This window comes from Fischerella thermalis PCC 7521, from assembly GCF_000317225.1.
Classification (GTDB): domain Bacteria; phylum Cyanobacteriota; class Cyanobacteriia; order Cyanobacteriales; family Nostocaceae; genus Fischerella; species Fischerella thermalis.
The window spans coordinates 57,672-115,342 of record NZ_AJLL01000077.1 but is presented as its reverse complement, the minus strand read 5'-3'; the positions used below and the strand labels follow the sequence as shown (position 1 = coordinate 115,342).

Below are 57,671 nucleotides of genomic sequence, written 5' to 3'. Positions count from 1 at the left end.
CCGGTACGTGTCAGGGTGTGCCAATGTCCGTAAAGTCTACCAGTGGTAAGCACAAAAGGATAATCAGGATCTGGTGGTTCTGCTAGTCCCCGCGAGTGATATGCCCCAAACCTGGCGCGTCCGTCGGGGGTGTGAAAGCGGAGGTTGGTGTATAGCCTTTTGGATGACGGAGTGCTGGGACTTTTGTGATGGGGTGGTGGGGTGAAATTTATCTCCCCATCTCCAGTTCTCCCCATCTCCTCAGCAGGATGGGGCCATTGAGTCGGGCCTTGGGATCGCAATTGCTCATGACTTAAGCCTGTCATATCGCAGGGGCGATCGCGAGTTAATTTGACAAACTCTGCATAAACTTCGGCAGAGTTAGCAAAGGCGAATTCTCCGACAAAACCCAATCTCCGCCCAACTTCAGCAAAGATTTCCCAATCTGCTTTCGCTTCCCCTGGTGGACGGCGAAATGCTCGACACAGGGTAACTGTACGTTCAGAATTGGTCATGACGCCAGTTTTCTCACTCCATTGGGCAGCGGGTAGGAGGACATGAGCGTAAGTAGCAGTTTCTGTGGGGTAATAGGCGTCTTGGTAAATAGTAAAAGGCGATCGCATCAACGCTGCTTTGGTTCGTTCCAAATCTGGCATACTCACAGCCGGATTGGTAGCAGCGATCCACAGTAAACCCACAGTCCCATCTTCCAAGCCAGTAATCATATCCCAAGCCGTCAAACCGGGATTGGGTGAAATTTGCCCCCGCTTCAGTCCCCAAAATTCTTCTACTTCCGCGCGGTGCTGGGGATTTTTCACCAAGCGATAACCAGGTAACAAATGGGCTAATCCTCCCGCTTCTCTACCTCCCATGGCGTTGGGTTGACCTGTGAGGGAAAATGGCCCCGCCCCTGGCTTGCCAATCTGTCCGGTCATCAAGTGCAGATTAATAATTGTTCTAACCTTGGCTGTACCTTCGGAAGATTGATTCACACCCATTGACCACAAGGACAGGACACGTTGTGATTCTCCCCAGTACCTAGCTGCTGTTTCCAAATCTTTGATATCGATCCCGCAGCGGTCAGCTACTATTTCTGGAGAATAATGACAGATGACCTCAGCATAGGCCGGAAAGTTGCTGGTACAGTCATCAATAAACCCGACATCAATGTAGTTCCAACGCATCAACAAATGAGCAATGCCATTTAACAAATCGATATCTGTACCAGGACGAATCGCTAAATGTAAATCAGCAGCTTCTGCGGTGGGTGTACGACGAGGATCAACCACAATCATTTTTACCTTACGGTTTCTTTTGTGGTATTTCTCCAGTCGGTTGAAAACAATGGGGTGACATTCAGCAGTGTTAGTACCAATTAAGAATGCACAGTCAGTTAACTCCAAGTCTTCGTAGCAGCAGGGAGGACCATCTGCACCAAAGCTTTGGATGTAACCAGCTACAGCACTAGACATGCACAAGCGGGAGTTAGCATCAAAATTATTGCTACCCAAGCATCCTTTCAGTAGTTTCTGGGCTATGTAGTAGTCCTCAGTTTGAAACTGACCAGAACCATACATGCATATTGCTTCTGGCCCCTGAGTGAAACGCACAGCTTGAATGCGTTTGGTGATCAAATCAAAAGCTTCATCCCAACTCACGCGTCGAAACTTCTGGTCTAGGGAGTCACGCACCATTGGATAATGCAGTCTGTTTTTATCTAGAGACTCAGCGATCGTTGCACCTTTAACGCAAACCATGCCTTGACTAGATGGATGGGCTTTGTCACCCCGCACCCGCCAAATTGGATTCCCTTGACTATCTCGATGAGTTGCTTTGCCAGGTTGTGCTGGAGGTGAAACTTCTAGACCACAGCCAACACCACAGTAAGGACAGAGTGTTTTAGTAACTTCAGTCATATATAATTACACCGTTTTCACTGATTTTTTAAATATTGAAATTCCAGGTTAATAGAATAGGAACTCAGCTAAATTTGGTGTTTTTAAACCATAGAAAGTATCAACTAAATGCCCGTCAAAAAATATTTGAATTTAGCATGGATAAAAATTGCTAATTTGAGTTATGACAAACCCATACTTCAGCTTATATATATTTTGATAAACTACTAAAATAAGTCTTTATAACTATTAGATATCAATTCAAACAAACAAAATGTTTATCCTGATACACTTTTAAAATTTGTCTGAATATTTTTCTATTTACTAGATAATTTTTATTTTATAAATATGACCGACGCACACTCTATAAATTCTTGGCGTTCTTGGTCTCTTGGCGGTTAAAAAAGTTAATTAATTTAATTATACTTGGTCATTCTATTTAAATTATGAAAATTGAGAGCCACAGATACCCTACTTCTTAGAGAAGTCGGGAATCTGATTTCGCGGAGTGAAAAATAATGCTATTCTTCTGTGAAGATTGTAGACCTTTTAGTTGGTGTTTCTGCTAACTCACCTTCATAGGCACCAGCAAAAGAATCTTTGGGTTCTTTGAGGAAAAAGCCACACATAAAAGCACAAATCATTGCGGCTATACCCATTGTAGAAAACAGTGTTGAGGCGTCGGTTAAGCTAAAAATCGTCAGATAAACAACCCCACCAAAATTACCGTAAGCGCCTACATTACCTGCGATTTGTCCTGTGGCCTCTTTTTTAATTAGAGGTGCGATACTATAGGTTGCGCCACAGCCAGCTTGAGCAAAATAAGCAGCAAACATTGTCACAGCGATCGCTAAAGGAATCGGCCAGCTACTGTTAATAAAATGTGCCATCAAATAACCGACAGCAATTCCGCCGCTAATGATTGTCATCGTCCATTTCCGAGAGCCAAACTTATCAGAAATTAAGCCACCACTGGGACGAGAAATTAAATTCAAAAATGGGTAGGCAGCGGCAATCATCCCAGCGACTACATGCTCCAAACCAAAGGTTTTTTCAAAGAAGGCAGGTAGCATGGAAACTACAGCAAGTTCAGAGCCAAAATTGGTAACGTAAGTGAACTCTAGTAATGCTACTTGTCTAAACTGATAACGTTCTGAAGGAGGATAAGTTTTCTTGCCAATTAAAAGTTCTTTATTGACTTGATAAGCTTTATAAGTTTGGTAAGCAAACAATCCTGCTAACAGCAACCAAACCAAATACATTTGGCTTTGGGTTAAAAAGTGAATATTTTTTTGTGCCAAGCGCCAAGCTAATAAACCGAGAGCAAAAATTAAACCAAAATTGGAGATAATCAGCGCCCAAAAGCTTTTCACACTGGTTACTTCCAAAGCACCATTTTTCTTGGGACGCTTGTAGACTTTACCAACAGGCGTATCTTGAACACTGTTGTAATAAATTAGACCGTAAATTGCAGCAATGATACCTGTAAGAGCGATCGCAAATCGCCAATTAGAAGCACCACCATTCATAAAACTGGCAGCAACTGCAATTGTTGGTAAAGTAAACTCTGCTCCAAAAGCGCCAAAATTACCCCAACCACCGTAAATGCCTTGGGCAATACCAATTTCTTTGGGGGGGAACCATTCCGACACCATGCGGATACCCACCACAAATCCAGCGCCAACAATACCCATCAACAAGCGACTAATGACTAAATGCTCAAAATTCTGTGATAGTGCCGTCGCTAAGCAAGGAACAGAGGCAAAGATGAGTAGTAAAGAATAGGTAATTCTCGGACCAAAACGATCCAGCAGCATACCAATGATAATGCGTGCTGGAATAGTTAAAGCGAGGTTACAGATACCCAAAGTTTTGATTTGCTCTGGTGTCAGGTTTAGCTGTTTGCCAATGGTTGTTGCAAAGGGAGCAAAGTTAAACCAGCATACAAAAGTGAGAAAGAAAGCAAACCAAGTCAAATGTAAGATGCGGTAGCGACCGTTGAATGAAAATAATCCTTTTAGCATAAGGTGTTAGTGGTTGGTGGTTGTACCAGACGTGCCATGGTAACACTTGGAAGATGGGGTCTACGGCTGAATAGAGTAATTTATTAGCACCAATTAAAATTCCTAAGAAAATTCCCACAATTGCTGCTAGAGAAAAGCCCAAACCAACTCTTCCCAAACTATTTAGTATTTGCCAGCCTAAGCCTTTATCGCTTTCACCATTATCAAAAAATGGATGAATGATAAAAGGATCCCAAGTTTCCGAGAAGGTTTCTATTGGTCCGGGTAATTTAAAATTAGGATTTAAACAAAGTATTTGCCAAATGACTAGAAAGATAATTAGTGCTACCGCTGGTGGTACAACTTTTTTCAAAATTATTTTAGAAATCTGCTTGCGGGGATTTTTTCTAATCGTGCGGCTTCCAAGGGTAGCTGTCATTTTCTAATTTCTCCGATTGCGCTCCAAGTTGACTTGATATAAGTTTTTGCAGTTATGAAAAAGGGACTAGTTTTCTAGCTAGACTCTTATGGGTAATTGCCTACAACCAGGAAATAAATTGAACGAACACCGATGAACACAGATGAACACAGATGAACATAGATGGATTGTGGGTTGGGTGTTAAGTTTATCTCTAATCCCTGATTCCCGATCCCCAATCCCCGATTTTCTAGCCTGAAACTAAATCACTACACCTTCTTGATTTTTAAACTGCTCAAGTATGCTTCTGGTTTATCTGGATCGAATTTGACGCCATCAAAGAATGTCTCAACTCCACGAGAAACGCTGGTAGGAATTTCAGAATCATCTACGCCAATTGCTTTGGCAGCTTTTTTCCACAGATCTTCTCTGTTAACTTGGTCTACGATTTCTTTAACTTTGGTATCTTTTGGCAAATAGCCCCAGCGAATTTCTTCTGTTAAAAACCAAAGATCATGGCTCTTGTAAGGATAGGAAGCATTATCTGCCCAGAATTTCATCCGGTGTGGGAAGTTTTGTTGGGTGCGTCCATCACCGTAATCAATGTTGCCTTTAGACCGTTCGAGAATATCTGTAACAGCAACGTTAAAATATTTGCGGTCGGAACAGATTTTGCACATTTCTTCTTTATTTTCTGCTTGATCGCACCACTGCTGGGCTTCCATAATTGCCATTAGTAATGCTTCTGTGGCATTGGGATTTTTATCAACCCAATCTTTGCGCATTGCAAAGGCTTTTTCTGGATGATCTTTCCACAATTCGCCTGTAACTAAGGCTGTGTAACCCAATTTTTGGCTTACTAATTGAGCATTCCAAGGTTCTCCCACGCAGAAAGCATCGACAGTACCAACTTTCATATTTGCCACCATTTGTGGTGGTGGTACGGGTTCTAAAACTACATCTTGATCAGGATTGATTCCGCCTGCTGCTAGCCAGTAGCGCATCCACAAATCATGGGTACCGCCAGGAAAGGTCATAGCAACCTTCATCACTTGTTTGTTGGCTTTGGCTTGATCAGCAGCTTGTTTCAGCGCTTTGCTTTGTAAGCCGACTTTCAAATCTTTCAATTTGTTGGCAGCAGAGATACCCTGACCATTAGTGTTTAGTCGTGCCAAGATATACATTGGCACTTTATCGTTGATGGTCATCAGGTAAGGCATGGGACTGAGGATGTGCGCGCCATCAATACCATCGCCAGCTGAACCGATTTTCAAGTTGTCACGGGTGACAGGCCAAGATTTTTGCTTCACCACCTCCACATCTGTCATTCCGTATTTGGCAAAGAAACCTTTTTCCTTGGCAATGATTAGGGGTGCAGCATCAGTTAGTGGTATGAAGCCTAATTTGGCTTTTGTTGTTTCGACTTTGGGAGCGTTAGCTACTGTAGAGACATTAGCTGCTGTGGTTGCACTTGGTTTGTCGCCACCTGTTGTTGCTGACTGAGAACCACCGGAGGAGCAACCGTGAGCCAGGATAGAAGCAGCAGCCGCGGTACTTGCAGTGAGAATAAATTTTCTTCTGGAAAGATTGCTCATTTGTTTTGTTGTTAGGTGTTTGTTGTTTGTTGTTTGTTGTTAGTGGTTAGTTAATTGGTAATCGGTATTTTTTCCATTACCAATTACCAGTTACCCACTATTAATGAGTGACTAAGGCTTCTTGCCTGGGTTTGGCTCCGAAATGCTGAATCAATAAGTCTCGCAATACTGGTTGCAAGTCTTCACAGGGAATCCCTTTTTGGACGCAGGTTCCCAGATGTGCTTCTTTGCCGACTTTCCCGCCCATGTAGATGTCAACGCCTTCTACAGCTTTGCCGTTTTTCCGGGCTTTGGTTCCCATCAAGCCGATGTCTGCTACTTGGGGTTGTCCGCAGGAGTTGGGGCAACCAGTCCAATGAATTCGCACCGGACGAGTTAGTTCTAAATCCTCTTCTAAGGCTTTGATGATGTTCAAGGCGCGGTTTTTGGTTTCAATGAGGGCAAAGTTGCAAAATTGAGCGCCTGTACAGGAAACGAGCGATCGCCTTAGTGGTTGGGGATCAATACTGAATTTCTCTAGTAATGGTTCTGCTAAAAATAACACTAAGCGGGAATCAGGAATATTGGGGATAATAACGTTCTGCTCTACGGTCAACCTGATTTCACTGTTACCGTACACATCCGCTAAACGTGCAATTTCAAACATGTCTTCGGCTGTCAACCGACCAACGGGAATGTGTAATCCTACGTAGTTTAATTCTGGTTGTTTTTGTTTGTATACGCCGATATGGTCACGTTTTTCCCAATCAATTTCGTCTTTGGGTGCTGCTGGTAATAACGGTTTACCCAAACGCTGTTCGACTTCTGAGCGAAATTTCTCTAAACCCCATTCGTCGATTAACCACATCAGCCGCGATTTTTGACGGTTGGCACGTAAGCCGTGATCGCGAAAAACCTCTAAGACGGCTCTACATACGGCAACTACATCTGCTGGTGAAACCCAAGCATCCAGGGGAATGGCAGCTTCACAGCGTTTAGCAGAAAAGAATCCACCCACTAAGATATTAAATCCAAAGACTTTGCTGCTGGAGTTATAGGGAGTTGGGGTGAAATCTTTTTCCCCATCTCCCAATCTCCCCACCTCCCCATATTCATGAAATGCTGGTACAAAAGCTAAATCGTTAATCTCTGCGTGAACGGAATTATCCCGTCCTCCGGTGATGGCAATATTAAACTTCCGTGGTAGATTAGTAAACTCTGGGTTACCTTGGCCTTTGTTGGTAAGCATGTCTTGAATCTGTTGCACCAACTCGCGCGTGTCGAACAACTCATCAGCATCTAATCCTGCCACGGGATCGCCAGTAATGTTGCGGACGTTGTCCATTCCTGACTGCACACTGGTTAAGCCCACTGTATGAAATTTATGAAAAATTTCTGGTAAATCCTCAATCCGAATGCCTCGTAATTGAATATTCTGCCTAGTAGTAATGTCAGCACTGCCGTCATCACCATAACGCTGCACTACTTCAGCTAGTACTCGCATTTGAGCAGCTGTGACAATACCATTTGGCATCCGCATCCGCATCATGAATTTGCCGGGAGTGACTGGGCGAAAAAATACCCCTACCCACTTCAAACGGTGATCGCGATCGGTTTCGTCCATTGCCTCCCACCCAATAGAGGCAAATTTCTCTATCTCTGCCTTGACGGCGAGTCCATCTTTTTCTGCCTTAAATTTCTCGAATTTATTGAGGCTGGCCGTGACGGTAGTTACTGCTTCTGTCATGATTAGTTATTAATCATCAGTCATTTAGATATTGGCCATTAGTCGTCGGTCATTAGCCTGACACTAATGACAAAGAACAAATGACAAAGGACTTAGATATTTGATCAGTTGGTCAATTCTTCCGGGATACTGAATCTTAATATTGATTCACATGCATTCAGGTTAAAGTTGTAAACACATAAAAATCGTATAATTTGTTACGAAATATCTGCAAAAATGCACATTATGTATCAAAAATATGCATTTAGTGCATTAAATATCAGCGATAAATCGCCGGAAAACCCTTAAATGATTGTGATCGCAAGTATTTTGTTGTCTGTTGATTGTTGTTTGTTGATTGTTGTACGCTGCGAGAAAGAGAAAGCAACAATTGCCAAGGATTAGAATCCTTGATTCATAGCCAAAGTCGTCTGAAGACGACTGAATCAAGTACCACCAACTACTGCAATCAGTTATCAGATAATTCCCAAGGTGTCACTTGGTACTGTCCACTATTAACTAAATTTCCAACCAGTAACCACTAATTACCAACAGTGAATAATATCAACCAGCTTTTATTGCGAGCACAAGCAGCACAAGGTACTGCTGACTGGCAGTTGTTAATTCAATACCTGCATGAGTTAGTTCTAGAAAAGAAACCAAAAAACCCAGAAATACAAGAAAACCAAGCAGAACTGTTAAAGCTAGCACTTTCAGTTCTGGTAGTGGGGGATTTTCAGCAACGCTGGGAAATAGTCAAGGTGATTCAACATCTGGGAGCGATCGCTATTCCCCCATTGATAGAGATACTGACAGATGAAGAGGCGGAAGAAGAACTACGCTGGTATGCAGCACGCCTTTTGGGAGAATTTCAGCACCCTGATGCTATTTCTGCCCTAGTAGAATTACTGAAAACAGAAGATGACGAAGACCTCAGAGCAATGGCAGTATCCGCACTAGGACAAATGGGTACACTTGCGATTGCTGCTTTGACAGAACTTTTGAGAGATAACGCCACACGTTTGTTGGCAGTGCGAGCGCTATCCCTGATCCGTCATCAAGAAGTGATTACACCTTTATTGAGTGTAGTAGAAGATACCTCAGTAGCCGTCCGCGCTACTGCAATTGAAGCTCTTGGTAGCTTTCATGATCAACGTGTACCACCAGTACTGATACGGGCTTTGGATGATATTGCTGCACCGGTGCGGCGAGAAGCTGTACAGGGTTTGAGCTTCCGCCCAGAATTACGCGACACATTAGATTTAGTTACCAAAGTGCAACCCAAACTCTACGACTTTAATCTGGAGGTTTGTTGTACTGCCGCAGTTGCTTTATCGCGTATAGGTGGTGACGACGCTGCTAAGTATTTATTTCAGGTACTAATGTCACCCCATACACCAGGAAAATTACAAATGGAATGTATCCGCGCTTTAAGCTGGATGGAAACGCCTTCTAGTTTGGAACATCTCTGCACAGCGCTTAACCAACTAGAATCAGTAGCCTTATGTCAGGAGATTGTAACTGTTCTGGGACGAATCAAACAACCACAGTTAACGCCAATTGCAACGGAGATATTATTAGCAATACTGCAAAAACAGCACCCAGCACTCGAAAATGCCGCTTTCAAAGGAGTCCTCGCTTTATCATTAGGGCTATTAGCTAGAATCGAAGCTAAAGAAGCTTTAATTGCCCTGACGAAAGATGCTGATGAACTAGTGAGACTACATGCGATCGCAGCCCTGAGAAATCTTGAGGTGAGAAGAGAGTAAGGAGTGTGGGGAGACAAGGGGGACAAGGAAGAAATTACCTATTTCCTGTTAAGAGTTCCTTCTTAACCAATGACCAATGATAAATGACCACCAACCACCAACAAACAACTATTCACGTAAATAAGTAAACACAAAAATTGTTGTTTTGATTGCTAAAAGTCATTAGATGTAACAAACTCTACTAAAATGTTGCTACAAATACGTTAAGTTAGTTAAGGCCATAAATGTAATGCAGGCTACACCAACATGCGACTAGAGCAGTTGCAAGCCTTCCTAGCGATCGCGGACACCGGTAGCTTTCAAGGGGCAGCAAAAAAATGTAGTGTTACCCAATCGACTATCAGTCGCCAAATCCAGGCGCTGGAAGCAGATTTGGGGTTGGAGTTATTTCACAGAACTGGTCAAGCAAAGCTAACACTAGCTGGTGAACGCCTGTTACCCCGCGCCCGCAAAATTTGTCAAGAGTGGCAAACGGCGACCCAAGAGATAACGGATTTAGTAGCAGGAAAGCAACCTGAATTGTGTGTAGCTGTGATTCACTCACTGTGTGCTTACTACTTGCCACCAGTATTGCAACAATTTTGTCACGATTATCCTGAGGTGCAACTGCGGGTAACATCCTTGGGTAGCGATCGGGCTTTAAAAGTCCTGAAAGATGGGCTAGTAGATATGGCAATTGTCATGAATAATCGCTTTTTAACTGCCGGGAAAGAAATGGTGGTAGAAGTTTTATATGATGAACCGATAGAAGTTCTTGTCGGGGCCAATCACCCTTTAGCCCAGTATGAACGCATTCCTTGGTCAGAGTTAGTTCGTTATCCGCAAGTTGTATTCAAAGATGGTTATGGAATGCAACGTCTAGTCCAAGATCGGTTTGAACGCCTGCAAGCTACACTCCAGGCAGTTTTAGAAGTCAACACTTTGGATGCTTTCCGGGGAGTAGTGCGTCAGGGAGAATTAGTAGCTTTACTACCCAATTCAGCATTGGTAGAAGCACGTAAAGACGCAACCCTTGCGGTTCGTCCCCTAGCTAATAATAGTTCTGCTGACAACTCTAATTTGACTCGCCGAGTTGTGATGGTGACAACTCAAGACCGTTTGCAAATTCCTCCTATTAAGCATTTTTGGCAGTTAGTGAGGGAAAATGTACCACCACAAGTTATTTTAGAGCGATCGGCTTGTTAATTGATAGTAGTTAGTTGTTAGTAGTTAGTTGTTGACTTTATAACCACTAACCACTACCCACTATCCACTAACCACTAACTTTTGACCTATGAAAAATACATTTCGGGACTTACTGAAAAAGGTAGGCAGTGGTAATCATACGGGAGAAAACTTGACTCGTGAGGAAGCTGCTACAGCAACTAGGATGATGCTGCTGGGTGAAGCGACACCAGCCCAAATCGGGGCTTTTTTAATTGCCCACCGCATTAAACGTCCTACGGGAGAAGAACTAGCAGGGATGCTAGATGCTTATGATCAACTAGGGCCAAAACTAGCATCTATATCTTCTGTGCGACCAGTGATGGTTTTGGGTATACCCTATGATGGCAGAACACGCACAGCACCAATTAGCCCAATCACAGCTTTATTGTTAGCTGCTGCTGGACAACCAGTGGTGATGCATGGGGGCGATCGCTTACCAACCAAATATGGTTTACCTTTGGTAGAAATTTGGCAGGGTTTGGGGGTAGATTGGACTGGGTTAACGTTGGAAAAAACTCAGCAGGTGCTTGAGCAAACGGGAATTGGCTTTGTCTACGCTCCTCAGCATTTTCCTTTAACCCAAAGTATTTGGGAGTACCGTGACCAGTTAGGTAAGCGCCCACCTTTTGCCACAATGGAATTAATTTGGTGCCCTTATGCTGGCAATGCTCATATTGTGGCGGGGTTTGTCCATCCTCCCACAGAAGCTATGTTTCAAGACGCTTTAGCCAGGCGGGGAGTAACTAATTTTACAACTGTAAAAGGATTAGAAGGTAGTTGTGATTTACCACGCGATCGCACTGCTATTATTGGCTTGCTAACACCTGCAACTAGCAATGAAATAGCAAGATTACATTTGGTTCCCCGTGACTACGGCTTTACTAGCAAAAATGTACCCCTGGGTACTACGGTCGAACTAGTATTAGATATGCAAGCCGTACTCAAAGGTATACCTTCTGAACTGATGGAAACAGCTTTATGGAACGGTGGGTTTTACTTGTGGCGTTCTGGTATTTGTTCAGATATGCTAGCAGGTATCGCAAAAGCCAAAGAATTACTGAGAACTGGTGCAGTAGCAGCCAAACTTCAAGAAGTTACTCAAAGCATTTATAACTTGAACCCCACAGTCTATAATTCAAGGCTACTAACCATTGACTCTTGAGTGTTAAGTGATAATTCCGAGCAGGGTAAAACCTTCAAGATTTATCTGTAGAACCAATCCAAAGTCCAAAATCTAAAATCCTATTAACGGATGACTATTGACCAACAACTAAAATTAACCCTTCACGGGCAATTATGGCTTCTGGAAAAGCAGATGCAATTTCTATTTGCACCTGATCAAGCCAATCGTCGCTATGGTCTGGGTGGTGGTGAGAAAACACTATTTGCTTGATGTTAGATGTAAGAGCCAAATTTACAGCAGTTTGCCAGTGTGAATTATCAGATTCAGTTTTGTGGAATGTCAAAGAAGTGCTGATATTAGTAATCAGCAAATCAACATCTTTTACTAAATGTGTGATGCTTTCTTGCTCGGCTGCATCAATTTCCTTTTGTAAATCAGTGACATAGGCAACGATATAATTCTGCCAACTGATTTTATAGCCAATAGACTTTTGGGTTTTATTAATTAGTGCTGTTGTAATCGTGACATCATCTAGCTTTACTACCTGACCTGGGTTTAAGTTGTGAAACTGCAATTCCGATTGCATCACCTGTAAAGGATAAGGAAAGTGGGGTAACAGCATCTGATCACATAGACATTGCTTTATCGAAGCTCCATTTGAGGCTGCTGTTCCATAGATATGAAAACTATTTTCCGGAATAAATGCTGGGGCAAAGAATGGGAATCCTTGGATACGATTTGATTGGGAGTTAGTAAAAAATAAATGAGCTTCTATTGGTTGCTGTTGTTTTAGCCAACTTTTACCTAGTACACGTAAACCAGTACCTCCATCAAAAATGAGGCGTTTGTTAGCTAATTGCATCTCTACACAGGCGGTATTACCACCATAATGGCAGGTATTGCTCCCAGGGGTGGGAATTAAGCCCCGTACACCCCAAAATTGCACTACGAATTTTTGCTCATGGTTAGGGACTTGAGTAGCTTGCTCTTGGTTTACGTAGCTCTGGGGGGACGACAGCTCAAAATTTGACATCTTTTTTGCGATTAGGTCTTACTGAGCAGGTCATCATAGTAGCGAATTTCCAAAATACGATTTTTTTCGTCCACAATGACAACAGTCGGAGAGTAAGTTTTTAACTCTTCTGTAGTAAACTGCCCGTAAGACATTATAATCAAGCGATCGCCTGTAATGCCTAGACGTGCTGCTGCACCATTGAGTTCAATCGCTCCAGAATTTGCCGGAGCTGGGATCGCATAAGTAGTAAAGCGCTCGCCATTAGTAATGTTCACTACTTGTACCTGCTCATAAGGTAAGATACCAGCTTTTTCCATCAAGATGCGATCAATACTGATACTACCTATATAGTTGAGATTCGCTGCTGTCAGAGTACAGTTGTGAATTTTTGCGAGAAGAAGGGTGCGATGCATTACCTGTGGGGATTGGAGGAAGTAGGACAAGGGAAGGGAAGGAAGAGGGGGGAGACCAGGGAGAGGGGAAGACAAGGGAGAAATATTGCTTCCTTGTCCTCCTTCCCCCTTCCCCAATCACCTTTACTTTTTACCAGCTTGAATGCATTTTTCAACTAGGGGCATAACTTGATCAACATCATGCCAACCAAGAATTTCTGTCACTTTTTTTTCAAGATTTTTATAAGTACGGAAAAACTCTGCTATTTCTTCTAACCGATGTGGGGCTATGTCTTTAATCGATTTGACGTTGGCATAGCGAGGATCTTTGTCAGGCACACAAAGGATTTTTTCATCGCGATCGCCTCCGTCGATCATTTCTAACATACCAATGGGTCGTGCAGCAATTATACACCCTGGGAAGGTAGGTTCGTCCATAATCACCATACCATCAAGTGGGTCTCCATCATCAGCTAAAGTGTTGGGAACAAAGCCATAATCATATGGATACTGCACTGATGAGTAAAGCACTCTATCTAAAGCAAAAGCTTGTAGCTCTTTATCGTACTCGTATTTATTTTTACTTCCACCCGTAATTTCAATCAGAACGTTAATTAGACCTGGCTTAGGCTGGGGGGGAATAAGGGATAAGTCCACAACAAAACTCCTGAGTTAATAGTCAAACATGGGCGGAGCCTTGGTTGGCTCCCCGTGTAGAATTTTAGGGCCAAGAGGGACATATCCCAATAGGGAAAAAGGATCAAACTTTCAAAGACCAGGGAGAACTCTGAAGAAAATGTGTTTATTGCAAATCAAAACAAATTCTTGATTAAGTAAATTGGTGTGAATAAATACGACTTGGCGATTTGACTGGTAGTAGTGAAATTTTGTGCCGAAATTAAATTCGGCAAAAGTTGGGGAATAATCCTAAAGATCCCTTGTGGACAAATTGCTCTCCTGTTAGTTTTAGTTTATTTGTCGGTTATTCAACAAAGTAATTATTCACATTTGTTCACGAACAGTAACTTTTTTCCACCAATTTGACTTAGTTGATTTCCAAACAGAAAATTGTTTATCTATTTCTAATCATCACCTAATGTTTTTTAAAATATTTCTAACTTATGTAATTTTTCTCAAGTTTACAGCAAGTGTTTATTTTTTGAATATAAACATAAATAAATTTTTTGTATTCCACTATCTAATCGCAACCTCAATTTACATCATTCTTCATAAAAACGTCACATTCATTTTCTATAATTAGAACTATGAGAATAAAAATTGCATATTTTATCTCAATAAGTGTAAATAAAGTTTAAGTACTTAGACACAATTAATTACACAGATTATTTCTAAGAGTACCTATTGCCTGTATCCACGAATGAACTTAATTTTGTCCAACTACTTATATAACGTGGAATTAAGTTTTAAATGATATTTAGCACCAGTCGTAATCAGCCGTGAAATAAATTTGCGGCTTAGAGCTAAAATCTCTTAGGAACGGGTTCAAATTTATAGCTCAGGTTTATACGTGCCTTTTGACTAAGGAATAATTAGTATGTTTTATAAAATTTTGGTTGGCATAGATAATTCTGAAATTGGACAATGCGTTTTTGATGAAGCTCTTGCTTTAGCACAAAAACTAAACGCTAGTCTGATGTTACTTCATGTTCTTGATCCTTTTGATGAGCGTTACCCAAGTTCCATAGCTTTACACACAGACAGTCTCTATCCCAGTTTTCGTCCGGAAGCTGTAAATTACTACATGAGCCGCTGGGAAACACTCAAACAAGAAGGTATAGAATTTTTAAAGATTTTTTATGATCAAGCGATCGCCAAAGGTGTAACAACTGAATATACCCAAAATTTTGGTGAACCAGGTAGAGTGATTTGTGAAGTAGCTCAAAATTGGAAAGCTGACTTAATTATGATTGGTCGGCGAGGTCGTCGGGGTATCAGTGAGTTTTTCCTTGGTAGTGTAAGCAATTATGTTCTGCATCACGCTCCCTGCTCTGTTTTGACCGTACAAGGATTAATTCATGCAATTGAACCAAATAAGCTAACTACAAAACTTAAGTAGATTGGTAATTGGTAATGGGTAATGGGTAGTTGTTATTTTGCCTCATAATCCATTACCTCTGTGCCATTGCTCTTGATAGATATTTATAACATTTCAAGATATTTAGCATTAGAATAATTTATTTTTACTTTTATAACAATGTTGATTAAATTACAGCATAGCAGTAATAAATAGAGTATTGTATAAGTTTCAAAAATAATCGTTTTGATATTGAAAATTCAGCTATTTTGTGAGCCATAACTTACTAAGCTGCTGTAATAATTTGGTTGATAGTAAGCTTCTTACTGCTTATTTTTAGCATTTAGGTGCTAAAGACCAATTCAAAAACTGATGTATTTTTTTAATAAGGAGATAAAGAAATTCAATAGACTGCTTAAAGGAACTAGTCAACATCAGGTAGAAATTCTTGTTGCAATTGAAACTTGTAACAGGTCTCTACTGAAATGGAAACAACAGGTACGAGATTTCATATTGGTAGGCGGAATTTATTCACAGCTATTCGGAGAAGTTATTGGGACTGGTGCAAGATGAGAAGTTAAAACAGGAATTTTTGTAAATACATATCCTATTTTCAATAAATTTCAGATAACTTTGATTTATCAGTAGCTTTTTAAATTGATATTGTCCAGACAATGTGCGGATATAACAATATATTAGTATTCATTTGTTGCATACTTAACTAAAACGATTGACATTAATTTCTTTTAATGTCAGCCATTTATTTTGATAAGCCAGATGATGCCATGAAGCGAAGAGTAATAGCCTAGTTAAAATAGGATTATGTGCTGATGACTCACTTAATTCTCTCCCAAAGAGTATGCTGCCTGTAAGGAGTCCACATATGAATAGATATGCTTTGCTGTCACAGTCACAAATCAGTAAAGTGTTTGTGTTGACAAATTTTAGGAAAAACTTTCCAGATTTAAAATCAAGAGGTATCAATGAATTTTACTACTTTTAGCAAACAGACAAACTCATATAAATTACTTAAACAAAGACCGCAATGGCAGGGAGAGAATGTAATGGACACCAGTATTGAAACTGAAGATCTAATTATGCCAGATTCTTCAGCAGATACAGTCATTTCCAGTCACTCAAATCGCGGTCGTGTGGCTATTTTTATTGATGGTTCAAGTCTATTTTATACAGCTTTACAACTTGGAATTGAGATAGACTATGCCAAACTACTTTGTTGCTTAACCGAGAATGCAAAGCTATTGCGTGCATTCTTCTACACCGGTGTGGATCGCAATAATGACAAACAGCAGGGTTTTCTGTTGTGGATGCGTCGTAATGGTTATCGGGTAGTTACCAAAGAATTAGTCCAGTTTCCCGATGGTTCTAAAAAAGCCAATCTAGATGTAGAAATGGCTGTAGATATGATCAATTTAGTTCCCTACTACGATACTGCGGTTTTAGTGAGTGGGGATGGAGATTTAGCCTATGCTGTGAACGCGATCGCTTACAAAGGAGTACGAGTAGAAATTGTGAGCGTCCGATCAATGACCAGTGATAGTCTAATCGATGTTGCTGACAGCTTTATCGACTTAGATATAATCAAACAACACATTCAAAAAGACTCTAACTCTGGTTACAACTACCGTCCTCTATCAAACACCAGCCTACAATAAAAATTTCCTGATCAATTCATCCTCATCTATGCTGGTATATTGCCAGAGCAGTAGATATTTTCTAGAGTAAACTGCTCTTAATTTACTCTGTGCATTTTACTCGCCTCTTACTCAAATGGATATTTTAATCGTTGAGGATGAACCGGAAATTGCTCAGTTGATCCAACATTCTCTAGAAAAAGAAGGATTTGTTTGTCGCATCTGTCGTGATGGGAACACCGCTTTGCGGATGTTTCAAGAGCAACCACCAGACTTAATTATTCTGGATTTAATGATTCCTGGCTTAGATGGGCTGGAAGTTTGTGCCAGAATTCGGCAAAAACCAGGGGTAAAAGACCCTTATATCTTGATGCTCACAGCCAAAGGCGAGGAAATAGACCGCGTGATTGGCCTATCTACTGGTGCTGATGATTATATGGTTAAACCCTTTAGCCCCAGAGAGCTAGTTGCCAGAGTGCGCGCTCTTTTGCGGCGTAGTCTGCGGGGTGGGGGTCAACATCAAATTTATCGTACGCAACATTTTACAGTAGATGTAGAACAGCGTACTATCAGTCGTCAGATAGATTCTCAGCCACCAGAAATTCTAGAGTTAACAGCTCTAGAATTTAATTTGTTGAGTACTTTTATCAGCAGTCCTGGTCGAGTTTGGAACCGCAGCCAGCTAATTGACAAGCTTTGGGGTGATAACTTTTATGGTGATGAACGGGTGGTAGATACTCACATAGCGCGGTTGCGGAAAAAAATAGAGCCAGATCCTGCTAATCCCACTTTTGTTAAAACTGTTGTAGGCATAGGCTACAAATTTGAAGACTCTCATGTAGTGTGAAGTTTAAATGATTAACAAGGGTCGGCGATCAACAAAGTCCTTACCTTTGGCAACTCGCTTATTTTTCTCCCACTTGGTAGTGATGATTGTGGGGGTATTTACCCTTGTAATCATCAGCAAACTTTCTTCTCCACGTTTTTTTGTCCTGCACTTACAGCAATTAGAAAAACGAGGTTACAGATTATTTAATGTCCGTACAGAATTAGTTGACGGATTTGAAGGTGCGTGGAGACGCAGTACTATCTGGTCAGTTATAGTTGGCGGTACAGCAGCAGGAGGATTAAGCTTCTGGGTTTCTAGGCGGATTATGCAAGGTTTGACCGAGATGGAAAAAGTTACCCAGGAGTTTGCCACAGGTAGACTAAATGCTCGCCTACCGATGTCCGACATTCCAGAACTTAACAGACTGGGGACAAGTTTTAATCGTATGGCAGCCAGCTTAGAAGGGGTAGAAACGCGGCGGCGGGAATTAATAGGAGATATGACTCATGAATTGCGGACACCCCTGACAGTGGTACGCGGTTATTTGGAGGAACTAGCTGATGGGAGTATAGAACCTTCCCCAGAAATTTATCTACGGTTAGTTAGAGAAACTAAGCGCTTAGAACGTTTAGTCAATGATTTGCAGGAACTTTCCAAGGCAGAAGCTGGTTATTTGCCAATTAATATCCAGCCTGTAAATATACGTCCTTTATTAGAGTCATTAGTAACTAAGTTTGCCGATCAATTGCTTGAAGATGGCCCGGTTCTGCAACTAGAATCTCCACCCCAGCTACCTTTCGTCTTAGCAGATATTGATCGGACAGAACAGGTGTTGGTAAATTTAATTGGCAATGCAGTACGCTACACAAATCAAGGCAAAATTACTATCAGGGCTTGGGTTGATGGCTCAAAACTCTGGATAGCAGTCATTGATACAGGTATGGGAATAGCCCCAGGAGATTTACCCCATATATTTGAACGCTTCTGGCGAGCTGACAAATCTCGCGATCGCCATTCCGGTGGTACTGGTATTGGTTTAACCATCTCCCGCCGCTTGGTAGAGCTACAAGGCGGCTATATGGAAGTAGAAAGTGAACTAGGACAAGGTAGCACTTTTCGTTTTTGTCTGCCTTTATCTTCAAATTCAGCCCAGAGTTGAGAGGAGTGGGGTGATGGGGTGATGAAGAAAGCGAGTGAATAGCACAATGACTAATAGTTAAGATGCCTTCTTCAGTGTTTAGTTGCGTGCTGCATTATCAGAAATTCAATACAAGAAATTGACATAGCACAGTCATAGCTAGTTCATATCAGACTGATAGTTATAAATTATTATGTCTATGATTTTTATGGCTGCATTTTTAGTGAGTTTACTAACTTTATCTGGTTGGGTTGCGATCGCCTACTTATTTCCCAACAATGATTCTCACGATTAAATGGGATTAACTATGCAACAAGAACTTTAGCCAATATGTAATACTAATTTTGCATAATTAGCTTGGTTCTCCAGCCCATGAAGAATGACAAAGGACAAATACCCTGATTTTGATAAAATCAGTTGGAGCTTATTAGTGGGTTATAAGCTGTGCTAGCAGCCTTACTTTACGGTAAAGAAAATTTACGCTTGGAAACAGTTGCTGACCCTACTCCCAAAAAAGGAGAGGTAGTGATCCAAGTGGGAGCGGCGACAACTTGTGGTACAGATTTAAAAGTGTGGCGTCGCGGCGGTCATGCCAAGATGCTGAAACCTCCTACTCTCTTTGGTCATGAAGCGGCTGGGCAAATCGTTGCCATTGGTGAAGGTGTCACAGGTTGGCAAATAGGCGATCGCGTGGTTGCTAATAATTCGGCTCCGTGCATGAATTGTTTTTTTTGTCAACGTCAAGAATATTCCCTTTGTCCCAATTTGACATGGAACAACGGTACTTTTGCTGAATATCTCAAAATTCCTGCGCCGATTGTAGAGCATAATTTATTGCCAATACCAGAAGATTTACCTTATGAATTGGCAGCAATGACAGAACCTCTGGCTTGTGTGCTACATGGGGCAGCTCGTTCCAACGTCAAGCTTGGAGATCGGGTGGTAGTTTTGGGAGATGGGGCGATCGGGCTGATGTTTGTAGCTAAGTTGACTCATGATTTAGGGGCGGAAGTACTGTTATTCGGTGGTAATGACGACAGGCTAGAAATTGGTCAAAAACTTGGTGCAGCCCAGACGTTTAATTATCGACAGTTACCAGATATACCTACCTTAGTCAAAGAATTTACAGATGGTTGGGGTGCAGATGTAGTCATTGAAGCGACGGGTTTACCCAGTGTTTGGGAAACAGCGATCGCCTGCGCCCGTCCTGGTGCAACTGTGAATTTATTCGGCGGTTGTCCACGAGACACGACAATTACCGTCAACACAGAACAACTCCACTACAGCGAACTTACCCTCAAAGGAGTATTTCATAATACCCCTGAGTTTGTCAGGGCAGCGTTATCATTAATTGCTAGTCGCAGAATTCCTTTTGAGTTGTTAATTAGCGAACAGCGTCCTTTGCAAGATTTGGAAGCTGTGTTTTGTGATATGCGATCGCGCAAAGTGATTAAAGTCGCGATGATTCCGTAGGATTACTTATAAATAAATCAAGACAGCAGGGGAAAAATAAAATCACTCAAAGGCGGCGGTTCATCCGACTCCTTCAAAGGGCGGGATGAACCATGATCCACCGCCTTTGGTAATGGGCTAATTACCTATTACCACTCCTTCAAGGTGTGGGATGAGTTTAGTCCTTTTAATAAAGGTTGGTATAAAGAAATGCTAAAAAATTCCCTACTGAAAGTTTTGATACTACCTTTTTCTCTCGTTCCCTATGTCTGTGGGGGAACATTTTTTGCTGACCAAGCCAAGGCTTTACCAGGACAAACGACAGAAGAAGTAGGTGCTTGGATTCAAGCACACCCTACCCTGCGTCCCAATATTAACGAGAAATTTTTTATACAGAAAAGCGATACAGCAGCCCAGCGATTCACTTTTCAAGCATCGGTATTTGCTCCTGGAAAAGTGGAGTTTATCAAAGACCGTAGTCGCATTCGGAGTGAGAGACTGAGCATGTATGATGCCATTAATGGCATGAGTTTTGAACGCCTGGAAGAATCATTGCGAGTGTTATATGGCTTGGATATTTACCAAGACTTTAGACGCGCTCAGGTAATCTACGAATATCCTAGTCAAAGTACCGTTAACTCCGCTCGTTTTGCCAAAACTCCCATCCGGGAAGCTTTGCGGGGAGAATTACGTGTAGGCGATCGCTACGCATACTGGGTAGAAATTGCCCAACCAAAGAACGGTAAGGCTTTTACTGGTCAAATTACTGTTTTACTCAAATCTGATTTGAATAAACTAGAAGCGCAGTTGAAAAGTAGATAGTAGTTAGTTGGTTGTTGGTTGTTGGTTATTCCAAACAACAATCAACCAGCAACCACCAACTAAATTAATGTAAATTTTGCCATTTACCAGAAAAGATACTTTCAGTGGCGATCGCTATTCTCAATAAATCTTCTTTCAGCAGAGGGGGCCAGTCAACCCCTGCTTTGCGTCCTGCTGCAAACAGCATTTGAGTTTTGATGGTGAGTTGATATAAGGCGTAGGCGAGTTCTCGTTCAATAGTAGTGGCTTCTTTGAGACCTTCAAACACTACTTTCAACGCCAGTAAAGTTGAGGTAATCTGACCGGGAACTGGTGGTTTCCCCTGCTGCAAGCGGCTGAGTAGCGCATCGGGGTTTTCTTCAGAGGCGATTGTTTGATCTATGAGAAATTTGCAAGCAGTTTCGTAGTTCATATCATTGCTGAGTCACCGCGTCAGTTTTAACTAGGGCTATTTAAACATTTTTTACTTCTAACAACATGTATAGCTGTCACTAGACAGGGTGAAATCGTTCAAATTTTGCATCTATTTGTCCGCAGACACTAAATTTGTCTAAATTTGTGGCGATCGCTGTGCATTCCAATAGGAGTACGTTATGGAATTTGTATTTAAACTTATAAACTAAATTAGACTTTTGTAAAGCGCGATTAACTCTTTTTGATATCTTTTTTAAGATCACATTGATGCTTATTTTTTTGACTTAGATTTTAACTATTTGCATCCATAAGCTTTTGTTTTCATTAATATAATTTAATTCTTTACAATGAAGATATTAATTGTCGAGGATGATGAGCTTGTTGCCCATGTACTTGCTGCTGTCCTTACGAATTACAATTATGCTGTGGAAGAAGCCTTTAATGGTCAAGCAGCTTGGGATTTAATACAAACTTTTGATTATGATCTAATTCTCTTAGACGTGATCTTGCCGGAGATAGACGGTATTACACTGTGTCGGAAAATTAGAGCCCATGGTTTGCAAATGCCAATTCTGTTGTTGACGGGTTGCGATAGCAGTCATGAAAAGGCAATTGGTTTAGATGCTGGCGCAGATGACTACCTCGTCAAACCCTTTGATGAAGAAGAATTAGTGGCTCGGATCAGAGCGTTGTTACGTCGCGGAGGAGCAATATCGCAACCAGTTTTAGAATGGGGTAATCTACGGCTTGATCCTACTAGTTGTGAAGTTACTTATGCTGGGGAATTGCTGCCATTAACTCCCAAGGAATACGCCTTGCTAGAGCTATTTTTGCGAAATAGTCGCCGAGTTTTTAGCTGTGGCATGATTTTAGAGCATCTCTGGTCTTATGACGATATACCAGGAGAAGAGGCTGTTCGTACCCATATCAAAGGATTACGGCACAAATTAAAAGCCGTGGGTGCGCCTGGGGATCTAATTGAAACAGTCTATGGTATTGGTTATCGGTTGAAACCACGTAGGGAAGAGTTGGGGATAGGAGGACAAGGGGGACAAGAGGACACGGGGAATACAGATGAAAAATTCTCCGCACCGTCTATTACAGTCCCGTCTTCTCAACAGACACTTGCAGCTGTGACTGGAGTGTGGAATAAATATAAAGCTAGGGTAGAAGAACAAGTAGGATTGCTCGAGCAAGCTGCTGAGGATGCCAAGCGTAAAAGATTGAATCAAAAGCTCAGAAAACAGGCTCTTCAAGAAGCACATACCCTTGCTGGCTCATTGGCTACTTTTAGTTTTGCTGTTGGTTCCCAACTAGCACATAGAATTGAGCAGTTGCTAAAAGCTAATAAAACTCTGAGTGAAGATGATACTACTCAGTTGCTGAGTTGGGTACAGCAATTACGTCAGGAAATTGCAGGTAATAAGCAAGATGCAGAATTTACACTCCATTGTGAAGATGAGCATCCTTTGTTGTTGGTGGTAGATTGCGATCGCACTTTCACAGAACAAATTCAACAGGAAGCTACTAACAAAAATTTACAGGTGGCGATCGCTACTGATACTACAACCGCCAGAACTATACTGTATCAAAATCATCCTAGTATTGTTCTGCTAGACCCGGATGTTTCTTTAGATCATGAAGACAGTTTTAGCCTGCTAGCAGAATTGCACCAACGCAAACCCCCCGTACCAGCAATAGTTTTAACTAAAGACAGTGACTTTAGCAATCGTCTACAAGTTGCTCGCAATGGTGGACACACCTTTTTACCCAAGCCAATGTCTGCTAACCAAGTGTTAGAAGCAGTCAATCAAGTGTTGCAAGAGTCTCCCCATGCAGAAGCCCACATACTTGCTGTAGACGATGATCCAAAAATAGGAGCTTTATTACAAAAATTACTACTGCCTTGGGGAATCAAAGTTACATATTTGCAAAACACCCTGCATTTTTGGGAAACTCTGGAAGCAGTCACACCAGATTTACTGATTCTTGATATCGAAATGCCAGGGATAAATGGTATAGAACTTTGCCAAGTAGTACGCAATGATCCTCAATGGAGTGAATTACCAATCTTATTTCTCACTGTTCATAACGATGCTGGTATTGTTAATCAGGTTTTTGCAGTCGGTGCAGATGACTTTGTGAGCAAACCCATCGTCGGGCCAGAACTCGTGACTAGGATTGTCAATCGTCTAGAACGGTTTAGCTTACGACGGATGCGAGAAATTTACCAAGGAGGAAATACACAAGCAGAGACGCAACTCAACACCCGCCTGCGTCAACAAGCGACGATAGAACAAGAATTGCGCCAAGCTAAAGAAGAATTAGAACTACGAGTAGCAGAACGTACAGCCGAGCTAACTAGAATTAATCAACAACTCCAGTCTGAACTCAACGAACGCCAACGCACACAAGAAGAACTGCGGAACTCCCAAGCGATGTTTGCTGGTATAGTATCGATCGCAGATGATGCAATTATTTCTATTGATGGTAGTCAAAAGATTACTCTGTTTAACCAAGGAGCAGAGAAAATTTTTGGTTACACTAGTCAAGAAGTTTTGGGACAGCCCCTAGATATATTAATTCCATCGCAATATATTCAGGCGCATCGACAGTATGTAGCAGACTTTGGTAGATCTACAAAAGTTGCCCGCAGGATGGGAGAACGTCGGGAAATTTACGGGCGGCGCAAAGATGGATCAGAGTTTCCCGCAGAGGCTTCTATTTCTAAGTTACAACTGGGTCAAGAAATAGTGTATACGGTTTACTTGCAAGATGTAAGCGATCGCAAGCAAGTAGAACGGATGAAAGATGAATTTGTTTCTGTTGTCAGTCACGAACTCCGCACACCCCTAACTTCGATTCATGGTTCCTTGGGGATGTTAGCCAGTGGTTTAATCAAACCAGATTCAGAACAAGGTAAACGCTTGCTGCAAATTGCTGTGGATAGTACCGACCGTCTTGTCAGGCTGATCAACGACATCCTTGATATCGAGCGCATTGAATCAGGTAAAGTCAAAATGGAAAAACAAACCTGCAATGTCGCTGATTTGATCGCCCAAGCAATCAATGTCATGCAACCCCTAGCTGATAAAGCTAAGGTAACTCTCTCGGTTTCTAGCTTATCTCAACAGCTATGGGCAGATCCTGATCGGATTGTACAAACTCTAACCAACTTACTCAGTAACGCCATCAAATTTTCTACTGCTGGTTCTACAGTTTGGTTAAGCGCAGAGTTGGTGAGTGGAGAAAACTTCACTCCACCACCCCTACCCTACGGGAAGCCGCGCAAAGCGCGTCTACACCCCATCACCCCATCACCCCACTTTCCTAATTACCATATCTTATTTACAGTCCGTGACACCGGGCGCGGTATCCCGTCTGATAAATTAGAGAGTATTTTTGAGCGCTTTCAACAGGTGGATTCTTCAGATTCTCGCAATCATGAGGGTACTGGTTTGGGTTTGGCGATTTGTAAAAGTATTGTCCAGCAACATGGTGGTGAAATTTGGGTAGATAGTCAGCTGAATGAGGGTAGTACTTTTTACTTTACACTACCTGTGTTGCAGGATGCTCACATTAATCAATTAGAATACCGTGACAGTGATCATGTACCTTTGGTGCTTGTCTGTGATGATGATCCTGAGATTCGTAGCCAGTTACAAAATCTTCTGGAAAAACGTCACTATCGGGTAGTTACAGTCGCTAATGGTGAAGAAGCGATCGCGGTTGCGTCTTCAAGCCATCCAGATGTGATTTTACTAGATTTACTCATGCCCGGTATGAATGGCTGGGAAACAATGACAGTTCTTAAACAACGGGTTGATACTCAAGATATTCCAGTTATTATTTGCAGTGTTTGCACACCTACTGATAACAGCAAACCAAATCAAGATTTTGTCAATTGGGTTAGTAAGCCTCTAGAAGAAAGCTTGTTATTTGAGTCGTTACGACAAGCACTCACAAATTCTGCTAAACAAATCCGTGTGTTGTTGGTTGAGGATGATCCCGATTTAGCGGAAGTTTTGCAAACTCTGTTTAAACTTCATGATATTAATATTGTTCATGCCAAAACAGGTAAAGAAGCAATTCGTCTCAGTCAAAAAGTGAAGCCTGATTTGCTGATTCTGGATCTAGTTTTGCCTGAAGGTGATGGATTTATGGTTGTGGAATGGCTACAGCAACACAACCAACTTTGCAAGATTCCTCTGATGATTTATTCGGCCAAACAATTGCAAGAGTCTGAGAGAAAACGACTAAAGCTAGGACATACAGAATTTCTGGAAAAAGGACAAGTAACACCCCAAGAATTTGAACATCGAGTGATGCAATTATTGCACAAAATTACACAATCAAATTCGGAGATAATAAGTCAGAATACTTGTACTTCTGTCTCTATGGAATAGTATCCAATGCTTGGGTATTTGGAACGCAGAGGAGCGCAGAGTTAGCCCACTAGGTAGCAGAGTCTTTTTTAAGGATTATTCGCTCTAATTAATTAGAGTAAACAAGAGGATAAGAATGAAAAGTAAGAAAGTATTAGTAATTGATAATGAAGAATATATTCAAGAAGTTGCGAAAGTTTGTTTAGAAACAGTGGCAGGGTGGCAAGTGTTGACAGCAGGTTCTGGGAAAGAAGGTATCAGTAAAGCTGAGAACTATCAACCAGATGCAATTCTGTTAGATGTAATGATGCCAGATATGGATGGACTGACTACTTTTGAGAAACTAAAAGAAAATCAAATCACAAAAGCGATCCCGGTAATTTTATTAACTGCAAAGATCCAAGCTTCTGACCGTCGCCGTTATGCTCAGTTGGGTATAAAAGCAGCGATCGCTAAACCGTTTAATCCTCTAGAGTTAGCCCCTCAGGTAGCGTCAGCTTTGGGTTGGAACCTGTAAAAATTACATATCATACATCATTCCTAATTCATAATTTATTATTCATAATTTATCATTCGTAACTTTTGAACATCTTCACAAGTTCCTCATATTCTTTTCCTACTCTGAAAGTAGAGACGATTATTACAAGTCTCGAAACAAAAAGAATTATTAGTTGTAACAGGGGGAGAGGATATGTCTTTAATTCGTTGGCAACCTTTAAGAGAAATTGATACTATACGTCAACAGATCAATCATCTGTTTGATGAATGGATGCATGGTCAAGGACATGAAAGTTTATTTACAAAATTAAATGCAACTTGGACTCCAGCAGTTGAACTAACAGAAACTGACACAGACATTATCCTCAAAGCTGAAGTTCCAGGTATGGAAGCTAAAGATTTAGATGTGGAAGTCAGCACAGATGTAGTTGCAATTGCTGGAGAATATCAACAAGAAAAACAACAACAAGACAAAAGTTTTATCTGGTCTGAGTTTCGTTATGGACAGTTTCAACGGATAATACCTCTACCAGTTTCTATCAAAAACGAGCAAGTCAAAGCTGAATTTAAAAATGGTGTTTTGATGCTCACCCTTCCCAAAGTCGAAGCAGTTAAACGCAAAGTAGTAAAACTTGATCTCGGCGTACAAGAGGCGGCGCGAGAAGCAATGACAAAAGAGCGTCAGCACCAAGAACACTTACAAGATACTATGCATACTCGTGCTGCTGCTGAAGTTGGCGCTAATTAAAAAAATCTTGAGAGATTCATTAAAAGTTTTTTAAACAACTCCGGAGAAGATTCTATGACTAACACAACAAACAAAAGTGGAATTTGGCAACGAATTATAGAAACTCCTCAAAAAGTTGTTCGTTACATCTACGGTGGATTTATAAGAATTTTTACTCCTAGAGATGACAATTATCCAGAAACAGGTGTACAACCATTTGAGGGAGAAATTGATAAGGAAAGACATTAAGGACTTGTTGTTGGTTGTTAGTTGTTGGTTGTTTGGAATAATTAATACAGCCCTTTGCATCTAGATGGAGTACCCCCTCCCTAACCCTCCCCGCTTGCGGGGCTACCGTGTATACACAAGTCGGAAATAGCTAATTAATTTGGGTTTTACCCCACCCTAACCCTCCCCTTGCAAATTAATTTGGGTTTTACCCCACCCTAACCCTCCCCTTGCAAATTAATTTGGGTTTTACCCCACCCTAACCCTCCCCTTGCAAAGGGGAGGGAACTGAATTTCCGTTTTCTCCCCAAATATTGGTTAGTTACAGTTTCTTTCCCTTAATGTCTTTTACCTGCTCCTAAATACAGTTCCCCAACTTTAGGATCATTCAATAATTCTTGACCAGGGCCTGTGATAGCATCGCGTCCAGATTCGAGTACATAACCCCGGTGTGCCATTTCTAAGGCTTTGCGAGCGTTTTGTTCTACTAAAACTATAGCTGTACCTCCCCGGTTAATTTCTTGAATTTGTTCAAATACCTGAGTGACTAAAATCGGAGATAGGGCGGCGGAAGGCTCATCTAAAAGCAGTAGACTGGGTTCTAACATCAAGGCTTTGCCCATTGCTAACATCTGACGTTCGCCACCGGAGAGCGTACCAGCGCGTTGACGACGGCGATCGCGTAGCCTGGGAAACATGGCAAATATTTTGTCTTTGAGTGGTTGAAGAGAAACATCACGGACAAAAGCGCCCATTTCTAAATTTTCTTCCACTGTTAAGGAAGGAAAAACATTAGCGATTTGCGGTACGTAACACATCCCTCGCTGTACGATTTGGTTCGATTTTAATCCGGTGATGTTTTCTCCTTTAAAAGTGATTGTGCCTGTATGGGGTGTCAATAACCCAAAAATGGTTTTTGCTAAAGTTGATTTACCTGCACCGTTAGGGCCAATCACCGTCACTAATTCCCCAGGAGAAACGCAGAAATTTACACCTTGCAGAATATCAACATCTTTAATATATCCAGCGTGGACATTGTTAACTTCTAATAAGTAGTTAGTGGTCATTAGTTAGTAGTTAGTTATTAATAATATTTAGTCAATAGTCAAGTCAAAAATAACTATTGGCTGTTGACTCTTGACTATTGACCATGGACTATAATGGAGTTTTTTGCAATTCGGGTCTTTCTTCTGGAACGATCGCACCTTCAACTGGGCAAACTTGGATACATATGCCGCAGTCAATACAGGTAGCAAAATCAATCCAATACCAATCAGTGCCTTTGACATTTTTGCCTGGTCCATCATGGATACAAGCAACTGGACAGGCGTCTACGCAATCCGCAACACCTTCACAGACATCAGTAACAATTGTATGTGGCATAGTTCCCCTCTTTCGGATCAAAATTGCTGTACTAAGTACAGATGTTTCTAGACTAACAAGCCTAGACTAACAACAACCAAGCTTCAAACCTCAACACTCTCGATACATCTTAGGTGTGACTCCTGTCATTTTACGAAATTGTTGTGTAAAGTGGCTCTGACTGTTGAAGCCGCACTGGAATGCAATCTCTGAAATTAAATTTTTACGCTGTTTTAACAACTTTTTTGCCAGTTCAACTCCCTGCTACACTACATACCGCCAGAGAGTTATCACTATTTACTGCTTAAAGAGACTATAGTATATTTTCAAAAAAAGATTCTTAGTTTTGAATTTTGAATTATTTTCTCCCCATCTCCCCACCTCCCTCTAGGCTCTTAAACCAAAGTAAGTAAGAACTAATTCCGTCGTACCATTATTAACTATTTCGTGTGTTTCTGTTGCTTCTACAGCGACGCAGGTTCCTGGTAGTAGGGGATATTCTTGATTATTGATACGGATGCTCCCTGAACCAGCCTCAACAAAAAATACTTCACACATATCATTGTGTGCATGTGCTGAGGCTGTTTGTCCGGGGGAAAAACGTGCTTGGGAAAAGTTGGTTAAACCAGGTAATTCACCAAGCCGCAACATCACTTGTTTTTTGATTTCAGGATTATGAGAAACAGGCTCTTGTGGTATTTCGTTCAGGGATACAATTTTCATTCTGGTCTGAGATCGTTAGATATTTCCACAATACCCCTAGTACCATCAATGCGTACTTTTTGACCATCCTGTAAAATCCAGGTAGCGTTGCGTACATCCATAATTGCTGGGATACCATACTCGCGCGCCAGGATAGCTCCGTGGGAAAGCCTACCACCAGCCTCGGAAATCAATCCTCCTGCTCTTACTAGTAGAGGAGCCCAACCAGAATCTGTATAAGGAACTACTAAAATTATTTCCTTGTCAATCTCTGGAATTGATTGTAAATTTCGCAACACCCTCACCCGTCCTACCGCTTGTCCGGGACTGGCGGCGATACCTTGTAATGTGTGATCCGGAGACAGAGGAGCAATTCGCAGAGGTAAAGCCGGGGGAGTATTGCCGTAAACTAACATTGGCACTGGATTAATTTGAGCATGTTCCGCAAGTTGCGATCGCCTCAATTTGATGATCTCAGCTAACTGCTCCACCAAATCTGTGTCAATCCCCTCAATCAAACGCCGAATTTCGGCAAATTCCAGAAAAAAGATATCTCCAGTTTCACTCAACAAACTTGAATTTAACCAAATCTGTTCCAACGCCACAAACGACCACCGCAAATGAGCTAATAACTGAGAATAAACTTCTGTGACTCGCCCTTTCAAATCCACACGCCGTTGGACAAAACCTTTATTTCTTTTTCCTTGGCGTTCTTGGCGTCTTGGCGGTTCATCTCCCTGCATGAACTGCACCAATAACTGCTTTACTACTTGAGGTTCTTCCTTCCAAGTGGGAACAGCAATATCAGTCCCCACTTCACTCAAATAACCATAACGTTGCAGCAATTGGTCAAACTCAGCCAGAATTGCTTGTCCTGAATCAGACTGGGACATCTCCTCAAACACAGTATTTGGTTTGAAGCGTGGGAATTGCTGCTTGGCTTTGGCGGCTAATTCTTGCAGCGATCGCAATGCTGCTACTTCTGGTGTGAGACTGTTATCTAATTTGCTATCTTTGACTTTAAATATAGCTTGACGCATCGCTGCACTCAAGGGAGCCATAATACTGTAGAAGGTGGCATGGTGCAGCAAATCTAAAATATAGTCAATTCTCGCTAACAGTTGCGATGGATCTAGTTCCTCTGGTGATTCTGAAGACAAGCGCGATAAACCAGGGGCAAAATGCTTACGATAATCCCGCTTAAATTCCCTCTCTAACCACAACTCCCGCATTAACAACCGCAGCAATCCAGGCAAATTTTCCCATGTAGAATTTAACGGCGGTTTACTTAACTTCTCTCCCCGCGTTAAAAACTCGAGACTTTCCGGGGGTAATCCCATACGCCGGAATATCTGTCCTAAGAGAGTGGCATTAAAATAAGCATGAGAATAATGCAGTGTCGCTGTTTCATTAAAATTTAATCCCACAGCTTTTTCACCCAAGACAAGAGCAAAAATCGCTCCCCACACACCACAAGTTAAAGGACGATTAATCGACCAAGTTAAGGGTCGAATTAACCCAGGAATAACTTCGGCGGCGATTTTGCGTGTCCAGATTGGCAATAAAGTACTAATTGGGCGAGTTTGCAGTACCCACAGAGTTTGCCCGTCGTAACTCCATTCAATATCTTGGGGAACACCGTGATAACGGTCTTCTAGACGTCGAGCTAAGTATGCTACTTGTTTAATTAATGCTGCTGGTACTCGTCCTTGTCCTTCTAGCTGAATCAGTGCCAAATTTTCTGTATCAACAACAAAAGCGCGGTATTGTTCTGGTGTCACACGTCCAGATACAACTTGCGCAGCGCTTCCTGGTAAAGCTTCAATCACGACTGCATCCTGTTCTTGTGTCATGGGATCGCGGCTAAACGCTACGCCAGAATACACTGATTGGACTTGTTGCTGAACTAGTACTGCGATCGCTGTATCTGTAACGTTGCGATCGCGTCGGTATTGAACTGCTAGGGGTTCGTTGTAGGAAGCTTGGACTTTAGCGATCGCATTTTCCAAACCTTCTTTGGTGGTAACATTTAAAACTGTTTGGTACTGTCCTGCACCAGAAGCTTGTTCTGAGTCTTCACCAATCGCCGAAGAGCGTACCACCAAAGGACATAATTCTGATGGTTGCAAGAAGTTAATCAACTTTTGGGGATCTTCATAAGGCATTAGTACCCATCCCTTAGGCACAGGATAACCCCAGCGTTTCATCTGAGATAATTTTGCTGCCTTATTCCCCACAATCGCAGCATCTAATTCATCGTCTAGAGAAAGAATACTTTGATCGCCGCGTAAAAACTGCAACACTGCTTGGGAATCGGGTTTTGCATCTTGAGGTGGAAGATTCAAGTCATCAGGTATTTGTTTGTAAATCCAGCCTAGTAAAGCAGCCAACCCAGCAGCAGCCATGATCATAAATAGATCTTCCATATGCAAAATTCCCACAATGATCGGAACCATAATCAGAACTAGGTATTTTGCTAATCGGCGATCGCGCAAAATCGTAAAGCTGATACCTGTCACTAAAAATATAAATCCTGCTGCGAGTGGATCGTGTACTGTAAATCCCCAGACAACATTTGTAGTACCTGCACCTCTACCCATCGAGTATCTGCCCATCACCAGAGCAATTAAAGCTACCAATTCCCAAGCCGAACCATCTGGGAAAAAAGCACGAGCAATCAAGACAGCAGCAATCCCCTTAGCAGCCTCTGATAAGACTGCCAAAATTCCTACAAATGTGCCACCATGGTAAAAAGCAGCCGATACTCCTATGTTGCCAGTACCGACTTCCGCCAATTGTCGCCCTGTCAGAGCTTGTGTAATCCAGGCAATTAAAGGTAATGCACCCAGTAGTGGGCAGACAACGACAATAACTAAGACACCCCAGAGTTCAAGCATTTTGGATTTTGGATTTTAGATTCCTCTTCAAATCTAAAATCTCAAATGTCAAAATTTTAGTATATGTCAGGACTTTTTCTTAATACTTCATGAAGGCAGAGGGTAGTCCCGATGAAACTAGTTTCACAAGCTTTGCCATTCCTTGGTAAGGAGAGGGAAAGGGGGGCGAGTCTTACCTAAGGGATATAACCGATAACTATTCAAGTTGTGAGTCGTACAAGTGTTAGTGTCTTGGTGGTTTGTGACTATTTTTTGAACCACCAAGTCTCCAAGACACCAAGGAAAAAATAAGTTGATTTAGCTGAATATATATACTTTAATTGGCCTAATTTTTGTGCTGCTACTGAAATTAGTTTACTGCATAGGCTGCTTGTAGTGCCCAAATAATCAGACCGGCGATCGCTCCTAAAAGTACTATGGTGGAAATAGTGACTACTTTTGGCGAGTCTGCCCCGTCAAATTTCATGATTCCTCGATTTAAATCGGACATGGCTTTGCAATTCTCCTCGTATTACAGGACTGGTTTTCCGTCTCGATTGTAATCTTTCCGTTCGCAATTGATATGAGATTCTTAACTAATATTTTGTTTAAGCTTTGTAAATTTAACATCACCAATATTACTTATTTCAAAAGAAATACTAGCGACTTTTATACAAAAATACTTAATATTTAGAATATTATAGTATAAGTTATAACAATAAATGTATTGTTGTTTGTTGCTAAAAGATGGTTGTTTCTACCAAGGAATAAACATCAGTACAGTACTATTTCATTTCTCAGGCATTTACAGGTGAAAGAAACACTAGTAATTATTTTAACTTTGCTATTGGGTTTGTTTGTGGCTATGGAAATAGGGATGCGATCGCTTTTTGGTTTTGGTAATCCCTTAACTTATATTGCGGACGAGCAAATTGGCTATTTACTAGCTCCTAATCAGCGCACCCGTCGTTATGGTCATCGCATTGAAATTAATCAATACTCTATGCGAAGTGAAGCAATCGAACAGACGCCTCCCTCTTCTACGCTGCGGGTGTTGTTGTTAGGAGATTCAATTGCTAACGGTGGTTGGTGGACAGACCAGGATAATACTATTTCTAGTCTGATTCAAGGTTCTTTAAGAGCAACAAATGTTAGTAATTACCAAAAAATTGAAGTATTAAATGCTTCAGCTAATTCCTGGGGACCGAGAAATGAATTGGCATATTTGGAGAAATTTGGTAGTTTTAATGCTCAGGTGGTAGTTTTATTAATTAATACCGATGATTTATTTGCTACTGCTCCCACATCTTTACCAGTGGGACGCGATCGCAACTATCCAGATCGCAAACCGCCTTTAGCATTGGTGGAGGTTTTGCAGAATTATGTTTTTAAGCCCCAGCCGATACCAGAACTAGAAGCAATACACAAAGAAGGTGGCGATCGCGTTGGTAGAAATTTGGAAGCTATTGGGAAAATTCAAGCGTTAACGCGTCAGCACAATGGCCAGTTTTTACTCGTTATGACTCCCTTATTACGCGAAATCGGTTCACCGGGTTCCCGCGATTATGAGGTTAAAGCACGTCAACGTCTTAGTGAATTTACCAAAACCCAGCAAATAGCATATATAGATTTTCTACCGAAATTCAATACTACCAAAAACCCAAAAACTCTATATCACGACCACATCCATCTCAATCTACAAGGAAATCAAATCGTGAGTGAGGTAATTAAGCAAAAGCTAATTGATATTTTGAAATTTTAAGAATCATGAATTATAAATTATGAATTATTAAGTAGAAGGGGAAAGTTATCAGTTATTAAATCTAATGGCTAATTGTTCACTGTTAACTGTCAACTGTTAACTGATTTGTAAAGGGGTATGCATATTTCCATTAAGCAAGTGTGTCATGGGCGAAAAACTCTAGCAAAATAATAGAACAAGATATAGCAATAATAATTTCAGTTGCTATCAAATCAATACTTGTGTGGTTTGGATGGAGTGAAACTCAAAACTCAACTTGCTCACTTGTAAATATTGCGAGGCGGATAATATGGACTTTAATATACTCCTAAGCCGATATGAAACAGGAGAACGGGATTTTGTCGGTGTAAATCTCCATAAAGTAAACCTTCGTGAAGTGGATTTGAGTGGGGCAAATTTTTGTGGAGCAGATTTGAGTGGAGCAGATCTCAGCCAAGCTAATTTAAGCGGGTGTAATTTTAGTCGAGCAAATCTGACGGATGCAGATTTAACCAGAGCAGATTTGAACGGTGCAAATTTGAGCGAGATTAACTTGATTGGAGCAGATTTAATTAATGCTAACCTTGAGGGAACTAATTTAAGTCGTGCAGATTTGCGAGGTGCAAATTTAGTTAGAGCTAACTTAACGAAGGCAAATTTGAGTGAAGCAGAATTGAGTGGTGCGGATTTAAGTGGAGCCAATCTTAATCAAGCAAATCTGATTGAAACAAATTTGAATGAAGCAGAACTTAATGGTGTTAATATAACCGGAGCAACCGTAACAGAAAAAGAAATGAGTGGGGTAATTATGCACACTGGTTTATCCCATAAATGGATAACTTGGGCTGGTGGTTGCTGAGGACTTTAACAAGGTAAAGCAGGGCTTAATTTTTTCTAAGTCCTGCTAAGAAGAATTATGCGATCGCTCCAATGAATAATGCTTCCAGATACTAATTCGGCAAGCAACTATACAATATACTACTAACTTTCATCATGAAATTCCGGAAATAGATTGCTGTTTGTAGAATTATCTAGTGATGAAGTGAGGATGTTTACACAAAAACCGGGTTTTAATTTTATGATTAAAACCCGATTTCTTGACTGAGGTTGCAAAATTCAAACTAGCTTATTGAGTTTCTATCCACGCAATACACTTTTGCATTTGCTCTTTCATAGTTTCTGCATCTGCGTGATACCTCCGCCCATGACCTGGAAGCACCCATTCAAAAGTATAATTAGCCAACTTCTACATCGATTTAATTAATTCTGGCCAAGAATAAAAACAATAATTACGGAAAGCAATTAACTGTTGAATATCATCATCCCAAGCCAGATGATCCCCACTAAAGAGAAACTTATTTTTGTAAAGCAGCATCAAAACCAGCTTCTTTCAGGTAATAAACTAAGTCACGCCGACTAATTGCTCCAAATGGTGGCATTAGGCGGCCTCTTTGCTAAAATTCAGGTCAATACCATCAATGATTGGTAGAGTATGACCTAAACGCAGTCCTAAAATAATCCATCCCTCCAAGGCGTCTTGCAACTCTTCTCGACAAGCTTCCAATGTCAAAGCACTTGCCCAAACACCCGGACACTCTGGAATTTCACTATAAAAAGTTCCATCCTCAAGCAACTCGTAAATTGCCCTATGCATGGCTGCACTGATGTAATTTGTTAGCATTTTATCTAGCGATCGCTCTGCAATTTTGTTTTAAGGCTTTGTTATCTTTAGTGTTTATCTCACAGCTTAAACTAAATATCAAGAATAACCGTCGCCTTCCAACCATCATTTATTTTTTCTACTTGAAACTGATGTAAAGTTACAGCTTTCACATCTACCAACTGTTGATGGCGTTGAGGGTCAAGTTTTTCTCCTTGGAGTACAGCAGTGAGGTGATATTTACCATCTTTCTCCTCAAAATTAATTTGCTGTGTTCGTAACAGAAGTTGTTCACTGTCTTTGTAATAAATCAGCTCTTGCAGAAAATTAAATAGCAAGAGATCTAATTCATCATTATCCAAGCTGATATTTCGTGTTTCTTTTGGTTCTATCGAATCCAAATTGTCAATCATAGTATTGATTGTGGCATTACCTGCTGCTTTGAAAAGCTTTTGCAAATCTTCTCCCCAAGCACAAAAGGCAGTATCAGCAGTAGCAACATCTTCCAAAAATTCGTAACGCATAAAATTCTCAATCTCAATTTTCTCTATGTTTTGGTGTGGTTGATTCAATATTATTTGTATACACAAAATTTTGTTCACATAACTTTAATCTGTTAATAATTTCTGATTTAATCATCCTTATATCTTTACCAATAAAAACTAGCTCTGTTGCTTCTTGGGGAAATAACTCTAATTCCCAACGTCCAGCTACAAAATTAAACAAATAAACGCCTTCTAAAAACCTAACAAATCCTTTGGCGCGGTAAACTTCTGGTTCCAGACTATCAGCAAATTCTTCAAAACACTGGCGATTAAAAATAGCGGATGAACTGTAACTAAATGATTCAAATTCTGGCTGATGAACGTGCTGTGGTGGTGGTTGTACTTTTTCTCGACTAATACCAAATAGCAACTCTGGATCTACTTCACCCCGTACAGTGTATACAATCGCAGCAGTTTCGTTAATTGAATTTAACTTTTTCGCAATGGTTTGCAATTCCATTTCAGAAACTAAATCAACCTTGTTTAAAACAATAGTGTCCGCTGCTTCAATTTGGATTCGAGTTGTGTGACCAACAGAAGGATATTTAATCATGGCATCGGCATCAATAACTGTAATCACTCCATCCAGCCGCACTCTCTGCAAGCTTTCTTGAATATCAAAAACTAAAGCATCCGGTTCTGCAACTCCGGTTGTTTCGACTATTATGTAATCGGGATCAACGTTATCTATGATTTCATTAACGGCAGCTTCAAATTCACCTAGTAGCGAACAGCAAACACAACCACCACCCAAATCTGCCATCTGGACGTTTTTACCTTGGATTATTTTCGTATCGATCGCTATTTCGCCAAATTCGTTCATCAAAATAGCAATTTTTTTTGGGAAAGTGTCAAGGATGTGACGCAGGAGTGTGGTTTTACCGCTTCCCAAAGGCCCGGTAATTACTGTTAATGGTGTACGTACTGCCATAAGAATCCAAAATCCAAAATCTGAACTTGCGTTTAAGCCGTACCAACTAATAAAAGTCTTGCGAGAAAACTGTTTTATGGTAGAAACGACCACAGATGCACACAGATGGACACAGATAAATTATCGGTGTACATCTGTGTTTATCTGTGGTCGATTTCCAAAAGATAATGTTTGTCATAGTTTAAATTCACATCAGGTTTAATTTGCATTACCCCTTGATATTCCCAATCGGCGTCAACTTGACTACCCGCTTGCTGATTCCAGCTAACTCAGCCGCTTCAATGACATCATCAATATCTTTGTAGGCTCCACCCGCTTCTTCTGCTAATCCTGAATAAGAGGTACTACGGACATAAATACCTCGACTTTCCATCTCTTTTTTGAGTTTTTCGCCACGGTAGATTTTTCGTGCTTTCGCTCGACTCATTGTCCGTCCGCTACCGTGAGCTGTGCTGAAGAAAGTTTGCTCACCACTGGGTACACCCACTAATAAATAAGAGCCAGTTTCCATACTGCCACCAATAATCACTGGTTGACCAATATTTTTATACCGCTCAGGTACATCTTTCATTCCAGGGGCAAAAGCACGAGTTGCACCTTTACGGTGGACAAGGAGCGATCGCTCTTGGCTATCAATAATATGACGCTCTAGTTTAGCGGTATTGTGGGCGACATCATAAATCATATGCATACCTAAATTTTCAGGCGATCGCCCCAAAATTTCCGAGAAAACTTCCCGAATTTGGTGCAAAATCACTTGACGATTAGCAAACGACATATTAATGCCGCATTTCATTGCTGCAAAATAAGCTTGACCTTCAGGAGAGTTAAAAGGCGCACAAGCTAATTCTCGATCCAAAATTTTGATCCCGTACTTACTTTCCATCACCTTCAGGAAAGTTTGCAGATAGTCAGTTGCTACCTGATGACCAAATCCCCGACTTCCACAGTGAAACATCACCACCACTTGATTAGGAATAGTAATTCCCAAACTCCGGGCTAATTCCTGGTCATAAATATTCTCTGGTCGAGCAACTTGAATTTCCAAATAGTGGTTCCCAGACCCCAAAGTACCGATTTGGTTGAAACCTCTATCAATCGCTTTTTCACTGATTTTGCTAGCATCAGCACCCTGAATACAGCCGTTTTCTTCTACCAATTCCAAGTCTTCTTCCCAACCGTAACCATTACGGATGCACCATTGCGCGCCTTCTTCCACCACTTTGCAAAACTCATTGCGGGAAAGTTTGACAAACCCAGTGCTTCCGACCCCAGCAGGAACTCTTTCGTACAGCCTGTCTACTAACTTTTTAATATACGGTTTAACTTGGTCATAAGTTAAATTTGTTACCATCAAGCGCATCCCACAATTGATATCAAAACCAATACCACCAGGAGAAATCACACCCCCTGCTTCTACATCCATCGCCGCCACACCACCAATCGGGAAACCATAACCAAAGTGTCCGTCAGGCATACACAAAGCGTACTTAGTTATGCCTGGAAGTGTAGCCACATTAGTAACTTGGTCATAAACAGCGTCGTCCAATTCCTGAATTAACTTTTCCGTTCCATAAATCCGCGCCGGAACACGCATTCCCTGTTTGTAAGAAACTGGAATTTCCCAGATAGTGTCAGAAATTCTTTTTAAATTATCTATCATCGCCATATCCAGCACCCCCGCGCTTTGTTCGGTGTTTGCTGTCAGTAAAAAGACCTGCCACAAAATCCCATCAATTCGTGGCGGGAGTCTCAAAATATGCTAATCATCTTTTATATGTATAGATTTGAGGATAAAGTTTCTGCTTAGTTAAAACCTCTGTCTAGAGAAATGTGTGACATACTGCCATTAACCAGAATACAAGCTGATGCCTAATCAACAAATTTCAGCCACTCAAGCAAGTAGTAATCTAGCTCTAGTCGGCAGCAAATCTCCTATTTTTCAAGTATCAAAAATAACGATCAAACCTTTGAGAACTACAGCCTTATCAGTGTGCATCATCGGTGTGCATCTGTGTTCATCTGTGTTCGTTTTTCCCTAAAAATTTTATGCACCACAACCTACGAACAACAATACAAACAAGAAGTAATAAATTTCTTTAACAGTAGAACTAGTTACGACAACGATTACACCATTCGTCGCACTCTGCCTTTACTAGAGTTAGTTCACCTACAAAAAGGACAAAAAGTATTAGATATAGCAACTGGCACAGGTATCATTGCCATTGCTGCTGCCCAAATTGTTGGCTCAGAAGGAAAAGTAATCGGAGTCGATTTTTCTTCGTAAATGCTTAAGCAAGCACAACAAAAAATTGAGGAATTAGGCTTGCAAAACATTGAATTAATAGAAGCAGATGCAGAATGTATCGACTTTAAAAATGAAAATTTTGATTTATACCTTTAGGCATATGAATATCTGATAACAAATACATAAATTAGGGTACTAAGGTTATCGCTCTCCTGATTTTGTAAGCGAAGCTAAAAGGATTTCTGAGAAGTCAAAATTTAATCACAATCGCTGCTAAGAAATTGTAGCTCAGCACTTTTCAGATATCCTTGCAATCACAGCAATTACCATTAATTAATTCCCAGGAGAAACTCATGATTATTTCTGATCTGAATCACATCGAATCTGTTGAATCTAGTCAAATTATTGGTGGTCACTGGAAAGGCTACTACGGAAGAGGCAAATACTACGGGGGCAAAGAATACTACGGATTCAAACGACACAAATATTACGGCTATTGCAAGCACTAAATACTGATAAATTGCACTAGTTTGTAGTATTCGGATGCGAAGCCTCTGAACCTTCGTTACCAGGTCTAACCTGGTAACGACAATAGCTTACCTGATTTTGTAAGTGAGGTTAACAATCATCTAACACCCCCAGGAGACTCCCGCCACAGCGTCAGCTTGGCGGTGAGAGGAATAGGGACGCGCGAGGAGTTTCACCCCTGAGTCTAGTTGTTGCGTAGCCGCAACAGACGACGGGGTAAACGACGAGTGAGTAAATGAACTTTGGGGCATAGCGGTTATACGTATTTCACAGATTTAATGGTAAAGTGTGAGGCATGGAAAAAGCCTACCGCTACCGTTTTTACCCAACTACCGAGCAAGAACAAATATTGCGCCGGACAATTGGTTGTGTGCGGTTGGTGTTTAACAAGGCTTTGGCGGCGAGAACTGAGGCTTGGTATGAGAGACGGGAGAAGATTGATTACGTTCAGTCTTCTGCCATGCTGACACAGTGGAAAAAGTTGGAAGAACTCCAGTTTTTGAACGAGGTTAGTTGCGTACCACTGCAACAAGGTTTGAGGCATCTGCAAACTGCTTTCGCCAATTTCTTTGCAGGTAGAGCAAAATATCCCAACTTCAAAAAGAAGCGTAGTGGTGGTAGCGCAGAGTTTACCAAGTCTGCTTTCCGGTGGAAGGATGGACAAGTCTACTTGGCTAAGTGTTCTGAACCGCTGCCAATTAAATGGTCTAGACAACTTCCCAAGGGGTGTGAACCTAGTACCATCACAGTTAGGCTTGAATCTTCTGGGCGATGGTTTGTCAACTTGCGGATTAACGATCCAACTGACGAAACTTTGCGACCAGTTGATAGTGCTGTTGGTCTGGATGTTGGGATTAGCAGTCTCGTTACTTTGAGTACGGGTGAAAAGATTGCTAATCCCAAAGCGTTCGACAAGCACTATCAAAAGTTGAGGAAAGCACAAAAGTCTTTGAGCCGCAAACAGAAAGCTTCCCGTAATCGAGACAAAGCAAGACTCAAAGTAGCTCGTCTCCAAGCTAAAATCTCTGATTCCAGAAAAGACCATACCCATAAACTGACAACTCAACTGATTCGTGAAAACCAAACGATAGTGGTTGAGGATTTGGCAGTTAAAAATATGGTTAAGAACCCCAAGCTTGCCCGTGCTATCAGTGATGCTGCATGGGGCGAGTTGGTGAGACAACTGGAATATAAAGCCAAATGGTATGGTCGAACCTTGGTAAAAATTGACCGTTGGTTTCCCAGTTCTAAGCGCTGTGGCAACTGCGGACATATTGTTGATAAGTTGCCGTTGAACATCAGGGAATGGGATTGCCCCAAATGCGGGATGCACCACGACCGAGACATCAATGCAGCTAAGAATATTTTGGCGGTGGGGCACACCGTTACAGTCTGTGGAGCGAACATAAGACCTGATAGGCATAAGTCGCGTATGGCAGTTGCGAAAATCCAGTAATGGAAAGAAACAGAAACCCAAGTCGTGAGGCTTGGGAATCTCCCGCTAATCCTGCGGATGTAGCGGGAGAGGATGTCAATTTATTGCATCTGAGCCATTTGTCGATTTACAAAACTCCAATTTACTCACCGATTTGGATCATAGAATTACGGAAGAAATTACAGGAGGACAAGCACCTTTAGCTTTCTACAGATGTGCAAAAGACCGATTTGTAACTGACTATAAAGGCTATAACTGGTATCGAGGGACTAGAGCATGTGATGTAATTGGTCGTAACGAAGCGCCCGAAGAGGTGAAAAAAGCTGCTCAACGTTAATCACCCATTAAGAAAAAATAGATTTAGTTCAGCCAGAATCTGTTAAACCGCGATTAATCGCCGACAACTCTGACAACTTGCACTAGTTTGTAATATCAGGATGCGAAGCCTTCAAACCCTCGTTATCAGGTTGAACTTGGTAACGAGAATGATTTAGTATAATTATATAATTAATTTTTATTTTTAAAAGCAAAATTATTGGATAATTGAATTAGTGTCAGCCCTATTAAAATCTTGCTAGAGGATTCAAGATGAGTATTTTACGTCAAATGGCGTTGAGTGCTTTTTTTGCTCTTTTCTTAGCAGCTATTCTTGGTGTTGTTAAGAATCAACCTTCTTTAACGGCTTCGGCGGGTATAGCTGCTGGTGTGTGTGGACGTGCTCTTTCTGCAATTAAATAATTTAAAAAACCGGGTTTTTCAAAAAAACCCGGTTTAATTCCAGTCAGTTAACTTTCACACCAAATGAACTGACTGACTACAAAACTGATTGCATGATGAGTAAGAGGAAGACTATCAACTACCATACCCAGACACAATAGCATCATGTAAGAAATGGAATAGAGAAATAATCCTCTTGCTAAATTTCGATCGCTTGGATCACGCAACAATTGCCAAGCTTTGTAAATGAATACTCCGCCTAAATATAGCGCGATCGCACCATAAACAAATCCTGTTTGCTGCAAAGGGTAAACTAGTATGAATGTGGCTGCGACTGTGAGCAAGGTATACCACCAAATCTGTTGCACAGTTGCTGAATTGCCTGCGACTACTGGTAGCATAGGTACGCCTACTTTTGCGTAATCGTCCCGAATCATCAAGGCTAAAGCCCAGAAGTGGGGCGGTGTCCACAAAAAGACAATTGTAAATAATAACCATGCTGTCCAGCTGAGATTGCCAGTAACAGCAGCCCAACCTACCAGTGTGGGAATTGCTCCTGCTGCTCCACCAATAACGATATTTAGGGTGCTGTGACGCTTTAGCCAATGAGTATAAATTAACACATAAAAACCTATGCCAGCCATTGCTAGCAAGGCAGCTAGCAAGTTGGCAAATACTGACAATAGGCTAAAGGAAATAACAGCAAGAGCGATCGCAAAAATCAGAGCATCACGCGACTGTATTCTACCAGAAGGGATGGGACGATGACGGGTACGCTCCATCTCATAATCTATATCCCGGTCATAAATACAGTTAATTGTCTGGGCGCTAGCAGCAGCTAAAGTGCCACCAGAGAGAGTGACTAACAATAGCATCGGGTCTACTTGTCCCTTTGCCGCGATCCACATACTGCCAGCTGTTGTAATTAAGAGTAACGGGATAATCCTGGGTTTGGTTAGCTGGTAGTAACTTTGCAGAACCTGTAAAAATGATTCATGCTGCTTCGAGACATTAGTCTCAATCATCTTGGCACTATTTCCTTAATCTTGAATAATTTGTATGCTGCCGCCATGAGTATCAGTCATCAGTGATCAGTGATCAAAAACTGATAACTTTTGACTGAATTTAATTCGGAATTGGATTGGCAGTTTCAGTGTTAGATTCAGCATTAATACTGAGATTTGCTACCCAATCACGTAAACAAAGAACAGTGAACACCACCAAAATACCTAGCAATGTCGCTCCTATAGCTTGGTGAGATACTGTTAATGGCTCAACTTGCAGATGTAACCTGAAAGTGGCAAATCCTACAATTAATTGTAAAATCAATAACCCACCAGCCATATTGGCTAGTTTGCGTAGGGCTGGGTGGAGTGCTGGTGTACGCCAAGTCATAAAAACAACTGTCAATATTGCCAGCGTCGGTGGAATCAAGCCAAAAATGTGGCTGTACATGACATCACAAAGTTGATAACCCGCAAAGCATTGGTGTAATGCCCAGCGAGAACCTACTAAAGCACCGAGGAGACTCTGCACATAAACCAAAATAGTGGCGGTTAAACCTACCCAAGGCAACTTACCAACAGTTCCGGTTGCTTGGTAGGGAGTGAGTGCAGTACCGATCGCCAGTAAAGTAGAGAAAAATACTAAAGCTGTTCCCAAGTGAGCGGTAACAATATCAAACCGCAACAGTTGCGTAACAGTAAGTCCACCTAACACGCCTTGGAAGATAATTAAAAACAGTGCGAATGTGGATGCCCAGGGTAGCCACTTGGGTAGACAGCGACGATTCCACCAAGATACACCCACAAGTGCGATCGCGCTGACTCCAATTAATGCTGCATCCAATCTATGAAACCATTCCAGAAAAACCTGGAAATTCATTTGCTTGGTTGGTACTAGTTCACCATAGCATAAAGGCCAGTCTGGACAAGCCAATCCTGCATTCATGACGCGGGTAGCGCTGCCTATCGCCATTAACATCAAGGTGGCTACACACATTCTCCACACCCAGCGCCGAATTCTATCCTTGGGATTTTGCTGTTCTACTGCCGCTAAATTTTGTTGTTCTAGGACAAATTCGCTCATGTAAAGATACCTTCTGTCCGCTTGATGTGAGCTATGAAATTTCCAAGATAGATCAGTACTGACCCATATCCACCCTAGCGCAATAAATTCTAGGTTAGATATTCAGATATCATCTATACTTTGAATCACCTTTACTAAAATCAGCCTAAGCTTTAGAGATTTTTCAGGTTTTTGGGTATTTATCGCTGACAATTTTGATAAAATCTAATTTTTTCTTAAATATTTATGTACTCCTTTTGGCAGCCAAGGAACTATAGCTGGTTATTGCCTTTTTGGATTTTAGATTTTGGATTTCACCAAAAGTTTGTAGACGCGCTCATAGGCTTCTGGCGCTCAAAGCTTTTCAAGACCGATTAAAAGCATTGATTACTAGGCTATTCCAAAATTTTGAAACAAGAGTCCTTACGCCAATTTAGTCTTGCTCAAGAAGTAAATTCACACAAATGTTTGCCCACGCATAATTTTCATAAATCTGCTATGTATAGGATTCCTATTTGATTTTTGAAAAAAATCAGTACACCTCTAACTTCCTTGTTGTCTGTTGTAAGAGTGCCTGTTGCCTCCTTACACCAGTATGTTCAGTAATCGATAGAGTTAGCCATTTTTGGATAAAAATTTTGACCACAGGCGGTCATAAACACAGAACATGCAATATTTTTCTGTGGTCGCTAAAGTAGAAGTCGCAGACTAACTGAAGATTGGATAGTCAATCAAAAAAAATCATAAAATTTTACGCTGTTACTCTCCATGTCTTTTAGGGTGAACTACCGTAGTAAGTGGTGAGCAGTTCTGTCCAAGTAGTAAAGTCATTAACCCTATTAACCGTGAAAATTCCAAGTTCAATCTGGACATTACTTATCGGCATTGTGCTGACACTGGTCAGCCTCTGGTATGGCCAAAATCATGGCTTGTTGCCTACCCAGGCTTCCGATGAAGCTGTTTTAGTGGATGGTCTGTTCAATGCGATGATGACCGTATCCACAGGTATATTTTTAATTGTTGAAGGCGTTTTAATCTACAGCGCCTTTAAATATCGCCGACGTGCAGGTGATGATGCAGATGGTCAGCCGGTGCATGGTAATGTGCCACTAGAAATTCTCTGGACAGCGATCCCCGCGATTATTGTCATCGGTATCTCTGTCTACAGTTTCGATGTCTACAATGAAATGGGTGGCTTTGATCCCCATGCCATTCATGATGCACCCAGAACACCCCAAGCTATGAAAATGCCAGGGGCAGCGATCGCAGCAACTTTGACCGATACACCTCCTAGTGATCAACCCAACCTCAATCAGCAAAAATCTGATGAGGCCATGCAAGATCCAGCCACAGCAGCAGTTCGCAATGCTGATCAAATTCCTCAAAAGCAGGACGCCCCGGGTGTCGGCAGTGTTGCTCCTACAATTGGTGCTAGTCGGGAAAATCAAGGCACACCACCCGAACTGGTGATTAATGTCACAGGTTTACAGTATGCCTTTATTTTCACCTACCCAGACACAGGTATTACCTCTGGTGAATTGCACGTTCCCATCGGACGGGAAGTGAAACTAAATATGTCCGCAAATGACGTCATCCATGCTTTCTGGGTTCCAGAATTCCGCCTTAAGCAAGATGTCATCCCCGGTCGGCAAACAGAGGTTCGGTTTACACCCAAAACAGAGGGTACTTATGCTGTAGTTTGTGCGGAACTGTGTGGGCCTTACCACGGTGCGATGAGAACACAGGTAGTAGTAGAAAAACCAGAAGCCTTTGAGAAGTGGGTACAAGAACAGCAGGTTGCCAGTGCTGAAACTCTCAATCAGGCGGTTGCTGTGAACCCTGCGGAACTATCCCCAGCACAATATCTTGCCCCATACACGCAAGAAATGGGAATTCAGCCAGAAATGTTACATCAATTGCACAAGTAGTTATTTGTTCAGGGTTGATTGTTGATAGTTGTTTGGAAAAAACAACCAACAACCAACATAACAACCAACGATTTATATGACACAAGCACAAATACAAGAAACAGCTAATATCCCTGCTCAGGCTGAGGAAGCAGGGATGAGAAAATGGTGGGAATACTTTACCTTTAACACTGACCACAAAGTCATTGGTATTCAATACCTAGTCACCACCTTCATCTTCTACTGTATTGGTGGGGTGATGGCTGATTTGGTACGTACCGAACTCCGAACCCCAGAAGTAGATTTTGTGACTCCCGAAGTCTACAACAGCTTGTTTACGCTGCACGCCACAATTATGATTTTCCTGTGGATTGTGCCTGCGGGTGCGGGTTTTGCTAACTATGTCATGCCCTTGATGATTGGGGCAAAAGATATGGCATTCCCTCGCCTCAATGCCCTAGCTTTTTGGATCATTCCCCCAGCCGGTTTGATGCTAATTGCCAGTTTAGCTGTAGGCGATGCCCCGGATGCAGGTTGGACTTCTTATCCTCCCTTGAGTTTGGTAACAGGCCAGGTGGGTGAGGGAATCTGGATTATGAGTGTCCTGCTGTTGGGTACATCCTCTATTTTGGGGGCGATTAATTTCCTCGTTACCCTCCTGAAAATGCGTACCCCTGGCATGGGATTCCATCAAATGCCCCTATTCTGCTGGGCAATGTTAGCGACTTCAGCGTTGGTGTTGTTGTCGACACCTGTGCTAGCAGCAGGGCTAATTCTGCTTGCCTTCGACTTATTTGTAGGCACAACATTTTTTAATCCGACAGGTGGTGGTGATCCAGTTGTTTACCAACACATGTTCTGGTTCTACTCCCACCCTGCGGTTTACATCATGATTTTGCCCTTCTTTGGGGTGATTTCAGAAGTGATCCCCGTTCACTCTCGTAAACCCATTTTCGGTTATAAAGCGATCGCCTATTCTTCTTTGGCAATTAGCTTTCTGGGTTTAATAGTGTGGGCGCACCACATGTTCACCAGTGGTATCCCCGGTTGGTTACGGATGTTTTTCATGATCACGACGATGATCATTGCCGTGCCTACTGGTATCAAAATTTTTAGTTGGTTAGCAACTATGTGGGGTGGCAAAATCCGCCTCAACACCGCCATGCTATTTGCAATAGGCTTTGTGGGTACTTTCGTAATTGGCGGTATCAGTGGCGTCATGTTAGCATCTGTGCCTTTTGATATCCACGTCCACGACACCTATTTCGTAGTTGCCCACCTGCATTACGTCCTGTTCGGTGGTAGTGTTTTGGGTATCTATGCCGCTTTCTACCACTGGTTCCCAAAAATGACGGGACGAATGGTCAACGAATTTTGGGGTAAAGTTCATTTTGCCTTGACAATTGTTGGTCTGAATATGACCTTCTTGCCCATGCACAAGCTGGGAATGATGGGGATGAACCGTCGTATTGCCCAGTATGATCCCAAGTTTGCTTTGCTCAACGAAATTTGTACCTACGGTTCTTACATACTGGCAGTTTCCACATTGCCTTTTATTGTCAATGTGATTTGGAGTTGGATGTATGGGCCCAAGGCTGGGAACAATCCTTGGAACGCCCTAACTCTGGAGTGGATGACCACTTCACCACCAGCATTTGAAAATTTTGACAAACCACCTGTACTAGCTACTGGCCCTTACGATTACGGTTTGGAAAGGGCTGAAGAAGGTGTACCTTTATCTAGTTCCGATCCAGCTTTATCTGCTGGCCCTAATTCCGTCTTACGCGCCGAGCCTGACGAACCTTATCCATCTATCGCTGCTGAAAAAGGCGAACGCTAAATAATGTGAATTATGAATGATGAATGCTGAATTCATTGTTCATAATTCACAATTCACAATTCATAATTTCAAAAAGATTCATGAGTCAAACTATTGACCCAGCAAAAACAGCCCTAAATTATCACCACACAGCAGAAGCTGCTCACCACGAAGAACATCATGACTATCGTCTGTTTGGACTAATTGTGTTTCTGATTGCCGAAGGGATGATTTTTATGGGTTTGTTCGGAGCCTACCTAGCTTTCCGTTCGACATTGCCGGTTTGGCCGCCGGAAGGTACTCCAGAATTAGAGTTATTACTTCCTGGAGTCAACACCATTAACCTAATTGCCAGTAGTTTTGTGATTCACAATGCCGATACCGCCATCAAAAAGAATGATGTGCGGGGTATGCAAATGTGGTTTGCCATCACTGCTGTGATGGGGATCATTTTCTTGGCGGGACAGATGTATGAATACTTCCACCTGGAATTTGGTCTGACTACTAATTTATTTGCCAGTGCATTTTACGTTTTAACTGGTTTCCACGGACTGCACGTGACGATTGGTGTTTTAGCAATCTTAGCGGTGCTGTGGCGATCGCGCAAAAAGGGCCACTACAGTAGTGAAAAGCACTTTGGCATTGAAGCTGCTGAAATTTATTGGCACTTTGTAGACGTGATTTGGATCATCCTATTCGGATTATTGTATATACTGTGAGTATTATTTTTTACTCCAATCTCTGATGACACAACCCCCAACAGGGGGTTTTTTATTTGATGAAAATTAAAAATTTCATTAAACAAAAATCAGGAGTTACGCAAAAAATGCTACTCCTGAGTTTTGCCTTCTAACTTTATCGTCAAAATAACAATATTTTCAGTAGCATCTTTACCTAGCTTGTCACGAAATTAGAACGCCAAGAATTTGTTACCACTTCAGTACTCTTTGTACGTCCATCTGGGGATGTGTAATCCTTTCTCGTTGTAGTGGTACCAGAATTTTGATTACTATCATCTCCACCTTCTTCACCGAGAGCTAAAGTAGTGAATACATCTTGAACTCTCAGAGAAACAAGTTCAGGGGGGAGAAAATAGTTATATCCACCTGTAACTTTTTCGCTTTGATCATAGCTCAGTTCTTCAAAGCACAAACCAAGTTTTTCTAACTCAGAGATGTCTAAATCAAAAGGATGACGCATAACATACTCCTAGAACTTTTCAAGACAAAAGTCAAAACTTGACCTTTGACTTTACGTAACCTGTTGAATTTCCCCTGGTTTCAAGAAAGCTAGGGAATCAAAAAATTAACCAAACCGAATTGGGGTAAAAATTAGAATTTAATTTCTACCCCTAACTAAAATTTAATCGTAGTGTCTGTGTATTTCCAGATCAATTGCGTAATTTAATTTACCTAAACGTGAAGGGAAAATTTCATTTTTCAGCAAAGCCCCACTTCATATTCTACATCCGCTCCAATACCTGAATTCCTAACAAAGACAGTCCTAACTTCAACGTTCTAGCTGTTAAATAACACAGTGCTAAACGTGATGTTCTGATTGGTTCCTCTGATTTGAGAACAGGACAGTTTTCGTAGAACTTGTTAAATTTATCGCTGAGTTGATACAAGTATTCACATAACCGATTCGGCAATAAATCCTGCTCAACATCACTAATAATTTCATCCAGTTGTAACAAATGCTTTGCTAAAGTTAATTCTGTGTCTTCCTGTAACAGAATTTTGGCATCTGTACCTAACTTTTCAAAATCTACGTTACCTTCTCGGCTTATTCCTTGGGTACGGACATAAGCATAAAGCATGTAGGGTGCGGTATTACCTTTGAGGGAGAGCATTTTGTCATAGCTAAAAACGTAGTTGCTGGTGCGGTTTTGACTCAAATCTGCATACTTCACCGCACTGATCCCAACTACTTTGGCAACGTTAGCTTTGAACTGTTCTGTTTCTTGTCGTCCCTCTTGTATTAATCTATTTTCTAGGTCTGCACGTGCTCGAGCGATCGCTTCATCTAGTAAATCCCGTAACCGTACCGTATCTCCAGAACGGGTTTTGAATTTCTTCCCATCTTCACCCAGCACCAAACCGAAGGGAACGTGAACAAGTTCCACATCATCGGGAACCCACCCCGCCTTGTAGGCTACTTGAAACACTTGGGCAAAATGGTTTGCTTGTCCAGCATCTGTAACATAAATTATGCGTTTGGCATGATCTTCTTGAATCCGGTAGCGAATAGCAGCTAAATCTGTGGTTGCGTAGTTGTAACCACCATCAGATTTTTGCACAATCAAAGGCAGTGGTTCACCTTCTTTATTGGTAAATCCTTCCAAGAAAACGCATTTTGCCCCTTGATCTTCTACCAGCAAACCAGTCTGTTCTAAATCTTCTACAACTTTTGGTAGGAAGGGATTGTAGAAAGACTCGCCCCGTTCTTGCACCTTAATATCTAACAAGTCGTAAATGACTTGAAACTCTGTCCTTGACTGTTCACACAATAATTTCCAAGCATGAATTGTATCTGCTGCGCCTGCTTGTAATCTGACGACTTCTTGGCGTGCTTGTTCTTGGAAAGCTTCGTCTTCATCAAACCGCTTTTTAGCTTGCTTATAAAAGGTAACTAAATCACCAATATCTAAAGCATTAGCAGTTGTCAGGGCTTCTGGGTAAACTTCCCGCAGATATGTAATTAACATTCCAAACTGCGTTCCCCAATCACCAACATGATTTAACCGCAGCACGTCATGACCCCGAAATTCTAAAATTCGGGCAATACTATCTCCAATAATTGTAGAACGCAGGTGTCCAACGTGCATTTCTTTGGCAATATTGGGACTAGAAAAATCCACAATTTCCCGCTTTGGCGTTTTCGCTTTAGCAACTCCCAACCTGGAATCTGCTTGCAGCGCCGCCAGTTGTGCTTCTAGGTATTCTGTCGTGAGTTTGAGATTGATAAAACCGGGCCCAGCAACTTCCGGTGGTTTGCAAATATCAGATACATCCAATTGATCAACTATAGCTTGAGCGATCGCCCTTGGCTGTTGTCCTAAACGTTTTGCTAAAGATAAAGCTACATTCGCCTGATAATCACCAAATTTAGGATTGCTGGCTGCAACCAACACCGGATCTACTCCGGCGAACTCCGCACCAAAAGCTGTCACCAAAGCTTGCTGTAATTTTTCTTTTAATAATTCTTGTGTAGCGTTCATATATATTGTTGGGAAGCAGGCAGTAACTAATTCAATATCTTTCACGACCTGATTATTCTAGCTTTAAAATGCGATCGCATAATCCAACTACTACTTTGCATAAATTTAAACGCAGAGGAACGCAGAATTTTTCTTAATATTCTACTCTTTAGTGATCAAATCGCGGTATCTTCTTGGCGTTCTTGGCGTCATGGCGGTTTCTTCTTCATCTCTACTTTTAAACCTTATCCTGAAACAGTAGAAATTTTGGCAAATAATAAATTAAGTTGAATTATTGAGAGTAACCAAATTTCTTTTGGCAAATATGACTCATCCCTTTTTAGAACGTTTGCACAGTCCTGAGCGTCCGGTTATTGTCTTCGACGGTGCGATGGGAACTAACTTGCAAAGGCAAAATCTCGTCGCTGAAGATTTCGGTGGCCCTGAATATGAAGGTTGCAACGAATACCTAGTTCATACCAAACCTGAGGCTGTGGCTAAGGTTCACCGCGATTTTCTGGCTGCGGGTGCAGATGTGATCGAAACTGATACTTTTGGCGGTACATCTATAGTATTGGCAGAATATGGTCTTGCTGACAAAGCATATTACCTCAACAAAACTGCCGCCCAATTGGCAAAACGCGTCGCCGCAGAATTCTCTACTCCAGAAAAACCCCGGTTTGTGGCTGGTTCAATGGGACCGACAACCAAATTGCCAACTCTGGGACACATTGATTTTGACACAATGAAAGATGCTTTCGCCCAACAAGCAGAGGCGTTGTGGGATGGGGGTGTCGATTTATTTATTGTCGAGACCTGTCAGGATGTGCTGCAAATCAAAGCAGCGTTGAATGGTATTGAAGAAGTCTTTGCCAAAAAAGGCGATCGCCGTCCTCTCATGGTTTCTGTGACAATGGAAACAATGGGGACAATGTTAGTTGGTACGGAAATTAATGCTGTACTAACTATTTTGGAGCCTTATCCAATAGACATTCTGGGCCTGAACTGTGCTACTGGACCAGACCTGATGAAGCCGCATATTAAGTATCTTTCAGAACATTCACCTTTCGTAGTTTCTTGTATTCCCAATGCGGGTTTACCAGAAAACGTCGGTGGACAAGCACACTATCGCTTGACACCAATGGAATTGCGGATGTCATTGATGCATTTTGTTGAAGACTTGGGTGTCCAAGTAATTGGGGGTTGCTGTGGGACACGTCCAGAACACATTCAACAATTAGCAGAAATTGCCAAAGAACTCAAGCCAAAAGTTAGAGAACCAAAGCTAGAACCAGCCGCAGCATCAATTTATAGTATTCAGCCTTACGAACAAGACAATTCTTTCTTAATTATTGGTGAACGCATCAACGCCAGTGGTTCTAAAAAATGCCGCGAATTGCTGAATGCGGAAGATTGGGACGGACTGGTATCAATGGCGAGGGCGCAAGTCAAAGAAGGCGCACACATTCTGGATATCAACGTCGATTATGTCGGACGTGATGGTGTCCGCGATATGCACGAATTGGTTTCGCGCATTGTCAACAATGTGACACTTCCCTTGATGCTCGACTCCACGGAATGGGAAAAGATGGAAGCGGGTTTAAAAGTAGCAGGTGGTAAGTGTTTGTTGAACTCCACCAACTACGAAGATGGTGAACCGCGTTTCTTGAAAGTGTTGGAGTTAGCGAAAAAGTACGGTGCTGGTGTAGTTATTGGTACTATCGATGAAGAGGGGATGGCACGGACTGCTGACAAGAAATTCCAAATTGCTCAGCGCGCCTATCGTCAAGCCTTGGAATACGGTATCCCTGCCCACGAGATATTTTTTGATACTTTAGCTTTACCAATTTCTACCGGCATTGAAGAAGACCGAGAAAATGCCAAAGCCACTATCGAAGCCATCCGTCGCATCCGCCAGGAATTGCCTGGTTGTCATGTAGTCTTGGGTGTGTCTAATATTTCCTTTGGTCTGAGTCCCGCAGCTAGGATAGTACTGAACTCGATGTTCTTACACGAAGCTATGGCTGCGGGTATGGATGCGGCGATTGTCAGTGCTAACAAAATTTTACCACTTGCAAAAATTGAGGAGAAGCATCAACAAGTCTGTCGCCAGCTAATTTACGATGAGCGCAAATTTGAGGGTGATGTCTGCGTTTATGATCCTTTGGCGGAATTAACCAAGATGTTTGAAGGGGTGACAACAAAACGCGACAAAGGTGTTGATGAAAATCTCCCGATTGAAGAACGTCTTAAGCGTCACATCATTGATGGTGAACGCATTGGTTTGGATATAGCACTCGCCGAAGCGTTAAAGAAATATCCGGCTTTGGATATTATTAACATTTTCTTGCTAGATGGGATGAAAGTGGTAGGTGAGTTGTTCGGTTCTGGACAAATGCAGCTACCTTTTGTGTTGCAGTCAGCCGAAACCATGAAGGCGGCGGTGGCGTATCTTGAACCGTTCATGGAAAAATCAGCAGCTGGCGATAATGCTAAGGGTACATTTATTATTGCCACAGTTAAGGGTGATGTTCACGATATTGGTAAAAACCTGGTAGATATTATTCTGTCCAACAACGGTTACAGGGTTATTAACCTGGGAATTAAGCAGTCGGTGGAAAGCATTATCGAAGCATACGAGAAGCACAAGGCTGATTGTATTGCAATGAGTGGGTTGCTGGTGAAGTCCACTGCCTTCATGAAGGAAAATTTGGAGGTATTTAATGAGAAGGGAATTACTGTTCCGGTGATTTTGGGGGGTGCAGCGCTGACTCCCAAGTTTGTTTATGAAGATTGCCAGAATACTTATAAAGGTAAGGTGGTATATGGCAAGGATGCATTTTCAGATTTGCACTTTATGGACAAGTTAATGCCAGCGAAAGCGGCTGGTAAGTGGGATGATTTGAAAGGATTCTTGGATGAGTTTGCCCAAGCACCCCAAAATGGACATAAGGAACCTGTGGTAAGAGAAGAAGTTGAAGTAAAAGCAGCTGTTGAAGCAACAGAAGTGGACACCAGGCGTTCAGAAGCGGTGGCGGTAGATATCCCACGTCCCACGCCGCCTTTCTGGGGAACTCGGTTGTTGCAGCCGAGTGATATAAGTTGGGAAGAGGTTTTCTGGTATTTGGATTTGCAAGCTTTGATTGCGGGACAGTGGCAGTTTCGCAAGCCGAAGGAGCAATCTAAGGAGGAATATCAGGCTTTTTTGCATGAGAAGGTGTATCCGATTTTGGAGAAGTGGAAGCAGCGGATTGTTGCAGAGAATTTGTTGCAGCCGCAGGTGATATATGGGTATTTTCCTTGTCAGGCTGAGGGGAATAGTTTGTATGTTTATGATTGGAACCGCCAAGACGCAGAGGACGCAGAGGTAAGAGCAACTTTTGAGTTTCCTCGACAGAAGTCGTTGAGGAGGTTGTGTATTGCTGATTTCTTTGCGCCGAAGGAGTCGGGAGTGATTGATGTGTTCCCGATGCAGGCGGTGACGGTGGGTGAAGTGGCGACTGTGTACGCGCAGAAGTTGTTTGCGGATAATCAGTATACTGATTATTTGTATTTCCACGGTTTGGCGGTGCAGATGGCGGAGGCTTTGGCTGAGTGGACTCATGCACGGATTCGTCGGGAGTTGGGTTTTGCTGCTGAGGAACCGGATAATATTCGGGATGTGTTGGCACAGAGGTATCGAGGATCAAGGTACAGTTTTGGCTATCCAGCGTGTCCGAATATCCAGGATCAGTACAAGCAGCTGGAGTTGTTGGGGGCTAAGCGGATTAATTTGTATATGGATGAGAGTGAGCAGTTGTATCCGGAGCAATCTACGACGGCGATTATTTGTTACCATCCAGTAGCGAAGTATTTTAGTGCGTAGTACCTCACCCCCAGCCCCTCTCCGCGAGTTCGGAGAGGAGTACCCGATAGGGCGGGGTGAGGTTTTTGATTATAGGTAATTAAGCAGACTTGATATTAGACGTAGCCGTAACCTGCCTTAATGTTTGTTGATCAAAGTTAGGCTGAGGCGGAATTTGGGAAAGCTAAAAACATGTCTTTCTCATATATATTTCAAAGATATGCCAGCGATCAAAAGTTTTGACCATACTACTGAAGCACTTTTTGATATTTTGCGAAGTATGAAGGATGGAAAAACACAGCTACCCGATTTTCAGCGTCCTTGGGTTTGGGATGATGAGCAGATACGTAGCATATTAGCCAGCATTTCGCTCTCCTATCCAGTTGGAGTTGTTATGATGTTGGAAACTGGTAATCCTGATGTGCGGTTTGAGGCTCGTCCAATTGAAAGATATTCTAAATCTGAAATTAGAAGAATACAAAGATTGGGCTGATAAAGTCACTAAGGGATTTGAAAAAGCTGCCAAATTACTCTATACACAAAAAATATTTTCTGCTAGAGATTTACCTTATCAACCACAACTAACAGTTCTGGCAGCTATCTTTGCAGTATTAGGCGATCGCAGTGATACAGATCCAATACGTGCTAAGTTGGTACGTTGGTATTGGTGTGGAGTTTTTGGCGAGCTTTATAGTAGTGCGATTGAAAGCCGAATTGCTAAAGACTTGACGCAAGTGTTGAGATGGATTGAATCTGGTGATTCTGAACCTGACACAATCAAAGATGCTAATTTTGCTCCAAATCGACTAGTAAGACTCTATACACGCCGCAGTGCTGCTTATAAAGGTTTGTCTGCTTTGCTATTGCGAGATGGAGGATGCGATTTCCTTACGGGTTTTGAAATTGACACTTTGAAGTACTTTGAGGAATCTATTGATATTCATCATATTTTTCCTCGAAGTTGGTGTGACAAGAATGGTATTAAACCCGAACTTTACGATAGTGTTGTAAACAAAACTCCTTTATCATCTAGAACTAACAAATTTATTGGTGGTAATGCACCCAGTATCTATTTATCTCGCCTCCAGAAAGAAGCTGGTATATCTGAGGAACGGATGGATGAAATTTTGCGATCGCACATTATAGATCCAGTTGCTTTACGGACAGATAATTTTGCACATTTCTTTGCACTTTAGCAAATACTTGTTTAGGAAGTAAAACTGTGGAATCCAGACTGCAAGCTAGTTTCAACAATTGAAGACTCTGTTCAAAAATTTTTGGAAAGTTTCCGGAATGGACTGCCATGGTTTAGTAGATAGTTATAGAGCGGTAAAGCAATTACGCTCAGCTATATCTCAAGAGTTATACCTAATCCTCTAACTTGAACCAATTATCTTAAAATTCCCTCAGCCATAGCTTCTCTCCAACATATGGAGAGGGGCTATGTTATTTATATATTGACAAAAATGATACAGCTTGGAGATACTGTTTATTAGAAACAGTAATATAGTATTTATTATGACTTTTAATACAATAAAATTACCTAAAATAACTTGGGTCAAGCATCTTAATGATTAAAGTTGCCAGTGTGAGCATTAAAGAATATTTTGAATTTTTTCATTAAAAGCATATGTATAAGAGATTATTTATTGCCTTGATTTTGAGTGCGATCGCATTTTTATCAGTTCTAGTCATCCCTAGCTTAGCTACACCAACTGAAGCGATCGCGCAAAAGCCAGCAATTGACTGCTCGAAAGCCACTGCGACACCAGAACTGAGATATTGTTCCCAACAATCGTACGCAGCCGCAGACAAAAAGCTCAATCAAGTTTATCAAAAAGTTCTTGCAATCACTAAAACAGAGCCAAAGCAACGACTTATTAAAGGACAACAAGCATGGATTGTATTTCGTGACAACACCTGTGATTTTGAAGTTTATGAATCTCGGGGTGGGACAGGTTATGAAATCTTTCGCAATCAATGTTTGGAACGACTGACTAAACAACGCACAAAAGATTTAGAAAATTATTTGCAACTTAGAACTCAAGAAGGCTTTTGTACAGGTTCAATATCTGACAAAGATTACATGTCGCCTTTATGTAATTCGGCAAAACGGACGCTGGAAAATAAATCGCCGTACGCTTAAACTTATTACTTTCCTGAACCTTACCTCCCCACAGAACTAGAATAAGGAAGAGGAATAAGCAGAACAAGAAAGCTATTTTTCGGGCATGGGGCATGGGAAAATCATCAGTATCTTCATTACCCATTAGCAATCCCGAGGCGTAGCATAAGTGTTTAAGCGGACATTACGAATTGAAGTAAAGACTATTGATAACATCAAAATCTGTGGTCAATTATTGCGAAAAATTACTGCAAGTCACATTTGATAAAACAGAGGTTTTTGCTGAGAAAAGTGATGCTAGTTTAAAAAGTAGGCACAGATAAGTTAAAAACTTCAACCACAGCTTCTAGATTAGAGCTTGTGCCTCCGCCTCTAGTCTAATCGCAACAATTCAAAAGTCCTTGCATCCTTTGAATGTGTTTTCGCCTTGAGTTCGTTTAGTTGTTTTGGAGGTTTTTGAACGCACAGCCAAGAATGCCTGCCTAGCTGGAATTGATAGAGGATGCTCTAGACTGTAGGATGTTTAGTTGCGAATTCTGTCCACTTTAGTTGAGTTATTTTTATCTGAATTTCAACTCGTACAAATTTATAAGGATGTTTATAAACTACCGCTAGTTAGTGACGTTGCTCGGTCATAGCTAACGGTAGTTTAGTTTTGGCTAATTTTCTAGAGTAATAACTGTTA

General features: G+C 41.6%; 49 protein-coding genes and 3 pseudogenes (2 of these 52 cut by a window edge). 27 read left to right on the top strand and 25 right to left on the bottom strand.

All coding sequences use genetic code 11. The features are described 5' to 3' along the window. From UYK_RS0116595 to UYK_RS0116575, 5 genes and pseudogenes are all read right to left on the bottom strand, one after another. A protein-coding gene (locus UYK_RS0116595; protein ID WP_016871796.1) for a molybdopterin oxidoreductase family protein crosses the window boundary here: on the bottom strand, positions 1 to 1,895 show its 5' portion. The gene continues 349 nt to the left of window position 1, outside the view; only the first 1,895 of its 2,244 coding nucleotides appear in the window; the start codon lies at positions 1,893 to 1,895; its stop codon lies beyond the left edge, outside the window. A 500-nt stretch (positions 1,896 to 2,395) separates the two neighbouring features. Next, on the bottom strand, positions 2,396 to 3,898 hold the full coding sequence (locus UYK_RS0116590) for a NarK family nitrate/nitrite MFS transporter (RefSeq protein ID WP_009455138.1): 1,503 nt from the start codon (positions 3,896 to 3,898) through the stop codon (positions 2,396 to 2,398). Further along, positions 3,855 to 4,316, bottom strand: a pseudogene (locus UYK_RS24330) (nitrate ABC transporter permease); the annotation flags it as partial. The pseudogene UYK_RS24330 and the gene UYK_RS0116590, both read right to left, overlap by 44 nt. A gap of 248 nt (positions 4,317 to 4,564) precedes the next feature. Then, positions 4,565 to 5,890, bottom strand: coding sequence for a CmpA/NrtA family ABC transporter substrate-binding protein (locus UYK_RS0116580; RefSeq protein ID WP_009455121.1), 1,326 nt, complete (start codon positions 5,888 to 5,890; stop codon positions 4,565 to 4,567). Between the two features lie 100 nt (positions 5,891 to 5,990). After that, a complete protein-coding gene (locus UYK_RS0116575; RefSeq protein WP_016871793.1) occupies positions 5,991 to 7,616 on the bottom strand; it encodes a ferredoxin--nitrite reductase in 1,626 nt (541 codons plus the stop codon). Positions 7,617 to 8,149: 533 nt separating this feature from the next. Between UYK_RS0116575 and UYK_RS0116570 the strand changes: the two genes are divergently transcribed. The 3 genes from UYK_RS0116570 to UYK_RS0116560 all read left to right on the top strand — a co-directional run bounded on the left by UYK_RS0116570 (position 8,150) and on the right by UYK_RS0116560 (position 11,732). Beyond that, positions 8,150 to 9,364: a HEAT repeat domain-containing protein gene (locus UYK_RS0116570; RefSeq protein WP_009455117.1), complete on the top strand. Its 1,215-nt coding sequence runs from the start codon at positions 8,150 to 8,152 to the stop codon at positions 9,362 to 9,364. 246 nt (positions 9,365 to 9,610) lie between these two features. Further along, positions 9,611 to 10,549, top strand: a complete 939-nt coding sequence (locus UYK_RS0116565; RefSeq protein WP_009455116.1) for a LysR family transcriptional regulator — start codon at positions 9,611 to 9,613, stop codon at positions 10,547 to 10,549. A gap of 88 nt (positions 10,550 to 10,637) precedes the next feature. Further along, complete coding sequence (locus tag UYK_RS0116560; RefSeq protein ID WP_016871792.1) at positions 10,638 to 11,732, top strand: anthranilate phosphoribosyltransferase family protein; 1,095 nt, start codon at positions 10,638 to 10,640, stop codon at positions 11,730 to 11,732. 94 nt (positions 11,733 to 11,826) lie between these two features. On the opposite strand, the gene UYK_RS0116555 is transcribed toward UYK_RS0116560, so the two are convergent. The 3 genes from UYK_RS0116555 to UYK_RS0116545 form a co-directional block, all read right to left on the bottom strand. Beyond that, the gene (locus UYK_RS0116555; RefSeq protein WP_009455114.1) at positions 11,827 to 12,726 is read right to left on the bottom strand and encodes an MBL fold metallo-hydrolase; all 900 of its coding nucleotides are present in this window, start codon (positions 12,724 to 12,726) and stop codon (positions 11,827 to 11,829) included. Positions 12,727 to 12,737: 11 nt separating this feature from the next. Next, the gene (gene panD, locus UYK_RS0116550) at positions 12,738 to 13,121 is read right to left on the bottom strand and encodes an aspartate 1-decarboxylase (protein ID WP_009455112.1); all 384 of its coding nucleotides are present in this window, start codon (positions 13,119 to 13,121) and stop codon (positions 12,738 to 12,740) included. Between the two features lie 123 nt (positions 13,122 to 13,244). Then, on the bottom strand, positions 13,245 to 13,757 hold the full coding sequence (locus UYK_RS0116545) for an inorganic diphosphatase (RefSeq protein WP_009455110.1): 513 nt from the start codon (positions 13,755 to 13,757) through the stop codon (positions 13,245 to 13,247). A gap of 898 nt (positions 13,758 to 14,655) precedes the next feature. Between UYK_RS0116545 and UYK_RS0116540 the strand changes: the two genes are divergently transcribed. The 6 genes from UYK_RS0116540 to UYK_RS0116505 all read left to right on the top strand — a co-directional run bounded on the left by UYK_RS0116540 (position 14,656) and on the right by UYK_RS0116505 (position 21,028). Beyond that, entirely contained in the window at positions 14,656 to 15,177 is a 522-nt protein-coding gene (locus UYK_RS0116540) for a universal stress protein (protein WP_009455109.1), read from the top strand. 941 nt (positions 15,178 to 16,118) lie between these two features. Continuing rightward, on the top strand, positions 16,119 to 16,808 hold the full coding sequence (locus UYK_RS0116530) for a LabA-like NYN domain-containing protein (RefSeq protein WP_009455107.1): 690 nt from the start codon (positions 16,119 to 16,121) through the stop codon (positions 16,806 to 16,808). A gap of 115 nt (positions 16,809 to 16,923) precedes the next feature. Next, positions 16,924 to 17,634: a response regulator transcription factor gene (locus tag UYK_RS0116525; protein ID WP_009455104.1), complete on the top strand. Its 711-nt coding sequence runs from the start codon at positions 16,924 to 16,926 to the stop codon at positions 17,632 to 17,634. A 7-nt stretch (positions 17,635 to 17,641) separates the two neighbouring features. Further along, on the top strand, positions 17,642 to 18,775 hold the full coding sequence (locus tag UYK_RS0116520; RefSeq protein ID WP_009455102.1) for a sensor histidine kinase: 1,134 nt from the start codon (positions 17,642 to 17,644) through the stop codon (positions 18,773 to 18,775). Between the two features lie 423 nt (positions 18,776 to 19,198). Further along, on the top strand, positions 19,199 to 20,227 hold the full coding sequence (locus tag UYK_RS0116510; RefSeq protein ID WP_009455098.1) for a zinc-dependent alcohol dehydrogenase: 1,029 nt from the start codon (positions 19,199 to 19,201) through the stop codon (positions 20,225 to 20,227). Between the two features lie 189 nt (positions 20,228 to 20,416). Continuing rightward, positions 20,417 to 21,028 carry a hypothetical protein gene (locus UYK_RS0116505; RefSeq protein WP_026086496.1) on the top strand — a complete coding sequence of 204 codons (612 nt, stop codon included), beginning with the start codon at positions 20,417 to 20,419 and terminating at the stop codon, positions 21,026 to 21,028. A 64-nt stretch (positions 21,029 to 21,092) separates the two neighbouring features. Here the strand turns inward: UYK_RS0116505 and UYK_RS0116500 are convergent, their stop codons facing one another. After that, positions 21,093 to 21,440 (bottom strand): hypothetical protein, encoded by a 348-nt coding sequence (locus tag UYK_RS0116500; RefSeq protein WP_009455095.1) that lies wholly within the window; start codon positions 21,438 to 21,440, stop codon positions 21,093 to 21,095. A 349-nt stretch (positions 21,441 to 21,789) separates the two neighbouring features. On the opposite strand from UYK_RS0116500, the gene UYK_RS0116495 reads away from it, so the two are divergent. From UYK_RS0116495 to UYK_RS26850, 4 genes are all read left to right on the top strand, one after another. Continuing rightward, positions 21,790 to 25,848: a response regulator gene (locus tag UYK_RS0116495; RefSeq protein WP_016871789.1), complete on the top strand. Its 4,059-nt coding sequence runs from the start codon at positions 21,790 to 21,792 to the stop codon at positions 25,846 to 25,848. A gap of 115 nt (positions 25,849 to 25,963) precedes the next feature. Then, positions 25,964 to 26,344, top strand: coding sequence for a response regulator (locus tag UYK_RS0116490; RefSeq protein WP_009455093.1), 381 nt, complete (start codon positions 25,964 to 25,966; stop codon positions 26,342 to 26,344). Positions 26,345 to 26,518: 174 nt separating this feature from the next. Beyond that, positions 26,519 to 27,073, top strand: a complete 555-nt coding sequence (locus UYK_RS0116485) for an Hsp20/alpha crystallin family protein (protein ID WP_009455092.1) — start codon at positions 26,519 to 26,521, stop codon at positions 27,071 to 27,073. Positions 27,074 to 27,127: 54 nt separating this feature from the next. Further along, on the top strand, positions 27,128 to 27,301 hold the full coding sequence (locus UYK_RS26850; RefSeq protein WP_016871788.1) for a hypothetical protein: 174 nt from the start codon (positions 27,128 to 27,130) through the stop codon (positions 27,299 to 27,301). 317 nt (positions 27,302 to 27,618) lie between these two features. Here the strand turns inward: UYK_RS26850 and UYK_RS0116475 are convergent, their stop codons facing one another. The 6 genes from UYK_RS0116475 to UYK_RS26845 all read right to left on the bottom strand — a co-directional run bounded on the left by UYK_RS0116475 (position 27,619) and on the right by UYK_RS26845 (position 32,731). Further along, complete coding sequence (locus UYK_RS0116475; protein WP_009455090.1) at positions 27,619 to 28,347, bottom strand: ABC transporter ATP-binding protein; 729 nt, start codon at positions 28,345 to 28,347, stop codon at positions 27,619 to 27,621. A gap of 88 nt (positions 28,348 to 28,435) precedes the next feature. Beyond that, positions 28,436 to 28,663, bottom strand: coding sequence for an indolepyruvate ferredoxin oxidoreductase subunit alpha (locus UYK_RS0116470; protein ID WP_009455088.1), 228 nt, complete (start codon positions 28,661 to 28,663; stop codon positions 28,436 to 28,438). Between the two features lie 90 nt (positions 28,664 to 28,753). Further along, a complete protein-coding gene (locus UYK_RS27335) occupies positions 28,754 to 28,894 on the bottom strand; it encodes a helix-turn-helix domain-containing protein (RefSeq protein ID WP_257998855.1) in 141 nt (46 codons plus the stop codon). Positions 28,895 to 29,029: 135 nt separating this feature from the next. Further along, complete coding sequence (locus UYK_RS0116465) at positions 29,030 to 29,365, bottom strand: cupin domain-containing protein (protein ID WP_016871787.1); 336 nt, start codon at positions 29,363 to 29,365, stop codon at positions 29,030 to 29,032. Further along, positions 29,362 to 32,241: a glycerol-3-phosphate acyltransferase gene (locus UYK_RS0116460; protein WP_016871786.1), complete on the bottom strand. Its 2,880-nt coding sequence runs from the start codon at positions 32,239 to 32,241 to the stop codon at positions 29,362 to 29,364. Before UYK_RS0116460 ends, UYK_RS0116465 begins: the two co-directional genes overlap by 4 nt. A 349-nt stretch (positions 32,242 to 32,590) precedes the next feature. After that, positions 32,591 to 32,731 (bottom strand): hypothetical protein, encoded by a 141-nt coding sequence (locus tag UYK_RS26845; protein WP_009455082.1) that lies wholly within the window; start codon positions 32,729 to 32,731, stop codon positions 32,591 to 32,593. Between the two features lie 300 nt (positions 32,732 to 33,031). Between UYK_RS26845 and UYK_RS0116450 the strand changes: the two genes are divergently transcribed. Together UYK_RS0116450 and UYK_RS0116445 are read left to right on the top strand one after the other, a co-directional pair. Beyond that, a complete protein-coding gene (locus tag UYK_RS0116450) occupies positions 33,032 to 33,982 on the top strand; it encodes an SGNH/GDSL hydrolase family protein (protein WP_009455080.1) in 951 nt (316 codons plus the stop codon). Positions 33,983 to 34,271: 289 nt separating this feature from the next. After that, entirely contained in the window at positions 34,272 to 34,820 is a 549-nt protein-coding gene (locus UYK_RS0116445; RefSeq protein WP_009455078.1) for a pentapeptide repeat-containing protein, read from the top strand. A 267-nt stretch (positions 34,821 to 35,087) separates the two neighbouring features. Here the strand turns inward: UYK_RS0116445 and UYK_RS27330 are convergent. The 5 genes and pseudogenes from UYK_RS27330 to UYK_RS0116420 all read right to left on the bottom strand — a co-directional run. Beyond that, a pseudogene (locus tag UYK_RS27330) lies at positions 35,088 to 35,336 on the bottom strand (MBL fold metallo-hydrolase); the annotation flags it as partial. Between the two features lie 63 nt (positions 35,337 to 35,399). Continuing rightward, entirely contained in the window at positions 35,400 to 35,642 is a 243-nt protein-coding gene (locus UYK_RS0116435; protein WP_009455076.1) for a type II toxin-antitoxin system HicB family antitoxin, read from the bottom strand. A 71-nt stretch (positions 35,643 to 35,713) separates the two neighbouring features. Next, on the bottom strand, positions 35,714 to 36,145 hold the full coding sequence (locus tag UYK_RS0116430; RefSeq protein WP_009455074.1) for an archease: 432 nt from the start codon (positions 36,143 to 36,145) through the stop codon (positions 35,714 to 35,716). A 13-nt stretch (positions 36,146 to 36,158) separates the two neighbouring features. Next, positions 36,159 to 37,097 carry a CobW family GTP-binding protein gene (locus UYK_RS0116425; RefSeq protein ID WP_016871784.1) on the bottom strand — a complete coding sequence of 313 codons (939 nt, stop codon included), beginning with the start codon at positions 37,095 to 37,097 and terminating at the stop codon, positions 36,159 to 36,161. A gap of 208 nt (positions 37,098 to 37,305) precedes the next feature. Then, positions 37,306 to 38,853 carry an RtcB family protein gene (locus tag UYK_RS0116420; RefSeq protein WP_235182344.1) on the bottom strand — a complete coding sequence of 516 codons (1,548 nt, stop codon included), beginning with the start codon at positions 38,851 to 38,853 and terminating at the stop codon, positions 37,306 to 37,308. A 237-nt stretch (positions 38,854 to 39,090) separates the two neighbouring features. Between UYK_RS0116420 and UYK_RS0116415 the strand changes: the two are divergent. The 5 genes and pseudogenes from UYK_RS0116415 to UYK_RS26835 all read left to right on the top strand — a co-directional run bounded on the left by UYK_RS0116415 (position 39,091) and on the right by UYK_RS26835 (position 42,046). Beyond that, positions 39,091 to 39,501, top strand: a pseudogene (locus tag UYK_RS0116415) (class I SAM-dependent methyltransferase). Positions 39,502 to 39,698: 197 nt separating this feature from the next. Next, a complete protein-coding gene (locus UYK_RS26840) occupies positions 39,699 to 39,854 on the top strand; it encodes a hypothetical protein (protein ID WP_009455064.1) in 156 nt (51 codons plus the stop codon). A 314-nt stretch (positions 39,855 to 40,168) separates the two neighbouring features. Then, positions 40,169 to 41,329 (top strand): RNA-guided endonuclease InsQ/TnpB family protein, encoded by a 1,161-nt coding sequence (locus tag UYK_RS0116405; protein WP_016871781.1) that lies wholly within the window; start codon positions 40,169 to 40,171, stop codon positions 41,327 to 41,329. A 133-nt stretch (positions 41,330 to 41,462) separates the two neighbouring features. Beyond that, the gene (locus UYK_RS25170; protein ID WP_235182343.1) at positions 41,463 to 41,645 is read left to right on the top strand and encodes a hypothetical protein; all 183 of its coding nucleotides are present in this window, start codon (positions 41,463 to 41,465) and stop codon (positions 41,643 to 41,645) included. A gap of 251 nt (positions 41,646 to 41,896) precedes the next feature. Then, complete coding sequence (locus tag UYK_RS26835) at positions 41,897 to 42,046, top strand: hypothetical protein (RefSeq protein WP_009455060.1); 150 nt, start codon at positions 41,897 to 41,899, stop codon at positions 42,044 to 42,046. Between the two features lie 47 nt (positions 42,047 to 42,093). On the opposite strand, the gene UYK_RS0116390 is transcribed toward UYK_RS26835, so the two are convergent. Next, positions 42,094 to 43,050 carry a heme o synthase gene (locus tag UYK_RS0116390; RefSeq protein ID WP_016871779.1) on the bottom strand — a complete coding sequence of 319 codons (957 nt, stop codon included), beginning with the start codon at positions 43,048 to 43,050 and terminating at the stop codon, positions 42,094 to 42,096. Between the two features lie 100 nt (positions 43,051 to 43,150). After that, the gene (locus UYK_RS0116385; RefSeq protein WP_009455056.1) at positions 43,151 to 44,113 is read right to left on the bottom strand and encodes a COX15/CtaA family protein; all 963 of its coding nucleotides are present in this window, start codon (positions 44,111 to 44,113) and stop codon (positions 43,151 to 43,153) included. A gap of 824 nt (positions 44,114 to 44,937) precedes the next feature. Between UYK_RS0116385 and UYK_RS0116380 the strand changes: the two genes are divergently transcribed. The 3 genes from UYK_RS0116380 (at position 44,938) to UYK_RS0116370 (ending at position 48,537) form a co-directional block, all read left to right on the top strand. After that, on the top strand, positions 44,938 to 46,020 hold the full coding sequence (locus tag UYK_RS0116380; RefSeq protein WP_026086495.1) for a cytochrome c oxidase subunit II: 1,083 nt from the start codon (positions 44,938 to 44,940) through the stop codon (positions 46,018 to 46,020). A 76-nt stretch (positions 46,021 to 46,096) separates the two neighbouring features. Beyond that, positions 46,097 to 47,839 carry a cytochrome c oxidase subunit I gene (gene ctaD, locus UYK_RS0116375; protein WP_009455052.1) on the top strand — a complete coding sequence of 581 codons (1,743 nt, stop codon included), beginning with the start codon at positions 46,097 to 46,099 and terminating at the stop codon, positions 47,837 to 47,839. 80 nt (positions 47,840 to 47,919) lie between these two features. Further along, entirely contained in the window at positions 47,920 to 48,537 is a 618-nt protein-coding gene (locus UYK_RS0116370; RefSeq protein WP_009455050.1) for a cytochrome c oxidase subunit 3, read from the top strand. A gap of 175 nt (positions 48,538 to 48,712) precedes the next feature. On the opposite strand, the gene UYK_RS0116365 is transcribed toward UYK_RS0116370, so the two are convergent. After that, positions 48,713 to 49,018, bottom strand: coding sequence for a hypothetical protein (locus tag UYK_RS0116365; protein WP_009455048.1), 306 nt, complete (start codon positions 49,016 to 49,018; stop codon positions 48,713 to 48,715). A 262-nt stretch (positions 49,019 to 49,280) separates the two neighbouring features. Beyond that, positions 49,281 to 51,038, bottom strand: coding sequence for an arginine--tRNA ligase (argS, locus tag UYK_RS0116360; protein WP_009455046.1), 1,758 nt, complete (start codon positions 51,036 to 51,038; stop codon positions 49,281 to 49,283). Between the two features lie 304 nt (positions 51,039 to 51,342). Between argS and metH the strand changes: the two genes are divergently transcribed. The 4 genes from metH (at position 51,343) to UYK_RS0116340 (ending at position 57,007) form a co-directional block, all read left to right on the top strand. Next, positions 51,343 to 54,882: a methionine synthase gene (metH, locus tag UYK_RS0116355; protein ID WP_016871778.1), complete on the top strand. Its 3,540-nt coding sequence runs from the start codon at positions 51,343 to 51,345 to the stop codon at positions 54,880 to 54,882. A 199-nt stretch (positions 54,883 to 55,081) separates the two neighbouring features. Next, a complete protein-coding gene (locus UYK_RS26995) occupies positions 55,082 to 55,354 on the top strand; it encodes a DUF262 domain-containing protein (protein ID WP_009455042.1) in 273 nt (90 codons plus the stop codon). Then, complete coding sequence (locus UYK_RS0116345) at positions 55,305 to 56,057, top strand: HNH endonuclease domain-containing protein (protein WP_009455040.1); 753 nt, start codon at positions 55,305 to 55,307, stop codon at positions 56,055 to 56,057. The genes UYK_RS26995 and UYK_RS0116345 overlap by 50 nt, the downstream gene beginning before the upstream one ends. Positions 56,058 to 56,491: 434 nt before the next feature. After that, positions 56,492 to 57,007, top strand: a complete 516-nt coding sequence (locus UYK_RS0116340) for a lysozyme inhibitor LprI family protein (RefSeq protein WP_009455038.1) — start codon at positions 56,492 to 56,494, stop codon at positions 57,005 to 57,007. Between the two features lie 638 nt (positions 57,008 to 57,645). Here UYK_RS0116340 and UYK_RS0116335 read toward each other — a convergent pair. Then, positions 57,646 to 57,671, bottom strand: the end of a protein-coding gene (locus UYK_RS0116335) for a metallophosphoesterase (RefSeq protein WP_016871777.1). 811 nt of this gene lie beyond the right edge of the window; the window shows 26 of its 837 coding nt (coding positions 812-837); its start codon lies beyond the right edge, outside the window; it ends in the stop codon at positions 57,646 to 57,648.

Excerpts from the sequence above, each read along its gene's own strand:
- UYK_RS26845 (WP_009455082.1), bottom strand. The coding sequence starts at position 32,731 with ATGTCCGATTTAAATCGAGGAATCATGAAATTTGACGGGGCAGACTCG.
- UYK_RS26840 (WP_009455064.1), top strand. The coding sequence starts at position 39,699 with ATGATTATTTCTGATCTGAATCACATCGAATCTGTTGAATCTAGTCAA.
- UYK_RS0116555 (WP_009455114.1), bottom strand. The coding sequence starts at position 12,726 with ATGTCAAATTTTGAGCTGTCGTCCCCCCAGAGCTACGTAAACCAAGAG.
- UYK_RS0116435 (WP_009455076.1), bottom strand. The coding sequence starts at position 35,642 with ATGCTAACAAATTACATCAGTGCAGCCATGCATAGGGCAATTTACGAG.
- argS (WP_009455046.1), bottom strand. The coding sequence starts at position 51,038 with ATGAACGCTACACAAGAATTATTAAAAGAAAAATTACAGCAAGCTTTG.
- UYK_RS0116390 (WP_016871779.1), bottom strand. The coding sequence starts at position 43,050 with ATGATTGAGACTAATGTCTCGAAGCAGCATGAATCATTTTTACAGGTT.
- UYK_RS0116365 (WP_009455048.1), bottom strand. The coding sequence starts at position 49,018 with ATGCGTCATCCTTTTGATTTAGACATCTCTGAGTTAGAAAAACTTGGT.
- UYK_RS0116530 (WP_009455107.1), top strand. The coding sequence starts at position 16,119 with ATGAATTTTACTACTTTTAGCAAACAGACAAACTCATATAAATTACTT.
- UYK_RS0116340 (WP_009455038.1), top strand. The coding sequence starts at position 56,492 with ATGTATAAGAGATTATTTATTGCCTTGATTTTGAGTGCGATCGCATTT.
- UYK_RS0116560 (WP_016871792.1), top strand. The coding sequence starts at position 10,638 with ATGAAAAATACATTTCGGGACTTACTGAAAAAGGTAGGCAGTGGTAAT.
- UYK_RS0116470 (WP_009455088.1), bottom strand. The coding sequence starts at position 28,663 with ATGCCACATACAATTGTTACTGATGTCTGTGAAGGTGTTGCGGATTGC.
- UYK_RS0116505 (WP_026086496.1), top strand. The coding sequence starts at position 20,417 with ATGCTAAAAAATTCCCTACTGAAAGTTTTGATACTACCTTTTTCTCTC.
- UYK_RS0116385 (WP_009455056.1), bottom strand. The coding sequence starts at position 44,113 with ATGAGCGAATTTGTCCTAGAACAACAAAATTTAGCGGCAGTAGAACAG.
- UYK_RS0116490 (WP_009455093.1), top strand. The coding sequence starts at position 25,964 with ATGAAAAGTAAGAAAGTATTAGTAATTGATAATGAAGAATATATTCAA.
- UYK_RS0116495 (WP_016871789.1), top strand. The coding sequence starts at position 21,790 with ATGAAGATATTAATTGTCGAGGATGATGAGCTTGTTGCCCATGTACTT.
- UYK_RS26850 (WP_016871788.1), top strand. The coding sequence starts at position 27,128 with ATGACTAACACAACAAACAAAAGTGGAATTTGGCAACGAATTATAGAA.
- UYK_RS0116430 (WP_009455074.1), bottom strand. The coding sequence starts at position 36,145 with ATGCGTTACGAATTTTTGGAAGATGTTGCTACTGCTGATACTGCCTTT.
- UYK_RS0116465 (WP_016871787.1), bottom strand. The coding sequence starts at position 29,365 with ATGAAAATTGTATCCCTGAACGAAATACCACAAGAGCCTGTTTCTCAT.
- UYK_RS0116445 (WP_009455078.1), top strand. The coding sequence starts at position 34,272 with ATGGACTTTAATATACTCCTAAGCCGATATGAAACAGGAGAACGGGAT.
- UYK_RS0116525 (WP_009455104.1), top strand. The coding sequence starts at position 16,924 with ATGGATATTTTAATCGTTGAGGATGAACCGGAAATTGCTCAGTTGATC.
- UYK_RS0116575 (WP_016871793.1), bottom strand. The coding sequence starts at position 7,616 with ATGACAGAAGCAGTAACTACCGTCACGGCCAGCCTCAATAAATTCGAG.
- ctaD (WP_009455052.1), top strand. The coding sequence starts at position 46,097 with ATGACACAAGCACAAATACAAGAAACAGCTAATATCCCTGCTCAGGCT.
- UYK_RS0116565 (WP_009455116.1), top strand. The coding sequence starts at position 9,611 with ATGCGACTAGAGCAGTTGCAAGCCTTCCTAGCGATCGCGGACACCGGT.
- UYK_RS0116540 (WP_009455109.1), top strand. The coding sequence starts at position 14,656 with ATGTTTTATAAAATTTTGGTTGGCATAGATAATTCTGAAATTGGACAA.
- metH (WP_016871778.1), top strand. The coding sequence starts at position 51,343 with ATGACTCATCCCTTTTTAGAACGTTTGCACAGTCCTGAGCGTCCGGTT.
- UYK_RS0116370 (WP_009455050.1), top strand. The coding sequence starts at position 47,920 with ATGAGTCAAACTATTGACCCAGCAAAAACAGCCCTAAATTATCACCAC.
- panD (WP_009455112.1), bottom strand. The coding sequence starts at position 13,121 with ATGCATCGCACCCTTCTTCTCGCAAAAATTCACAACTGTACTCTGACA.
- UYK_RS0116475 (WP_009455090.1), bottom strand. The coding sequence starts at position 28,347 with ATGACCACTAACTACTTATTAGAAGTTAACAATGTCCACGCTGGATAT.
- UYK_RS0116485 (WP_009455092.1), top strand. The coding sequence starts at position 26,519 with ATGTCTTTAATTCGTTGGCAACCTTTAAGAGAAATTGATACTATACGT.
- UYK_RS0116460 (WP_016871786.1), bottom strand. The coding sequence starts at position 32,241 with ATGCTTGAACTCTGGGGTGTCTTAGTTATTGTCGTTGTCTGCCCACTA.
- UYK_RS0116405 (WP_016871781.1), top strand. The coding sequence starts at position 40,169 with ATGGAAAAAGCCTACCGCTACCGTTTTTACCCAACTACCGAGCAAGAA.
- UYK_RS0116425 (WP_016871784.1), bottom strand. The coding sequence starts at position 37,097 with ATGGCAGTACGTACACCATTAACAGTAATTACCGGGCCTTTGGGAAGC.
- UYK_RS0116500 (WP_009455095.1), bottom strand. The coding sequence starts at position 21,440 with ATGAACTACGAAACTGCTTGCAAATTTCTCATAGATCAAACAATCGCC.
- UYK_RS0116590 (WP_009455138.1), bottom strand. The coding sequence starts at position 3,898 with ATGCTAAAAGGATTATTTTCATTCAACGGTCGCTACCGCATCTTACAT.
- UYK_RS26835 (WP_009455060.1), top strand. The coding sequence starts at position 41,897 with ATGAGTATTTTACGTCAAATGGCGTTGAGTGCTTTTTTTGCTCTTTTC.
- UYK_RS0116580 (WP_009455121.1), bottom strand. The coding sequence starts at position 5,890 with ATGAGCAATCTTTCCAGAAGAAAATTTATTCTCACTGCAAGTACCGCG.
- UYK_RS0116520 (WP_009455102.1), top strand. The coding sequence starts at position 17,642 with ATGATTAACAAGGGTCGGCGATCAACAAAGTCCTTACCTTTGGCAACT.
- UYK_RS26995 (WP_009455042.1), top strand. The coding sequence starts at position 55,082 with ATGCCAGCGATCAAAAGTTTTGACCATACTACTGAAGCACTTTTTGAT.